A 53326-nucleotide genomic window follows, 5' to 3' on the forward strand; every position below is an offset into this window, starting at 1 on the left:
ACTCCCATCTCCCAGCATTTCCTGACGAAATCCGCCACTTCCTTGTTTATACTATCTCTAAACCGCCTCTTCCGCTTCCTGTACAACTTCCTCAGTTTCTTGCTGCTCTTTTTCCCTATCTTCTCCAGCTCTTCCTGTGTCCTCGCTATCTGTTTCGTTAGATACCACCAGTCCGCAAGCAGCGAGTTCGCCTTATAACCCCATGTTTCCCCTTCTATATTCACCACTATCGGGCATTTCACGCCCAGATCGACGTATGCCTTTTTATCTCCAATTGGTTGATGTAGAGGTTTCACCTCTACTGGCTGATAGCATACCCATCTGTTCGAGAGCTCGTCATAAACTATTTCCAATCTCCCCTGCTTACCCTCCCATCTGTTTTTCCCCTTCCATTTAACCTTTAATTTGAACGGCAGCTTCAGATACTTATTATCGAGCTTATAAGTGTCGCTCCTTACCAGTATCCTTAATATCCGCCTACCCGTATTCCTGTCCTTCCAATAGCCCGGCGGATGAGGTCTATCCTCTATCTTGCCCGCTTTGTAGGCTTTAAGCAGTGCAAAATATGATTTCCATGCTTCGTTGTTCTTAATTATTATCTGCTGGGCTGTTGCAGAACCTATAAGCTTCTTATATTTGTGATATTCTTCGTCGGTGTTCCAGTCGAATTCGCCGCTGAAGAATGATTGTCTGCGTTTATAGTTTATCTCGTTGAACATTCGAGAGCAGTTATCCGCCCATTCATGCAGTATCGCTTCTTCCTCTTTACCCGGATTCAGGTTGAAGGTGTTTGTCCGTCTCATCACCACCAACTATTATGTTTTTATTATATACAATGGATATGGGTATGGAGAAATGAGTTAAGTCTCATCACCACCGCCCTCCATACCCGCCGCATCCCCGCCTTGCGAGGCTTTCTGCGAGATGTATGGTAAAACCAGTCTGCTCCAGTTTCACAGCTTGATTGCTTGGTTGCCATTCTCTGCGGCACAGCACTCTGCCCCCCACAAGCTTTAAATATTGTTATTAAAAATTGAGTCAATGTTTAATAATTGGTGGTCGGTTGTGAGGGTCACGTCCTGCGCCGCCGTCCTGCTGTTATTTGCAGTTGCAGGCGTCGCAACCGCCGACGTGCGTGTCGTGACGACGATAAACGTGCTTGCGAGCATCGCAGCGGAAATCGGCGGCGAACACGTCGAAGTTGCGAGCATCGTCCCGCCGTTCGCCGACGTGCATTCCTATGCGCCGACGCCGGCTGATAAGCTACTCGTAGAACAGGCGGACGTCTTCGTGGAAATCGGCGAGCTTGAGCCCTTCCGCAACCAGCTGCTCGGCGGCATGGACCTCTCTTGTGAAGTCGTCTCGTGGGACGACTACATGGCTGAGGGCGTTAGTATCTCAGAGGATAACGATCCGCATATCTGGTTAAATGTGAAGAACGCCGTTAAAATTGCAAGAGCTATCGAGAGGGCGCTTGAGCGTGCGGACCCCGAGAATGCTGGATATTACCAAAGGAATTTACAAAGCTTTGAAGCTCGTGCCGAGGGCTTCAGAGCGAAAGCCGAGACTCTTGTAGAGAGCCTCGGGCTTGAAGGCACGAGAGTCGTCCTCGGACCGAGTTGCATGCGTTACTTTGTGGAGGGGGTGGGGTTAGAGGTTGCGGACGTTCTCGTGCGGGCGGAGGGGGCGTTGCCGAGTGCGGGCAAGCTTGCCGACATCGAGCGTAAGATTAAGGAGGGGGGCGTGCGGGCGGTGGTCTGCCCACTTCAGGCGCGGGAGGGTGCAGTTGGCAGGCTTTCCGAGCAACTCGCAAAAGACACGGGTGTCCCCGTCGTCTGGACGACACCCCTCCTCCTCAGCGATAATGAAAGCTACTTTGAAATGATGAACTATAATCTCGGAGCGGTGCTTGCAGTCCTGAGCGGCGCTTCCGAAGCTGAAAGTCAGAGCGCCGCCGGCAACGAAGGACAAGAAACGCCCGGCTTTGGCGTCTTAATCACGCTTCTTGCACTACTGATGCTTTTAGTTAGGAGGCGTAGAGGAGGATGTCCGTAGCTGCGGCGGCTGAGGCAGAGGTCTTAAAGCTTAAGGAAGTCACAGTCGCATACGGCGATACCGTCGCATTGGAAAACGTTTCATTCTCATTACACAGGGGGCATTTCCTTTGCGTCGCCGGTCCGAACGGCGCGGGAAAAACAACGCTTCTGCGGGCAATACTTGGGCTTCTGAAGCCACGAAGCGGCGGGATTTACGTCTTCGGCGAGCGGTTGACCCGCAGGAATGTTCTGAGGATGCGCCGCCGCATGGGCTACGTGCCGCAGCTCGACGCTGTGGAGCGTGACGTTCCTGTGCTCGTGGAGGGAGTGGTGAGGATGGGGTTTCTGCCGCTGCAACGCCCGCCGAGGGTGCTGCGCCGTGCGGACGTCACGGAAACGCTTGAGCTTTTGCACATCGGCGAGCTGAGGAGCAAGTCGTTCTCGCAACTCTCAGGTGGGCAGCAGCAACGAGTCCTCATTGCACGGGCGCTCGTCAGAAACCCCGAAATCCTCCTGCTTGACGAGCCTTTTTCAGGCGTCGACCCGCTCTCGCAGCAGATAATTCTCAAGACGTTACACTCGCTCAAAAAATGCGGCACGACCATTATTCTCGTGACGCACGACATAAATCCGCTGTTCAGATTCGCTGACCATTTCCTTTTCCTGCGGAGACGGGTCGTTGCGTTCGGCGACGCTTCTACGGTTTTCGATGAGGATACGCTGCGCCGAGTTTACGGCGCCGACGTTCGTGTGTTCACGGCTGACGGCGAGAAATATGCGGCGATAGGCGATTACCATGCTTGAGCCGTTGCTTGAGCCGCTTTCCTACGACTTCATGCAGCGTGCGCTTCTTGCGGCCGTCCTGATGAGCGTGTCCTGCGCCGCAATCTCGACGTTCGTCGTGCTCCGTGGGCTTTCATTCATGGGTGCGGGCGTCGCCCACGCTGCCCTCGGCGGGATTGGGCTTGCGGTCTTCGTCGGCGTGAGCCCGTTGCTCGGCGCTTTGCTTTTTGCGTTGCTGCTTGCATTCGTCGCCGGCTACGCAGGGCAGAAGGGCTCCGCAAAACGCATGGACGTGGCGATTGGTGTGTTCTTTGCCTTCGGCATGGCTCTCGGCGTCCTTTTCATCTCGCTCCTTAAGGAATATGCGGTGCAGTTTTGGGCGCTCATCTTTGGCGACATCCTCGCAGTTTCCAATTTCGACCTGACACTCATGGCGGCGCTTGCCGGCGTCGTCATTGCTGCTGTCACGCTCTTCTTCAGAGAGTTCCAAGCCATCACTTTCGACTTCGAAGCCGCCCTCGCCTCTGGAATTAACGCCACGTTTTACCATTATTTCATGCTGACGCTCATCGCTATTTCAGTCGTAGTCGCCCTAAAGTGCGTCGGCGTCCTTCTCGTGTTTGCTATGCTCACGGCGCCCGCAGCCGCCGCCTACGAGCTTTCAAAGACTCTGCGCGGCATGCTTCTGCTTTCCATAGCCTTCGCCCTCGTTTCAAGCATTTTAGGCCTCCTTATTTCGTTTTACGTGCCATTTGCGACGAGCGCCCTCATAGTTATAATCCTTTCCGCTATTTTTTTCGGGTCGCTGGCAGCAGCGTCGCTAAGAAAGCATTGACTACGAGCAGCAGCGATGAGCTCTTTCCACCTCTGTGAGAAAAAAAACATTCGTAGTTGAGAGTCCTGTCCACATCACCGTTGACCGAACATCAATCAGCGAGCGGCGACATGGGTGCCGGAGTATGTGGGCAAAGACCACTTCGGGAGAGCTTAACCAACGCTTATTCTTTATTCTTTCTTGATGACGCCCAGGTCCTTCACGGTAGGTTTCTTTTGCAAGTGCTCGCTTGTTGGTTTCGCATAATACTTATTTATGTGCGTGTAAAAGCCGAAAGGTAAAATGCCACGGCATACTTTTTCAATATCGTCCATGAGACCTTCGTTTTCGACCTCTACGAATATCTTGCCAACCTTCACAGTAGTCTCAAACGCTTGGTCGCCTACTTTTATCTTCCTTTTCATGTAATATGGCCCTTGCAGTATGATTCCTTTCACGCCCTCGACATTCCGCAGTCCTTCAAGCAGCTTCCCTGTAGTCTCATCCCCAAGCAGCCTGTCCGGGATTACTACCACCTGAATAACTTCACGGAGTCCTTCTACATCCATCTCCTCGCTCATAAACAACCTCTCACGATATACACTCTTCTTAATTATGCTGCCGAAGGTTATTTAAAACTTCCCACGCAAGAGGTATTTGGGATAGGGCATGGAAGGAGGAGCAGAAACGAGAACGGAGGACATCCTGATACCTGTGAGCGAATATTTAGCGAGTGGCATACATATAGGAACACAGCAGAAAACAGGGGACATGGCTCGCTTTATTTACCAGGTGCGTCCCGACGGACTTTATTTACTGAACATAAGGATGACTGACGAGCGTGTGCGGGCGGCTGCGAGATTTCTCGCGAATTACGAGCCGTCTTCGATTTTAGTGGTCGCCACGAGGCAATACGGGCAGCGCCCTGCATCCAAGTTCGCAGAGGCGACGGGCGCAAAAGCCATCGTCGGGCGTTTCGTGCCGGGAACGCTCACGAACCCCTCACTGCGTATTTATTGCGAGCCCGACGTCCTGATAGTTACGGACCCCATAAGCGACGAGCAGGCGGTCAAGGAGGGCGTGAGCACGGGCATCCCGATAGTAGCACTCTGCGACTCGAACAACTCGACAGCGAACGTTGACTTGGTGATTCCAACGAACAACAAGGGCAGGAAGGCGCTCGCAATGATTTACTGGCTGCTCGCTCGAGAGCTTATTAGGGAGCGGTTGCGCAGAGAGGGCAAGGAAGAAGAATTTGTTTTCAACTACACCGTCGAGGATTTTGAGGCTAAGTTGTGATGAAAATGAGACGGGCAGCGGTGGCAGGACAGTTTTATGAGGGGACGAAGGAGTCCCTCCTTAGAAGATTAGAGGCGTGTTTCTCAGGTATAAAGAGGGGGGCGGACGCAAAAATAGTTGGAGCGGTCGCCCCGCACGCCGGCTACATGTATTCAGGAAAAGTCGCCGCTCACGCCTACGCAAAGCTTCCAAGAGCTGATACCTTTGTCATACTGGGGCCGAACCACCACCTCATAGGCTCTGCCGTTGCAGTTTCTAAGGACACGTGGAGCACGCCGCTCGGCGAAGTTGCTGTTGACGTGGAGTTTGTGGAGGCGCTGCCCCGTCACATCATAGACGTGGACGAGACCGCTCACCGCTACGAGCATTCCATCGAGGTGCAATTACCCTTCCTACAGTTCATCTTTGGCGACCTCAAGTTCGTGCCAATTTGCATGGCGCTGAGCGACGCTGAGACGGCAAGCGATGTCGCCAGCGAGATCGTGGAAGCCGCCGTAAGGCTCCGCCGCAAAATCGTGGTGCTTGCGTCCTCGGACTTCACGCACTACGAGCCGGACAACGTTGCGAGGAGCAATGACCTCTACGTCATCGACGCCATCACCCGTCTCGACGTTAACGATTTCTACCGCCGAATCTACGAGCGGAATGTGAGCGCCTGCGGTGTCGGACCAATTGGCGCTATGCTTTTCGCGGCAAAGGCGCTCGGCGCCAAGAGTGGCGAGCTTGCAAAATATGCGACGAGCGGCGACGTCACCGGCGACCTCTCTGCAGTCGTGGGCTACGCTGCAATCTTAATCTCTCGCTGAGATTCCGTTGGAGTTACAGTTAATGGTGGTAGGAAGTTTAAAAAGAGGCAAAAAGAAGTAGAATAGGTTTAGATTGCGAATGGGACATTGTTAACATAATAAATACTGATGAAAATTTCAGGACTCATTACGGTGTTAATCTTAAAAAGAATTGCAAGTTGCTAAGAATTTACAAACAATAACATAAGCTTCATTGACAAAAAGATTATAAGATTTGGCGGCTATCACAATTCAGAGAAAAAGAGTGCTGGGAGATACATAATAATCTCAAAAACCTACTGGGACTTTTCGATAATTAGTTGCGATTCAAATTTTCATAATCGAAATTTACGGAACATGTTAAATTAACAAGCTCTATCGATTAATGTTTGATATAAACTCTCAATGTTTTTTTCAGGATTTTTAATTTCAATGAGTTCAGCTACAGACAAATCAAGTTCATACCTATATTTCTCATATAGTTGATCCCACAAGGGCGGAAGGGATTTGTTTAATATTTTATTGATGTTCACAATCACTTTTTGTAAAACGCGGATGTCGAAAGCACAGACGCAATTAGACCACTGCATAGATAGAGTCTTAAGATTAACTTCTTTTCTATATGTATTCTTCATACCATAATCCGTTTATTATTTTGAGTAAATAGTCCCGATAACTTTTTTCTAAGTATTTCCGTCGGGTAAATGGCGGATTTGTTAGGATAATATCTGCTTTAAATAGTTCAGACTGGATGAACGGTGAGGAGACTTCAGGTATTTCTTTAAAAGCATCTCCAGTATCACGATGATAGCGTCCTTTCTTCCATTTGTTGCGTGTAGTAATGATGCATATGCGACTAAAGCGGACAAGGGTAATGGCTCGATACCCCAAATTCTCTGTATTTTTTCAACTCCTATTTTTTGATCGCCGCCGTTATGGACCGCAAGAACGATTTTCCCCCCTCTAAAACGCTTTAAATACTCTTGAGCTACCGCCGCCATAAAGTAAACGCCTTGTTGTATAGTAAGCAGCAAATTTTTTCCTCGTTTCTTGAGGAATTAATTTTTGAACTTGAATTTGGCATTCTTCAATGGAGATGTTTATTTTCGGAATCTCTGATTCTACGAATCTAATTTCATCAGAGTCTAATTTCTTTAAGTTGGGCAGTACTGGTGCATCTCATGTCATTAATGATTCCAGATTTTTCTCAGCACTGCATCTTAGCATAGTCTTCAAACTACCAAGGAAAATCCGAAAACTTTCCTTGGTAATTGGTTCCATCCCTAACTTTTCTATTATTCTATTTAATTTCATGTTTTTTCTTATCCTTCTTTAGTGGTCTCACAACAATTATAAGCTTCCCATCCCCAACCCTAATTCACCAATTAAGTTTATTTCCTTCTGAGAGATTAAACTGTTTGACGATCCCTATCAGTATAGTTGTCCTTAAAGACTTACTCTTTGACGTGGCTTTAGTTAGCACGGGCACCTCCCCCATACTCACAAGGACGTGGGCAAATCTTTCATAAAATCTTCGTCTAAGATTTTACCGAAAAGTTAAGATGTCCCAACGGCGATTAACCCTGCTGATGGCAGAAGCCTGTGAGGTCTTCGGAGGACGTGCGGAAGTAAAGGACGTGGACTCCTTCCTCTCACGTCTAAAGAACATTGCGAGACGGCATAACGTTACTATTCAGGTCTTCGACGCTTTAAAAGTGGCAGGCGTCGAGCATCTTCGGGCGGCTGTCGATAAGGCTCTGCGGGCGAGGCGGCGTGAGAGACGCATAGCCAACGACTTCAGCATCGAGATTCTGCTGTATGCGGCGGGGCGGCGGCACGTCAGCAAAGCTCTGGAAATGGGCATTTCTGAAAACACGAAAGAGGTGGCGGTGACGCTCGTGGGCGACGCTGACAACGTCAAGCTCGCGAGGGACGAAATCCTGGGAATTATGGAGCGTGACGACGCCGTTCTTGGGCTTTCAGATAGGAAAAAAAAGCCTCTAATGGAGTTTTTTGGCATAACGGATGCGGAACTGGAGGCGGTTGGCGGGGAAAAACTTGGATTGCTCGTCCTTGAAAGGGTTGCGATGCTTGACGTGCAGAAATAGGTGTGTCGTCCCAACTGCTCTTTGGGCGAAAGTATTAGAGCGATAGTATTTGGTTATTGAATGAGTGCGATGGGGGTATTCAGCCTTAACTGCCCTATCAAAAAGAGAAAAATAAAAGGGTTATTTTTCCGTGGCGAGCAGTAGGATTCCGAGCCCTACGATTAGGAGGGCAAGCCCGCAGGGCAGCGTCTGGTTGACGACTGGAACCACGAATTCGGGATTATAGAGCTTCAGCACACCGTCCACGATAAACAGGAGCCCGCCCAAGCCCAAGAATATACGGGTTATGGTCCGCATGGTTTCACCTCCATTCGAGGGGTGACGCCGCCGACAGGACTCGAACCTGTGACCGTCCGGTCTCTGCCGTGCAACATTAACGCATGAACACTACGCATGCATCAATGCAACGCTAACAGCCGGACGCTCTACCAGCTGAGCTACGGCGGCTCAGAAGTTTTTCTCTTCTCTCCCTATTTAAAAGTTTGGGTTGGCATCCAAACGAAGAGCGTGAGGGCGTTAGCGTCCTCATAAGCTATTCTCAGCGCCATCCCCATGGTCAAATCCTCAGGCTCCGCATTTATTTTTGAGACCATGCGTCCGATGCCTTCTGCGAGCTCCACGACGCCAAGCACGAAAGGTTCCTCGCCGATTTTAATCTCGGTCCAACTGTAAAGCGTGCCCTCGCCGCTGAGCTCCACCCAATCCTTCTCTCTGCTAAGGCAACACGGGCAATGCGATCGTGGCGGGAAGAAAACTTCGTCGCAACGCCTGCACTTCGGCGCAAGCAGCTTGCGCCGCCGTAGACCGTCCCAAAACTCCTTCGTCTCGTCAGAGCTGAGATGTTCCATTGAAATGTATTTGTAGTTAGTTTGGATTAATATTAACGATAGGCAACTGAATGTGGCCGTGCGTGTTGGAACATCTGCTTGACGTCGCACGTGCGCCAATTGAACGAACCTGACATCCTCTCATGCTAAAGCGTGAGAAGTTTCTGCTTCAAGGAGCAGAGGGCGAGCCACCGCCCTGTTAACGACTCCCGCAGGGAGTCTCTCCCCCTGAGCGAGCCCTATATTTACGCTCCCTACCGCGTCTCTGTGCGCCTCTATCTTGCACTCCATGCATTTGAACAGTCTGCCTCTCTTTGTTACGTGTTTTGAGTCACCGCAGCGTGGACATTCGCTGCTTGTGCCGCCCCTTTCATCCGCCCTTCTCGTTCTTATTCCGTATTCTTCCGCCTTCTCGCTTATCCCCTTATATAGATAGCTGGAAGGCCAGAAATTATGAGTCATGCATTTGCCTTCGGGTTGAACTTTGCATCATTTTTATTCCTCGCAGGTCGCCGCCGCATACCATCTCCGCCACTCCAAGCTCCCAGCATTTCCTGACGAAATCCGCCACTTCCTTGTTTATACTATCTCTAAACCGCCTCTTCCGCTTCCTGTACAACTTCCTCAGTTTCTTGCTGCTCTTTTTCCCTATCTTCTCTAACTCTTCCTGCACCCTCGCTATCTCCCTCGTTAGATACCACCAGTCCGCAAGCATTGAATTCGCTCTGTAACCCCATGTTTTGCCTTCTACATTTTCCATTATCGGGCATTTGACTCCCAAGTCGACGTATGCCTTTTTATTTCCGATTGGCTGATGTAGAGGCTCCATTTAATCTTCATTCCGCCAAACTTTAACACGTCAGCTCCCAACTTATAGCAATCATTACGAATGAGAATTCTTAACACCTTCTCCCCTCTCCTGCGGTCTTCCAGTATCCGGGTGGTTTTATCCGGTTGATGTGCGGAGGCAACTTCCCCTCTTTCTTCTGCTTCAACAGAGCAAAAAATGATTTCCAAGCTTCGTTGTTCTTTCTTATTATTTGTTGTGCCGTCGCCGAACCCACCAACCGCTTATACCTGCCGTATTCTTCATCGGTGTTCCAATCTATTTTGTTTCTCCACTGAAGAACGCCTCCTCCGCTTATAATTAATTTCATTCCATAATCGGGACAATTATCAGCCAACTCGAAAAGCCTCCTTTCTTGCTCCTTTGTGGGCTTCAGTTTAAAGGTGTTAGTCCTCCTCCGCATCTCGTCCCCTTCCTGCCCCCATACAGTATGTTATATAGCACTTTCGGCATCTTACGCCATTCATCTCATCCCTAAGTATGAGCTTTCTTGCTTAGGTTTTTGTAACGCCGCTCCAACAGCAAGTTAGAAGCAAGGCCGGGGCCGAGACTTGAACTCGGGTCTTGGGATGCCCATCCCGCACGCCTCGTGCGGTGCTGTGCGTGCGAGCCCACAGTCCCAAGGGATAACCCCTACCTCACCCCGGCATGGCGCCAGGGTTGGGATTCGAACCCAAGCGTCCCGAACGGGACAGTGGCTCTCCCGTCCGCCTCATCTCGAGGCCACCGCATTAGTCCACTCTGCCACCCTGGCTCGGTTTTGTTCTCTCACGGTTTAGCGGCGTTATGCCGATTTGGGCTTAACGTGCCCGCCGTTCAACATAAACTGCGACGCTCATTATAAATAACTTATTCGCCGTATCTTTCTTAATAGGCAGAAATCTCCATGTGTTATTAAATAAAACAGACATGGGAGTTAGAGGCGAGGGCGTATGGAGGAGGAAAGGAAGATAAGGGTCATAATAGCGAAACCCGGACTGAACGGGCACGACAGGGGCGCAAAAATCGTAGCCCGTGCGTTACGGGACGCCGGCATGGAGGTGATTTACATGGGGCTGCGGAACACTCCTGAGCAGATCGTCGAGACCGCAATTCAGGAGGACGTGGACGTCATCGGGCTCAGTATCCTATCGGGGGCGCACATGGCTTTGGTTCCGAGGGTGTTGGAGTTACTTAAGGAGAATGGTGTGGAGGACAAAATCGTTCTCGTCGGTGGTATTATTCCTAAGGTTGATGAGGAGAAGCTTAAAGAGTTGGGCGTTGCTGAGATTTTCGGACCGGGGACGCCCACTGACAAAATGGTTGAATTTATAAGACGGCGTGTTGGAGAGAAAGAGCGTTAAGAAGGAGAGGCGAGATGGGCAAGGACGACGTGGACGTGCTCGTGCACTCGCTTTTGAGCGGCGACAGGAAGGCGCTGGCGAGGCTCATCACGCTCGTTGAAAACCGCCCGCAACTCAGACGCGAAATAGTGAGGCGAATTCATTCTTACACCGGGCACGCTTACGTCGTCGGCATCACGGGCGCACCGGGCTCTGGGAAGAGCACGCTCGTCGACAAGCTCACCGGCGAGCTGCGGGCTCGTGGCAAAACCGTTGGGATAATAGCAATAGACCCAACGAGCCCGTTCACGGGCGGCGCGATCCTCGGCGACCGCATAAGGATGCAAAGCAAGAGCACCGACGAGGGCGTTTTCATAAGGAGCATGAGCACCCGGGGCTCGCTTGGTGGGCTTTCGAGAGCGGCGCACGATGCCATCAGCCTGCTTGACGCTTTCGGCAAGGACTTCATCATAGTCGAAACCGTCGGAACCGGGCAGGCGGAGGTGGATATTGTGGACGCCGCCCACACATCAATCGTGGTCGTAACGCCGGGCATGGGCGACGAAATCCAGGCGATAAAAGCGGGCATCCTCGAAATCGCCGATATTTTTGTCGTGAACAAGGCAGATTTGGAAAACGTTGATGCGACTGTCATGGCGCTTGAGATGATGCTCGACATGAGCGACAAGAAAGACTGGCGCCCTCCGATAATAAAGACAATCGCCACTGCAGGCGTTGGAATAAAAGAGCTGCTCCATGTGATAGAGAGGCACCAAGCGCATATTTGTGAGACGAACGAGGTAGAAAAAATGCATTATAGGCGGAGTAAGGTAAGGGTTCTGGATATTGTGCGAAGCGAGCTCATGGACCGTTTGATGAAGGAGTTGGAGAGGGGCGGTGAGCTCGATGATATAATAAAATGTGTTGTTGAGAAGAAAACGGATCCGTATTCTGCTGCTGAGAATATAATAATGAAGCTCAAAGAACTCAAAAGAGTATAAAAAAAGAAATAATTCCTGATAGACAGGAAACTTAGAGCTCAGCCCTTCAACACGATTTCAATATGCACGTCTTTGGGTATAGGGATTTTCATGAGTTGCCTGAGCGCCCGCTCGTCTGCGTCGATGTCGATGAGCCGCTTGTGTATGCGCATTTCCCAGTGCTCCCACGTGGCGGTGCCCTCGCCGTCCGGACTCTTGCGGACGGGCACGACGAGCCGCTTCGTCGGCAGCGGGATGGGTCCTGAGATTCTGACGCCTGTGGTCTCCGCTATCCTGCGCACTTGCTGGCAGATTTCGTCGAGCTTCTTATGGTCGGTGCTTGAGAGTTTTATACGCGCTCGCTGCGGCATCTGCCGAACCCCAACTAAGCTGCTATCTTCTTCTCCTTTATGTCAATAACGACACCCGCGGCGATCGTCATGCCCATGTCGCGGATGGCGAACCTGCCGAGCTGCGGGATTTCTTTGACACGTTCGATAACAAGCGGTCTGGTGGGTTTGACTTTTATGATGGCGGCGTCGCCAGTTTTAATGAACGGCGGGTTTTCCTCGATGACCTGTCCTGTGCGGGGGTCGAGCTTCTTCAGAATCTCAACAATTCTGCAGGCAACCTGTGCGGTGTGAGCGTGGAAGACAGGCGTGTAGCCGGGGGCGATGGCTGAGGGGTGCTGGAGCACGACGATTTGCGCTGTGAACTCGTCGGCGACGGTCGGCGGCTTATCTGGGTGCCCGCAGACGTCACCCCGCCGTATTTCGTTCTTTGCGATGCCACGGACGTTCCAGCCGATGTTGTCGCCGGGGATAGCTTCTGGGATTTCTTCGTGATGCATCTCGATGGACTTGACCTCGCCAACCTTTGCAGGCGGGTTGAAAATGACCTTGTCGCCCTTGCGGAGGCGTCCTGTTTCTACTCTGCCAACTGGGACTGTGCCGACACCCGTGATTGAGAAGACGTCCTGCACAGGAATCCTAAGCGGGAGGTTGATGGGCTTCTCAGGCTCCTTAAGGCTGTTGAGCGCTTCGATGAACGTGGGGCCGTCCCACCAGGGCATTCTTTCACTTTTCTTCGTCACGTTGTCTCCGTGGTATGCGGAGACGGGCACGAAAATAATGTTTTCAGACTTGAATCCTACGATTTTTAACAGGTCTTCAACATCCTTCTTGACTTCCTCGAAACGTTCCTTGCTGTAATTGATGGCGTCCATTTTGTTGATGGCGACGATTATTTGGGTCACGCCAAGCGTCCGTGCGAGGAAGACGTGCTCCTTCGTCTGCTCCATGATGCCATCCTTAGCGTCGACGACGAGAACGGCGGCGTCCGCCTGCGACGTGCCCGTAATCATGTTCTTCACGAAGTCTTTATGCCCAGGGCAGTCCACGATGGTGAAGTAATATTTGTCGGTCTCGAACTTCTGGTGCGCAATGTCGATCGTGAGCCCACGGTCCCGCTCCTCCCTCAACCTGTCCAGTATCCATGCGAACTCGAAGGTTGCCTTGCCCTTTGCCTCTGCCTCTTTACGGTAGCGCTCAATCGTATGCGCGTCCACGGCACCCGTCTCGTAGAGCAGTCTGCCTGTGAGCGTGGATTTGCCATGGTCCACGTGTCCTATCATTGCCAAATTCATATGTGGTTTCTCTGGCATCTCTCTTTCCTCCTAACCTCTTGTTATGCTAACCCTTTACTCACTTTTAAATCTTGCGGGCAGTATCTTGATTATCGCAGCGCATATATAAGCATGGAGTATTTGAGGTCACTTGAGGCGGACGAGTGGCTTTTCCGTGCGGACGTTCTCGTGGACAAGGCGCACGTCGTGATGCTGTGCGAGCAAGGGATACTAAGCAGGCAAGACGCTGTCACGATTTTAAATGGCTTGCAGGAGATAGAAAAAGGCGGCATCGCTCTCATAAAACTGGAGGAGTATGAGGATTTGCATACTGCCATCGAGGCAACGCTGATAAAGCTCGTGGGCGAGGCTGGCGGACGCATGCACACCGCACGCTCCAGGAACGACGAGGTTGCGACGTGCATACGGCTGGCGTTACGAGATGAACTTTTGAAGGTGCTGAATGCGCTTAACGAGCTTCGCCGAGCGCTTTTAAAGCTTGCGACGGCGCACACGACGACTATAATGCCGGGATTCACGCACCTGCAGCACGCACAGCCAACGACGCTCGCCCACCACCTCCTTGCGCACTTTGACGCCCTTTCTAGAGATTTCGAGCGGCTCTTAGATGCGTATCGCCGCGTTAACCTTTGCCCGCTAGGGGCGGCGGCGTTCGCAGGCACAGGCTTCAAAGTAAGCAGGGAGCGTGTCTGCGAGCTTCTGGGCTTCGATGACGTGCTCGAAAATTCCATGGATGCTGTCAGCACACGTGACTTCCTGCTCGAAACGCTTTCGGCGTTCGCAATCCTGATGACAGACTTGAGCCGGCTTGCGGAGGAGTTAATCCTCTGGAGCACGCCGGAGTTTCGTTTCGTGAGGTTGTCTGACAAATACACGAGCTTCAGCTCGATAATGCCGCAAAAGCAGAATCCTGACTTCGCGGAGCTCGTGCGGGCACGCTGTGGCACCGTTTTAGGCTGCATGATGGCAGCGTTCGCAATATGCAAGGCGCTGCCTTACTCCTACAACAGAGATTTGCAAGAGGTGACGCCGCACCTTTTAAGGGCGGTAAGGACGACACTGCCGTCAATATCCGTGATGCGGGGCATGCTTGAGAGCGCGGAGGTGAATGTTGAGGAGTTGCAGAGGAAGGCAGCGTGGGGTTTTACAGTTGCGACGGAGCTTGCGGACGTCATCGTGCGGAAGACCGGAATGCCCTTCAGGACGGCTCACAAGATTGTAGGGGAGCTCTCAAAGAAGCTTGGAGGAGAAGCAGCTGATGCTGTTCCTGACGCCAGCACTGTCCTTAAAGTCTTGGACGTGCTCTCTCTTGAGATTTGGGGGGAGAAGTTGAGCGGGCGGGGACTTTCCGCCGAGGACGTGCATCGCGCTTTGGATTTGGAAGAGAACGTGAGGATGCGGGATGTGAGGGGAGGCCCTTCACCCTCTGAGGTTGAGAGGGGGCTTGAAGAGAGGAGGAAAATGCTGGAGAATGATGAGAAAAAAGTGAAATTGAGAGAGGCAAAGGTGAAGAGGGGATTTGAGGAGTTGAAGGGAGCTGTCGGCAACATTTTGGCATCTTAGTTACACGAGTCATGTAAGGATGCCCGCGTTGCCAACGGCGTTCGAAGTTGCAGTTTTTAACGCCCTAACTCTCGTTGCGGCATTCGCCTTAGACCTCGTGCTCGGCGACCCGCCGGAGAGCGTTCAGCGTTTTTATCCCGTCGTCTGGATAAGCCGTCTTGCTTATTTCCTCGACGTTCGTGTGCAACGTGGCAACATCCGTCGGGAAAAGCTTTTCGGCGTGCTTTGCGCAGTCTTCGTAATTTTCGTGTTCGCAACGCCTTGCCTACTAATTGGCTATCTGCTCTGCCTGCCGCCGCCGCTCCGCTACGCATATGTTGTGGTCGGCGTCCTCGTCTTCAAGATGACGTTTACGGTTAAGGGACTGGAGCGGTTTGCACTCGCCACACTTTCCCCCAACATGGAAAAGCGGCGGGTGGCAGTCGCTAAAATCGTGAGTCGGGATGTCTCGCAGCTCGACGTTCCGCATCTCACTTCCGCAACCATTGAGTCCACAGCAGAAAACCTGACAGACAGCGTAATCTCGCCGCTTTTTTATTTCACGGCGTTCAGCGCCTTCGGCTCGCTCTTTCACAACGCAGCCCTTGCGATTTTTGGCGCCATGCTTTACAGGGTGGTGAACACCTTAGACGCCGTCTTCGGCTACAAAGACGAACGTTACAAGCACTTCGGCTGGTTCTCGGCAAAGTTCGACGACGTGCTAAATGCTCCTCTTGAGAGGCTTGCAGCTGCACTCCTTCTCGTGTCAGCACGCTTTCTGAAACTGCAGCCAGCGGCGGCGGCAGGTGGCGACGGGGCTGTGAAGCCCCCGATTCGTGCGGCGGCGCAGGCGTTACGGGTGTGTCTTGAGAAAGCTGGGCACTACGTCGTCGGCGAACGCTTCGAGTTTCCTAACGACGAGCACGTCAGGAAGTGCATTAAGCTTGTAAAGGTGAGTTCTTTGGTGTTTATGGTGGTCTGCGTCCTGTTTTTGCTTGTGTTTTCTATAAAATGTCGCTAAGAGGACCACCGATTTCATCGGTGAATTGGGGGGGAGGTGGGAGGGAAAGTTTTTTTATGCCTTGAATGCATGTTATTTTAAGCACAGGCGTCCCCTGTGTAGAATGTGCCGCCCGTCAAAAGACTTCCCGCTCTGAGGAAGGTGAGATGGGTGGCAGCGGGGCGCGTGAACCGCCCGACCCCAGTCGTAGTGGCGTGTTTATCTGGGGGAAGCCACCCGTTTTAACGGGGGGTAGTTCACTTCCGTCTAAAGGCAGTGAAAAATATGCCAAAAACAGCAAGTAATACTACGGCTCGGGGACGAAGACGAGAGCGGCGACGATAGAGCCGCACTTCCCCTCTTCTACCTCCACGGATTCCACATATATTCGCTTTTCTTCAAGGTTCAGCCCTCGGACTTTCGCCATGCGGCAGAGCATGGCTTCGAGCTTCCCCCTCACGAATTCTTTGGAACGGAAGCCGCCGTGCTCGCAGACGACGCCGTGTATTCGCCGTCCGCTGTCGTCGGAAAGCCAACCATAGCCGATGCCCGCACTGATTATCTCGCCGGCGTTACCGTCCTGCCGAGCGAGGACGCAGAACGTAATCGTGCCGGGTTCGATGCGCACGGGCTCGACGTGCGTTGCATCCCTTGGTAGAATCGAGGACACGAGCACAAGGTTGCACTCTGAGATGCCAGCGTCCCGCAGTGCGCAGTCAAAGGCGTTCAACGGGTCTTCGTCCATGCCGACGCCCGTCGTTACGAAAAACTTCTTCGGCAGCATCTCTCCCTAATTGATAAAGCAACATAAAAAACTTTAAACAACTTTGTTAGATGGACGTGAGGGTTTCAGAGATAGGCATTTTCTTGAACTGTCCTCGCCAGGTTTACTTTCTTAGCAGGGGATATGAGCTTAGAAGGTCGCTTGAAAACATCATTTTCAAAGAAATTGCGCACGTGCTGCCTAGTTTGTTTTCAGAAGGAAGCGATGCGGATGGTGATGCCGCTGCACTTGTAGATAAGATATTAGATGCAGCGGTGGAAGCAGTGGCGGTGGCGTATCGGGACGAGCTTCAAGAACTTCTGAGCGTCGCCGATGCCTCCCACATTTCAAGCTTGCTTGCTGAGAGCAGGGCGGCGCTCGCCGTAGAGCTTGAGAGGCAGGGTTGGTTGGAGAAAATACTGAAAGACGGTAGATTTTTCGAGGAGGAGCGTGCGAGGGACGTATTCTTAGTTTCCGAGCGGTTGGGGCTGAGCGGCGTGCTTGACAAGCTTTTTTATGGCAAGCGCCAGGAGTTAACACCTTGTATCGTGCGAGCATCGGCTCGCTGCCCAGAGTTTGGCGTATGGCATGCGGACAGGGTGCAGCTTGCAGCATACGCCCTGCTTTTAGAGGAGAAGTCTTCGACTGTTGTTAAGAAGGGGCTTGTGGAATACGTGAGAGCGGGGGAGTTTAGGGAAGTTTTGATATGGAGGCGGGATAAAATAGAGGCTTTGCGGGCGTTAAAAAGGACTCGGAGGATAAAAGGAGGCATGTTTCCCGAGAAAAGCGAGCACGCACGCTGCGACATTTGCAGTTTTAAAAACGTATGCGTAGTCGAGAAGAAATCGTTGGCATCCAAGTTATTTGGGAGTTTTGAGCGTTAGTGGAAGAACGTCTGGACGTTAGAGTAAGAACGGAGGGGCGAGAATGGAAGAACGGGGCTTGAGTGCTGAGGAAGTAGAACTACTGCTGGAAGAGAAGAAGCGGAAGGATTTGCGCTACGAGCGGATTTTCTCCTCGATGTGCACGTATCCTCATGAGATTGCGATACGGGCGCACATGAAGTTCATAGAGGCGAACCTCGGCGACTACGGGCTCTTCCCGGGGACGAAGGAGATGGAGAGCGAAGTTGTGAGGATGCTCGGCTCGCTGCTTGGAAAAGAGGATGCGGTGGGCTACGTGACCACAGGCGGGACCGAGTCAAATATCCAAGCGATACGGGCAGCCCGCAACCTCAAAAGAAAGGAGTTGGGCAACGCCACCTTTAACATCGTGGTGCCGGAGTCCGCACACTTCTCGTTTGATAAAATAGCGGACCTGCTTTCCTTAGAGGTGCGGAAGGCGAGGCTCGACGACGAGCTGAGGGTGGACGTGGGTGCCGTTGGGGAGTTAACGGACAAGCGGACCGTAGCGATAGTCGGCATCGCCGGGACGACGGAGTTCGGGCAGATTGACCCTATTGAAGAGCTTGCGGAGCTTGCGCTCGAGAAAAGCGTGTTTCTACATGTGGATGCGGCGTTCGGCGGCTTTGTCATTCCGTTTCTGGAGCGTCGCTATAAGTTCGACTTTTCGGTAGAGGGCGTGTCTGCCATATCCATAGACCCGCATAAGATGGGGATGAGCACGATTCCCGCGGGCTGCCTCCTGTTCCGTCGCCGCGAACACCTCGAAGCTCTCGCCGTCGAAACACCGTACCTCACGACGAAGGCGCAGTATTCGCTCGTCGGGACGAGGAGCGGGGCTGCTGCTGCCGCAACATTTGCAGTGCTTAAACTTCTGGGGAGAGAGGGGCTTAGAAAGGTAGTGGGAGAGTGTATGCGGCTCACGAAACTCATCGTCGAGGGAGCTCGCAAACTTGGCGTGGAGCCTGTGATCGAGCCTGTTATGAACGTAATCGCCTTAAAAGTTGAGAATGTGGAGCTTGTTGCCGAGCGTTTGAGGGAGTGGGGCTGGCGTGTCTCCACCACGAAGAAGCCGAAGGCACTGCGTCTCGTAATCATGCCGCACGTCACTGAGGAAGCAGCTGAGCAATTTTTGGTGGATTTTGCGGGGGCTTTGGGCTTAAGTTGATGACCGTGGCGAAATTGGATTTTGAGTTGGAGAAGGTGAAGCGGGTAATTAAGGAGAGGGGCGTAAGCGTGGCGGGCATCCAGCTCCCTGATGGTCTTAAGCGGTTCGGCACAGAAATAGCGTCGGAAATTTCAAGCTTCGGCGTGGAGACCGTAATTTCGGGGCGTTCATGTTACGGTGCCTGCGACGTGGACGTGCAGCTTTTGGAGCTTGTGGACGTGCTTTTCCACTTTGGACACTCCGAATTTCTCGTCAGTAGCGAGCTTGCAGATGAAACGACAGGCGAGCGGCAGGAATCGGCGACGAGGTTGCTTCGTAAAGCGGCTGAGCGTTGCGAGCGGCTTCGCTCAGTAATTCAGGAGCGTTGTATCTTCCTGGAATGTAGGGCGCTCGTCGATGTCAAGCCTGTTGTGGCGAAAGCTGCGCCTCTCCTGCGTAGCAACGCCGTCGGACTTGTCGCAACAGTCCAGCATGCTCATTCTTTAGAAGAAGCCAGGACTACGCTTAAAAACTTTGGAAAGTATGTTGTAGCTGGCAAAGGGAAGAACGGCTGTGTCTCTAGACCTCTGGGGAAGATGCGAGCAAAATGTGAGGGGCAAATTCTCGGCTGCGACTTTTCCGCGGCGGCTTCCGGTTGCGAGGAGATTCTTCTTCTAGGCAGTGGGAAATTCCATGCCGAAGGGCTCAGTCTCTACTTAGGCAAAAAAGTGGTCGTCGCCGACCCTCTCAGCGGTAGCGTAGAAGAGGTGACGCCAAAGCGACTGATGGCTAAGCGCATGGCAGTTACGGAGCGGGCGTCCGATGCGAGGCGATTTGGCGTGCTTTTAGGCATGAAACCGGGGCAGTTCGACTTAAAGGCAGCTCTTGAAATTTTGAGGCTTGCGAGGCGTAAGGGGTTTAAAGCCTATTTGATTTCCATGGACGAGGTGACGAGGGAGAAGCTCTTGGCTTTTGATGTGGACGCCTTCGTTAGCACGGCATGCCCGAGGCTCGCCGAGGACTTTTACGACTTTAAGAAGCCGGTGATGACGCCGCTGGAGTTCGGCGTTGTCGTTGGGGAGAGGAAATGGGACGAGGTTTTCAGGTTTTGAGTCGCCGGTTACCTGCGGACCGCCCTGTCAGCACGTCAGCTATTTCTTTAGCTCGAGCTTCCTCGCAAGCCGTTTACCATCAAACTCGAAATCGCCGAGGTCCTTAAAATTTGGCGTCGCTCCCGCTCACGCCTCACCTCATGCCTACGGGGCACGCACTAACGCACTCAAAGCAATATTGGACGGTGCCCATGACGAGCTGCTGGTAGAAGTCCCAGACGGATTCTGACCTTAATGCATTCCTTGCATCTTTTGTCAAAGCTTCAAGGATTTTAGGTATTTCGTGGTAACGCCCTACGAAGCGTGTGCATTTTGCCCTATCCCAGCCATTTTCACTTATGGCCCCTGCCGGGCACGCCTCTATGCACTTGCGGCATCCCTCTCTGTCGCACAACTTTTCTTCAAATTTCTTATCGGGCTTCAAACGTGCAGTCGTGAGCACGGAGCCAAATCGGACTCTCGGTCCGAACTGCGGCGTTATGAGGAGACCGTTGATGCCTATTTCGCCAAGTCCTGCTTCCACAGCGGCACGTCTGTGCGGGAAGTCCCCAAATATGCCTTGCCTCCCCATTCTTACGGGAAAATACGGCGGTATTACGACGGCTTCGAATCCTTTTTCCTGTGACCTCCTCCCCTCACTGAAGGGGCATCCACCGGATGCGCGAGGTTGGGGAGTGTGCCAAATACGGCGCTCCCCTTCGAGCTGGGCGTGGAAATTTCGAGGCAGTCATGACCTCAAAAATAAGCCAAATACGGCGCTCCCCTTCGAGCTGGGCACGCAGCCCCTATCCGCAGGTTATACCCACGGACTCGTCATATATTCAAACGCAAGTATATAAATACTTTCCCATCCACCTCCCCTGCTGTATCCCTCCTTTGAAAAGAAGGGGATTAGCAGCAACATCTTCCTAAAAATCTGAATAACGCTCTTGTTATCCTATCTATCTCCCTATATGCGATGAGGGTGTCGTATTGTTTCACTCTAAGGTTCTTCGACGAGAGGGCGGCTCTTGAGTGCCGAACCGCGACGACGATGACGCTCTCCGCACCCGATAATATCACCTCAGATTCTTTAAATGGCTTAGCAGCGCATATTCCCGATATGTCAGCACCTTCTTTTTGAAGGAATGTTTTAATCTCTTCCTCGAAGCTCATTGGACACCTATACTATCAAATATTAAATAAAGCTGGGTGGGCGTTGGGAAGGCAAATCGAGTGTGCACACGGTTTAAAGGGAAAGCAAATTTAAATTGTGAAGTTGAGAATTGAACGGGGGTCATCATGTTCACGGCATTGGTGGTGGGTTCGGCGGCGCTCGCTTTAGCATTTGCAGCGCTTCTCGCACATCTCGTGCTCAGGGAGGAGCGGGGCAGCGAGCGCATGGTCGAGATTTCGGAGGCGGTGAAGGAAGGCGCAATGGCTTACTTAAACCGTCAGTATCGAACGATTGCGGTGTTCGCAGCTGCGCTCTTCGTGGTGCTCGCTGTTACCATCAATCTGAAGACGGCGGTCTGCTTCCTCGCAGGTGCGTCACTTTCTGCGCTCGCAGGCTACTTAGGAATGAATATGTCGGTGCGCGCGAACACGAGAGTGGCGAACGTCGCAAGAGAAGGCGTTAAAAGGGCACTCTCCGTAGCGTTTAAAGGCGGCTCGGTCACGGGACTCTGCGTCGTCGGCTTGGCGCTTCTCGGAATAAGTGTGCCGTTCTTCATGCTGACAAAGGGCGTTCCGCCCGCCGAACATGCATATCTCGAGGCTTTGGAGGCTGTCGTCGGCTTCGGCTTCGGCGCCTGCCTGATCTCGCTCTTCGCTCGAATAGGTGGCGGCATTTACACGAAGTCCGCAGACGTCGGCGCAGACCTCGTTGGAAAGGTTGAGAGGGGCATACCCGAGGACGACCCGAGGAACCCGGCGGTTATCGCCGACAACGTCGGCGACAACGTCGGCGACTGCGCAGGCATGGCGGCTGACCTCTTCGAAACTTATGCGGTGACGGCGATCGGCGCCATGCTCCTCGGCTACCTCATCTTTAAAGACGCAAATTACGTGCTCTTCCCGCTCGTCCTCGGCGCGATCGCCATCCTCGCCTCCATAGTCAGCGTATTCTCGGTGCGCATGCGAGAAAATGGAAGCATCATAGGCGCCATGTATCGGGGGCTCGCCGTGGCGGGCGTGCTCTCCGCCATTGGCTTTTACTTCGCATCAAAAGCTCTCGTTCCCGGGCTCGGTGTCGGCATTTATGTTGCGTCGCTCGTCGGGCTTGTCATCGCCATTGCCCTCTTTGCAATCACTGAGTATTATACGGCGGATCGTTACAGGGCGGTGAGGGCGATTGCAGAGTCCTCACAGACAGGCCCGGCGACAAACATCATCATAGGACTTTCAATGGGGCTTGAATCCACCGCACTCCCCGCTCTCGTCATCTGCGGCGGCATCCTCGCATCCTTCTTCGCAGGTAGTTCCACCGTCAGCATTGCCACGGCGAGCGGCATTGCCGTCGGCGCATATGGCGTTGCGATCGCCGTCATGGGTATGATCTCGCTGACCGGCATGATTATCGCTATGGACTCCTACGGTCCGATAACTGATAATGCGGGAGGTATCGCTGAGATGGCAGACCTCGACCCCGAAGTCCGGGAGACAACGGACGCCCTCGACGCTGTTGGGAACACAACGAAGGCGGTAACAAAGGCGTTCGCCATTGGCTCAGCGGCGCTTGCGGCACTCACACTCTTTATGGCTTATGTCGTCGAGGTCAGCATTAAGGCGAGCATCTCAGTCACGGAAATACTCGAAAAGTTCAACCTCGCCGACCCCTACGTCCTCGCGGGGCTCTTCATCGGCGGGCTCATCCCGTTCCTGTTCTCGGCGTTCTGCCTGCGAGCGGTCGGCAATGGCGCATTTAAAGTCGTAGAAGAAGTGCGGCGGCAGTTCCATGAAATTGAGGGCATCATGGAGGGGCGAGCACGTCCGGAATATGGGCGGTGCGTGGACATCGTCACGAAAGAGGCGCTCAAAGGCATGACCGTTCCGGGATTGATAGCGGTGCTGTTCCCGCTGGCGGTCGGCTTCGTCCTTGGACCTGTGGCGCTCGGTGGGCTCCTCCTTGGGTCTATCGTCACGGGACTCCTACTTGCTTTGCAGATGGCGACCGGTGGTGCCGCCTGGGACAACGCCAAGAAATACATCGAAAAGGGCAACCTCGGCGGCAAGGGCTCTGAAGCGCACAAGGCGGCGGTCGTCGGCGACACCGTCGGCGACCCTTACAAGGATACTGCTGGTCCCGCAATCAACCCGCTGATAAAAGTCATGAACACTATCGCCATCCTCTTCGCCGGTCTCATCACGAGCTACGCCATCTTCGGAGGATTGGTATAATGGCGGCGGAAACTAAGATAAAGGCGGAGGAGGTTATCATAAAGCCCGCAGAAACCGCAATCATCATCGTGGACATGCAAAAAGATTTTTGTTACGAAGGTGGTGCCCTTTACATCGGGGATGCAGCGAAAAACGCCGTCGGGGGAATAAAATCGCTGCTGCAACGCACGAGCGTCCCGCAGGAGCACTGGATATTCACGCAGGATTGGCACCGAGACGACGACCCCGAATTCAAAATATGGCCGAAGCACTGCGTCGCCGGCACGGACGGCGCCGAAATCGTTGACGAGTTGGAAGTGCCTGAGAAAAGCCATGTGGTCAAAAAGCGGCGCTACAGTGCCTTCTTCAGTACTGACCTCGATTTATATCTAAGAGAGCGGGACATTGCCACTTTGATAATCACGGGCGTCGTCACGAACATCTGCGTGCTGCATACTGCGGCGGATGCTGCGATGCAAGGCTATGCCGTCGTCGTTCCTGCGGACTGCGTCGCCGCCATTAGTGACTACGAACAGGACTACGGGATACGGCATATGAAAAACGTGCTAAACGCAAAAATAACGAAAAGCGTTTTGATAAAGTGATGTGAGCGGCTTTGAGCGGGCTGGAGTGGCACATGACCTACCGACGGCTCATTGCTGTATTCTCAGCCAAAACTTCAAAGCTCGGCTGGAGTGGCACATGACCCACCGACGGCTGCATAGACATGCGCATATAACTCGTCACGCCTACGAAGATGCGTTGAACCGCTCGGTAAGTTTCAAGCTCATCCAAATTTCCGTCGTGCCCTTTATAATTCGCTGACGAGCGTTGCATTTCAATGTCTTTATGCGCCTTGCCGGATGCGCAGTGGTCTAAATTTCTAAGCTTAATCACTGAGCCCTTAGCTCCCAGCGTCCTGCGAAAGCATCTGCCAAGCTCATACCCAATCCTTTCCAACAATATGTCGAAGCGCTAAAACTTTTTCACGGACTTTGGTAGGGGGAACTCTCCACCTCCGCAGATGTTTCCCTATTCGGCGGAGCTGCCCGTCCATTCGCTGCAAAGCATTCCTCGCCACTTGGTTTGGAGTAAGAGCTTGTCGCACGTTGTGCAGCCAGTTGGAATCCGCCCGCCTTCCTTTAGAAACCCGCTCCTCCACCAAATACGTAAGAGCGGCTACTTTTTTACGTCGTTCAGAAGCCCCCTCGCTTCAAGACCATCCGCAAGACCCGACATCACTTTTTATCCAAAGAATCACGATGATTAATTCTGTATCCGCTTCCAGCATACAACTGACGTAACGCATCAGCCAAAGGGGGGGCGATAATTTCACGTATTTCAATAAACGAAAGCTAACAGGCTGCCGCCGATGCCGAGTTCTTTGGCTTTGCGGTGGGTCATGACGCCTTTTGACGTCGTCACTATGAGAACGCCGAAGTCTCTGGCGAGGAGAAAACGGCGCTCCCACTTCTCAAACTCGTCCTTTTTGACCGGGAACCTCGGCTTTATGGCGTTACAGTTGTTGATTCTGCCCTTAAGCATCACTTTTAGGATGCCTGCTTTCCCGTCGTCTATGAGCTCGAACTCCTCGATGTAGCCCTCGTCTTTCATGATTTTAAGGACGTTGCCGATGAGCTTCGACGCTGGCTTTATTATGCATTCCTTCTTGCCCACCCGTTCTGCATTTTTTATCGCCGAGAGGGCGTCGGCAAGCGGGTCGTTCAAACTCACCTTACCACCTCACATATATTTCTTGAAGCCCATGTCCTTCGCCACTTCCCGGAAGCACTGCCTACACAGGTAAATGCGATATTTCCGGATGAGTCCCTCCCGCCTGCCGCATCGGCGGCAAGCGTGCGCCCCTCTACCGAACTCTTTCTTGCTCACCATGCTTTCTGCCATTCTTACCCCCCTAAAGCTCCCGTTCCACGAAATATCTTGCAAGCTGCACCATATTCTCTCTCATCTCTTCATTCACGCCGTCTGCCTTAAATCTTTTTATGCCCCGCACCCCCCGTTCAAGGAACTCCCGAGCTCGTCGCTCCGCATACTCCAGCGAGCCGTATTTCTCAAATATTCTGATGACAGCTTTTATCTTCTTCTTATCGTATTCGGACATCGCCGCATATATTTTTTTCTTGTCTTCCTCGGTGCAACGCCCTAAGCAGTGGACGAGCATCAGCGTCGGCTTACCCTCGGAAATGTCCTCGCCTATCCGCTTTCCGTATTTCTCCTCGTTGCCTGTGAGGTTTAAGAGGTCATCCCGTATCTGAAAGGCGATGCCCACCGCTTCCCAGCAGCGTCCCAGCTTCCTTGCATTCTCGAAGGCAGCGCCGCCAGCGAGCGCTCCGCACTCCGCCGACGCCGAGAACAGCGCTCCCGTCTTCTTCTTCAGGTGCTCGATGAGTTGCGGCTCGCTCATCTCCTTGCGCTCTTTAAACTCGAGGTCCATCGCCTGCCCCTCGACGAGCTTAAGGCTCATCTCCGTAAAGACTTCAAGAATCCTCCATGCTGTCTCCATACTGCTGAAGCGCTCTTTATTCTGGAGCAACGCTTTGTATGCCAACGAATAAAGCCCGTCGCCGGCGTTGAGCGCTGCGGGAATTCCGTATTTGACATGCAGCGTTGGCTGCCCCCGCCGCAGGACGCTGCCGTCTTGAATGTCGTCATGGACTAAAGAAAAATTATGGAACAGCTCAAGGCATATGGCGGTCGGCAACGCCCGCTCTAAATCTCCTCCGACGAGCTCGCAGCTCATCATGCATAACGCCGGACGAAGTCGCTTCCCCCCTCTGCTAAGCAAATCCTTTATCGGCTCGTAAAGCAGAGTCGGCTTCCTCTTCCTCAAATACCCGGAATACGCCTTGTTAAACGCCTTCACGTATTTCTTAAGGAATTCTAATTCTGCCTCACTCTTCACTTCTCTCACCCAAACATCGCACGGCAGCCATTATTATCTCGACAACCTCGTTCTCGTTGAATTTCGCGGTGTTTATAATTAAATCATACGTGGAGAGGTCTTCCAAGTTAATCTCGTAATACTCCTTGTAACGCCTCTTTTCGGAGCACTCTCGCTCGACGATGGCGGAAAGCGCCTTTTCAAAGGGGATGCCCTCCCTTTTCCCTACCCTTTCCGCTCTAACCTCCAAAGGCGCCTCCAGCCAAACCTTTAAGTCTGCGGGAACGAAGAACGCCGAAACTCGCCCCTCTACGATTATGTCCGGCTCACGCATCGCTAATTCTTTTTGAAACTCGTCCAGCCGCCGGTCAAAACTTGCGTCTTTCTCAGCGAGCTTGCTGAAATCCTCCAAGCTTAGGTTAAGCTCCTTTGCGAACCTCCTAAAGACTTCGCCCGCCGAAAGCATCTTAATGTGCAGCTTCTCTGAAAGTAATCTTGCGGCTGTCGTCGTACCGCTCCCCGGAAGCCCGCATATCACGATTCTCATGTTATCACTAGCGGCGAAGCTCTAAAAACTTCCTAACGAGCTGCCCTATCGGTATTGAGCATATGATATACCAAAGGACCCAGTATGGGAATATAAACCACCAGTCCGTCAAGTCGGTTTCGCCGACGAGCGGGAAGACCGCCTGCATTATCTCGCCGTTCTGCGAGACGAAATAGTAGAGCCACATGAACAGAGGGATCGTGATGATGCTGATGTAAGCCATGGGCTTCATCTGCTGCCTCAGCATCTCCCCCGAGAACTGGGTCTGCTCCTTCATTAGCTCTAACCGCTCCTTTTCAATTTTTTTCATTTTGAACTTGTTATTTTCTCGTTTTGCCTCTAAATACTCTTTTTGAAGCTCCCGCAGCCGTTTCTGGAACTCTTTCGCCTTCTCCATGAGCGTCCAGTCAATCGTGTAATGCTGGATGAGCGCCGAGTAAACGCCCGTTAACAGGGCGAGCACGAAAATGACGAGCAAGACGTTACCGCCGAAGAGCGGGACGAGCGGTGAGAGGACGGCGTCTAGCGCAACGCCCATGCCGTTACGGAGTTCAGGGAAAATCATAATGCCAAAGAGCAGCGAGAAGCCAAGAACTAAGAAAAACCTCTCAACACTCTCTTTTATCGCATTTTTCGAAGCTTGCATCTTTCCTTCCCCCTACATGCTTCAGGAGTCTTTAAGTCTTGCCCATATTTAAGTCTGCCATTTGAGGATATGAGCAGAGTCAGCCACCTGATGGCGGTCGGCGCTCTAAAGCCGCCGCTCTCATCCGCTCAATCACTTGCGAGGGGGTCAGCGTCGCCTTCCTCGGGTATTTTCTGTTTTCTTTAACGGTTTCAATGAAGGTGGGGAAGTTGAAGGGGGAAGCCATGCCGATGACGTAGGCAGTGTGGTCAGGAAGACCGCTAAGGAGCTTGCTAATGCGGTAGCGGGGGTAGCCGGTGACGCTTGCGATTTGTTCGTGGTCGGCGCCACTCATAAGTCTGAAGATGACGAAAGTGTTGCACTGCGAGAGCAACGCCTTGCTGACGTAAGCAGGTCGCTGTGTGATGATGATAAAACCGACGTTGAAGCCGCCGAGTTGCGAGAGGCACGCCGTCAGGATTTCAGTGGAGAGTTTCCAGTGCTCGCCGTAGGTTATGGCGCTGCGCTCCGGGGCGTAGAACTGAGCTTCCTCTACGACGACCATGCAAGTCAGGTCTTCGCCTTGCGTCGCCACTGCGTGGTCGAAAAGCGGACGAAGCACGTTGTAAATGGCGAGCTGCTGGCTGCCGATGTCCCGCTCCTTGGAGAGGTCGAGGAGTGTGATTTTATGGTCCCTAACGAGGTCCACGACGCTATCTGGCTCCGTTTTCATCTCGGCAAGGCGTCGCAGCAACGCCTCCCGCTCCTCGAGCAGGCGCAGCATGCGTTCTCGCATGTCGCTACGCCGCTCCCCCTCTACACACTCCTCCCAGACGGAAGCGACGTCGCAAAGCTCCTCCGGCGTCAGCTCCCCTGCGACCACCCGCCGCACCCTCGAATGCACGACTTCGACGACCCTCGCATCCGTTTTCCTGCTCTTCGCATCGAGCCTCAGGAAGGAGGCGACCTTGGCAGCATCCATGCTTGAGAGCGCCTTAAAATCCTCAGGCATCCGCACCGCAACCCGAACACCGACATCCGACAGCGGCTGTATATATTCGGCGGTGCGGTCAATCACGAGGAAGTGGCAGCCCCGCTCCACGCCCCTTGCTATCAAATTCAGCACGAACGTCGTCTTCCCGGAGCGTGTCATCCCGCACACTGCCACGTGTCCCTTGGTCATCGCATCCACGCTAAAGCTCAGGTCAAGCCCGGAGTGCGGGTCTCTGCCGAGCGTGAGTTGTATGCCCTCGGCGCTCGTGTAGAACGCCCGAACGTCATCGGCAGACGCCTCGTAAACCTTCTGACCGGGCAGCGGCGGGTAGTCTGCGCTCTTAAAACCCCCGTCAATATACCCTAAAAATTCTGCCTTTAACAAAACGACTTCCTTCTCCCTGCCTAATTCCACGCCGCTTTTCACAAGAATCGGTCCGAAGGAAAGCGGTAGCATATCTGGATTGTTCGCTTCGCCGTCGAAGATTCGAGCTAAGCACAGCACGCCTCGCCGCACAGGATGCTCGAACATGCAGTAAGAGCCACGCTGCAACGCCCCCTCCTTAGTCAGAAGCACCGTGAACTCGTCTATGCCGCTCGGCGAGATTACAATGCCCACATCTTCCCGCTCGCCGCCGCCGCTGCAGTCGGCGGCTGCGTCAGATATGCCCCTCCAGCTCAAATTCCTCCCCTCGCTGTGGGCGTAGCATCTCCAGGGCGTGCAGGTTGTTCCAGACGAGTCTTGAAAACACCGCCTTAAAGGTATCCTTGTGGATTCTGACGAGGCTGTCTGCCCGTAGGATGTGTGCGGGGACTCCGGTGACGACGTCGGAATCTGCGAGTATCAGCGACATCGCCTCCTCAGGCTCGACGCTCTTTGGGAATTCCACCCTTATCGGACCCTTAGCCTTCGATGTCTTTATATAGGCGACCCGAATTTCAAAATTTTTTCCCGCGACCTCTTCATACCGCTGCAGCATCGGGTTCTCGCCGACGTCCAGCACCACGAACTCGCCGACGTCCAGAAATTTATCCAAGAGGACGCTGTCGCGGTGTTTACAGTTCGCCTTCGCCGCAAGAAGGCGGGCGGTCGGACGCTTCACCACGCCCAAAATTTTCGTGTGCCGCCTCTCGCACAGCTCCAAAAGCCGAAGCATCCCAGTCAGGCACGAATGCAGCCGCTCCTCGTAGCGAACGTATTTGGAAACGCCCTCGTCGTAAACCTCCTCGACGCCTTCGAGCAGCCTTAAATACTGCGGTCTCAGAATCAAGCCCCCGTCCAGCAGGAGCCAGTCCGGTCGCCTATTTACGACGACGCTCGCTGCGACTCGGACTGTCAGATGTCTCTCGAACAGGGAGAGCCACTGCTGCTCCCCGTCCTCGGCATCTATTAAAACAACAGAGCCATCAGATGTAGGACTTTCGTCCTTCAAGATCTTGAGCGGCGATGTATAGGCGAGTGCGGAGGCGACGCCCACGTAAATGCCCTCACAGCTCTTTCCGTTGGAGCCGCCATCAACACCCGAAATGATAACGTCCTCATCAACATGAGCGGCAGCACGCCTCTTCTCAACGACCTCGCTGAGCGTTTCCACATCAGCAGCGCTGACGCCGACAAGCCGTAGCTCTAAAGACTGTCGCATTATCCGCTCAAGCAGCGCCGGATACGGCTCCCTCGCAAAATACTCAAGCGGCAACTCGTAACTCAAACTCTCTAACCTCTTAGCCTTTAAATTCCTCATCTCCCTAAATTATTATGCCGCTCCTTGCTAAAAATAAGAAATGAGGGGATTTACGGCGGCAAGTCGGAACGAGGCTAATTAGGCGAACGTCCAAGTGGCAGTGTCATGCGCCACGAAGCTTCCTGTTGCTGGGTCGATGATGGCAGCGTGCCACGTGTAGCTTCCTGAAGGCAAAGGCGGCAGCGTAAAACTCAGGAACGCGGGGTTGTTGTAATTAAGCCCTGAGGGCAACGTCACAAGTGTGTTAATGACCACGACTATGCCGCCTGTTGGCATCTGGAGCCAGACCGCAAACCGGCAGTTGTAAGGTGTTGCCAGTGGGTTCGTGACGCTAAGTCCGACGTTCATGACGTCGCCCGCCGTATAGCTCGGCTCGTTCGTCCAGATCGACACTGTCGGAGTTGTCGGTCCTGAGATGGCATCGTAAGCCGCAAGGACGTCGATCAGGCCCGCTCCGTAGTTATTATCCTTGCCCGGCACCCCAAGGTCGATGGCGGTGTTCTCCAGATAATACTGGAGGTCGTCGGCAGTAAGCGTTGGATACGCGCTCTTCAGCAAAGCAGCAGCGCCCGCAACGTGTGGCGTCGCAGCCGATGTTCCGTAAAAGTTTCCGGCGCCGTAGGCGAACGTTGAGACGCCGTCCGGCGCAACAACGTCGGGCTTCGTTCTGCCATCGTTCGTCGGACCTCTCGAGCTGAAGTCTTCTAAAACACCAGTCTGCCAATAAACGGCACCGACGGTCAGAACGCCCTCGGCATCCGCCGGGATGCAGAGGCTGCTCTCAGGCACGTCGTATTCCGGAAAGTCGTTCGTGAAGCTGTAAAGCTCGAAGTGCACGTTCCTCGTGGCCTGATATTTTTTAATGGCGACGTGGAAGTTTCCGGATACAAGCAAGGTGCCAACTATCGCCTCGGTCGGCGGCTGCGTTCCTGTCTGGAGATTTGCAGATTTTGCTGCCACTGCCAGTCCGTAAGGCGTCTCCACCAACAAATAGAGGTCATAGTCCTGATTTGAATAGGGCCAGTCGTCCCAGCTGAGATAAAGCGTCACGGGCGTCCCTGCGGGCAAGTAGCCGAGATCTATGGTTTCGTCAGGCGTTGCGAATTCGTGCCAGCCGTCGCTGTCGGCGTCTGTGAAGGTGCCTTCGTAATGCTTCTCAGCTTGATTCCCGGCGGCGTTCACGTAAAGGATGCCGTGCGCACGTGCGTCGTTTGCGATGTCGCAAATATCGCCGGTGCCGTCGTAGGGTCCGGCGTTCACCCAGCCGAGGCTCGCGGAGATTATGTCAACGCCCTTCGAGATGGCGTAAGCGACGGCGTTCGCGTATTCAACGTCGGTCCCGAAGTTGAAGAGGTAAAGCTGGGCGCTGGGCGCCACGTCGTGGATAATCTCGGCGCACGCCGTCCCGTGAACCTCACCCGCTTCGATGTCGTGGTCAGCTCTGAAAGATTTTACCTCTGCAATGCACGATGCCGGGAGTTCAGGGTTCGTGGCGTAGCCCTCGAAGCCCAAGTCTATAATCGCAACCTTCACGCCGCTGCCCGTGACGCCGAGAGCGTGCAGGTCGTCAGCGTTTATCATAGGAACTCCCTCGCTCGTGACCGTTGGGAGGCATGGCTTCAGCGGCGCCCGCACGTAAAGAACCTCGTCGAGAGCCGCCACGTCTTTAAGCCGCTCCGGCGGGACGAGCGCCTGAACGAGGTTTTTGTAGGAAGTCTCGACGACGCAGCCCAGCCTTTCAAGCTTTGGAGAGAGTGCTGCTTTCTTGCCTTCGTTTGCAAGCTCGAGGACGACTCTCGCCTTGCCGTCCACGAAGTCGAGAGCATCGGGCGCAAACGCCTTTGCTTCGGCTTCTGTCTTCGTGATGCCGAGCGCCACACTCGCCACCGCAGCGTCCATCTTCACGGCTACGCCCTCAGTTTTTGCGATGTTATCGAGCTCAGCAGGCAAATCCTCAGGACCAATGCTCGCAGCGGCGATGACGCAGATGCCAAAGAGTATAAATACCAAAGCTACAGGAATTACTGCGGCAATCTTTTTCATAGAGTCACCTCCTAGACATTGACGGGTTGGAAACTTATTAAAAATTTCGCTCGCAGACGTATCTTGACACTACTACTATGGACTGTTGTCTTTTTTTGTAGTGTTCGACCGTGGTTTCACATTTTTCTTGACGCAGCTACACTCCGTGAAATTCTGAGGCGGTCGTAACGTGCTAAATGCCCCCATAGCGGCGCCAGGCATCTCTTTAAAGTGGGAACGCCTCCTTTTCGAGCCCTACAACGCAAGTTACGAAAACGTCACGCTCTGGATTTACAAGATAAAGCTGGAGGTGATGTGATGCTTGGGCTCACTACATAATGCAACGGTGCATCCCCGTCGTGCTCATGGCGCTTCCCTAATGAACAGCATAGAAAACTTCTCGCTTAAAGCTTCCGAGCACGCCTTGGCGAGGAACGCCGCCTCGGACGTTGCGGATGCCGTCCTCAGCCATCTCGACGCTGTTAAAAGTTGCAAGGGGTGGGCGTGAGAATAAATGGCGAGCTTTTCACTAAGCTGTTATGAATTTAGCAGTGAGGGCAGAACGCTTTAAACAAGCGGCTTCACAGCAAGCATGCCAGAAACTTTTTAAGGTTAACGCTTAAAGGGAGGATTGGGGGTAGGATGGGGCGTTTCAAGGAAGTATCGTTAAAACCCGAGTTTCCGAGGCTTGAGGAGCGGGTGCTGGCGTTCTGGGACGAGCGGGGGATTTTTGAGCGGAGCGTGGAGCGTCGTAGGGGTCGTGAGCGTTTTGTGTTCGTCGAAGGTCCGCCGACCGCGAACGGGGCGCCACACCCCGGACACATCATGACGAGAGCCGTTAAGGATTTAGTGCTACGCTATAAGACGATGTGCGGCTATTACGTGCCGAGGAAGGCGGGGTGGGACACGCACGGGCTTCCTGTGGAGATAGAGGTCGAAAAGGAGCTGGGCATCAGCAATAAGCCCGAAATCGAAGCGTTCGGCATCGAGAAGTTTAACAAGCTCTGCAAGGAGTCTGTTTTTAGATACGAGCGGGAGTGGGTCGAGGCTACGAGGCGTGTAGGCTTCTGGATTGATATGGAGAACCCCTACATCACGTTTGAAAATTATTATATCGAATCGGTTTGGTGGTCGTTGAAGGAGATTTGGAGAAAGGGCTTGTTCTACAAGGGGCACAAGGTCGTGCCGTTCTGTCCGAGGTGCGAGACGCCGCTGAGCAGCCACGAGGTCGCTCAAGGCTACAAAGATGTGAAAGACCCATCCATTTTCGTAATGTTCTCTTTAAAGAGCGTTGAAGGCGCCTTGGACATAGGGGATGTTGAGAGCACATACGTGCTGGCGTGGACGACGACGCCATGGACTCTGCTCTCGAACGTGGCGTTGGCGGTGCATCCTGACTACGAATATGTAAAAGTTGAATTGAAGAGCGGGCGGCACGCCGGGAAACGCCTCATCCTTGCGGAGGCACGCCTGCACGTTCTCGACGACGAATACGAGGTTTTGGGCAGGTTCAGAGGCTACGAACTTGAGGGCTTGCGTTACGAGCCATTGTTCCCCTATGCCAAGATTAAAGGCGACGCTCACAAAATCGTGTGCGCGACGTTCGTTACGCTTGAGGAGGGCACGGGCGTCGTTCACATTGCGCCGGCGTTCGGCGAAGACGACTACGAAGTTTGCAAAGAGCATGAGCTCGGCTTCACGCAGCCCGTGGACAGCAGCGGACGCTTCACCAACGAGGTTTCGCTGCTCGCCGGGCTCTTCGTGAAGGACGCCGACCCGAAAATCATCGAAATGCTGGAGAAGAATGAAAAACTCTACAAGCGAGAAACTTACGTGCACAAATATCCGTTCTGCTGGCGTTGCGACTCACCACTCCTCTACTACGCCAGAGAGACGTGGTTCATCAAGATGAGCGAGCTGCGGGACGAATTGTTGGCGAACAACGAGGAAGTGCGCTGGTATCCTGCGCATCTAAAGCACGGACGCTTTGGGAACTTCCTTGAGAACGTGGTGGACTGGGCGTTGAGCAGAGAGCGCTATTGGGGGACGCCGCTTCCAATTTGGGTCTGCGAGCGCTGTGGCGATGCGAACTTTATAGGAGGCGTCGAAGAGCTGAAGCGGAAAGCTAAGAATTTCTTCAAGGTCTTTCCGACCGAGGAGAGCTTGGACTTGCACCGTCCTTACGTTGACGAGCTTGTGCTGACGTGCGAGCGGTGTGGCGGAGACGCCCGCAGGGTGCCCGATGTCATAGACTGCTGGTACGATTCCGGCGCAGCGCCCTTCGCGCAGTGGCACTACCCATTCGAGGGCTACGAAGAGTTCGAGGAGAACTTCCCGGCGACGTTCATCACCGAAGCCATCGACCAGACACGGGGCTGGTTCTACTCGCTGCTCGCAGTTTCGACTGCGGTCTTTGGCGAAACGCCGTATCTAAGTGTGCTCTCCCTCGGGCACATCCTCGACGAGCACGGACGCAAGATGAGCAAGCGGCTCGGCAACGTCATCGACCCGAATCTAATTTTCAACAGGGAGGGGGCGGATGCTTTCCGCTGGTATTTTTATGTCATCAGCCCGCCTGAGGACGACAAACGCTTCTACGAGCAGGCGGTCCTTGAGAAGATGCGGAAGTTCCTGAACACGCTTTGGAACGTTTACTTCTTTTTTGTAACTTACGCAAACATTGACGACTTCGACCCGAGGGCTAAAAACATTCGGACAAAGGAAAGAAGTTTGCTCGACCGTTGGCTGCTCTCACGGTTGAACTCCCTGATTAAGGACGTGCGGAGGCATTTAGACGAATACGAGCTTCATTTAGCAGCGAGGAAGATTGAGGAGTTTGTGGTTGAAGAGCTGAGCAATTGGTATGTGCGGCGCTCACGGCGCCGCTTCTGGGTGCCGGAAGCAAGCAACGACAAGGACTGCGCCTATCTCACGCTTTACGAGACGCTCGTGACGCTTTGTAAGCTACTCGCACCCTTTGTCCCGTTCGTCACCGAAGAAATTTACCAAAACCTTGTGAGGAGCATTTACGAAGATGCTGAGGAGAGCGTGCACCTCTGCGACTACCCAGAGGCTGACGAGAAGCTTATTGACGCGGAGCTTGAAGAGCACATGCTTTTGGTTTCAAAGCTTGCGGAGGCGGGGAGATTTGCGAGGGCAAACGTAGGCATAAAGATACGGCAGCCGCTGAGCGAAGCTATAGTCGTCTGCGACGAGGTAACTGCGTCAAAGATAAAAAAGCTGCTGCCAATACTCCAAGACGAGCTTAATGTCAAGAAAATAAGGTTCGGCAGCGCCTCAGAGTTCGTGACGCACGTCGTGAAGCCGAAATATGCGGTGCTCGGACCGAAATACAAGGCGAGGACGCCTACCGTCGTCGAAGCTTTGCAGCGTGTCGACGCCGGCGAGGTGGCTTCCGCCCTCGAAAAACAAGGCTTCTTCATGCTTGAGGTTGGCGACGGCGAGCCTCTCGTGAGGATTACGCCGGAGGACGTCACCGTCGAGCTTGCCGAACGTCAAAACTTCGCAAAAGGCGAGGCGCTCGGCGTCGCCATATTTATAAATACTGAGCTTACGCAAGAACTTCGAGAGGAAGGGCTGGTGCGGGACGTCGTTCGCCGAATTCAGGAGATGCGGAAGGAGCTCGACCTCGAATACACCGCCAACATCAGAGTCTTCTACGAAGGCGCCGATGACATCAAAAAGGCAATACGGAAGTACGAAGACTATGTCAAAGAGGAAACGCTGGCGACGAGCCTCGTGGAGGGACGCCCCCCCGCCGAGCTACGGGCTTACGAGAAGACTTGGGACGTTGATGGCAAAGCCGTTCATCTGGGCATCCTGATCAGCCCCCAGGGTTGATCAACGCCGTGCCGATTGCTGCAATCTTCTAATTAAGAAAGCAATGAGCGCCGCTGCCATAACAGACAGGAGCTTGAAACCCGGGACTTCTTCGCTCACCTCTTTTTCCTCTTCGACTTCCTCGTAAATCTCGACTTGTTTCTCTACTTCTTGTGAGTATTCGTTTCCCATGGCGTCTTTATAGGCGGCTCGTGCGCCGACCTCGGAAAAGCCTACGCTTTCCGCCGCTACCTCCAGTTCGAACTTCCTCCCCTCCCCGGCATCCAATCTCGAAATCGAAAACTCGCTGCCGTCAACGACCTTCAGCCCCGGCGCCGTTGTAACAGTCACTCGCACATCGTGGGCGGCAACGCTGCCCATGTTCTCGACGCTTAGCTCAACAAGCGTCGTCTCCCCTAATTTCAGCCTCGTCCTGCCGAATTCGAAGTTTAATCTCAGCTCAGGCGCCTTTTCCGCAAAATATTCTGGTGAAATTGTTATCTCGGGCTCAAGCTCGGTATACTTACGAGCGAGGACGAAATCTATGAAAGCGTCAAAGCTTCCTGTCCCGCTTCTGGCGATGCCGAGGAATACATACGGCTGCTTCAGTTTGTCTGCCAAATCATCCGTAATTGTTAAAGAAAGTGTGCTGTGTGGGTCTTCAGACCGGAGAGTGTTAGTGCGCAGGTCTAATGAAAATTCTATTGTGCTCCATGCGTCTTTCTTAATGCTTGCTACGCGCAACTCCTGCTCGGCGTCTGCATCTTTGTCCGTCCACAGGACGCTATATTCGCCGTCAGAATCCAATTTTGCTCCGGCGTCGTAGCACGGTTGGTAATCTCCGGGCCAGTCGCTTAATCTTCTTAACGACTTGTCCGAGGTCAGGAGCATAAGCAGGCAGGAGCCCTGAGAAGTGCCACCAGCTACCTTCCCTCTCGCCCTAATCTTTAAAATTCCCGAGCTCAGCCTGTTTTTCGATGTGAGGAACACCGGGGCGTCGTCGTGCTGCGAGCGGTCCATGATGTATAGTTTCAAGCTGCCCTTCTCGACCGAGACTCTCCCGGTTCCGGAGCCGCCTACGTCCCACTTGCTCGTATCCAGATTCGTCCCTTCAAAATCATCAAAAAATTCGAACGTAGCGTCGCCGTTACTGACGCCGCTCGCTGCGGGGTTTCCATAATAAATTTTGATTCTCGCCTCGCCGTTTGCGGGTATGCGAGGGACCCTCACCCAAATCTTGGCATAACGCCCGAAATCCCACTCTTCTATCCAATATGGCAGTTCATTTCCATCTTCATCCGTAAAGCGGATGTCAGAGCCATCAACGTTGGCTTTAGAAAATCCAAAATTTGAAACGTCAAGAATTACAGGCATTTGAAAGTCAGTAAGCGTCTCGCCAGAACACTCCTTTATCGTGATTATCTTGTAGTATTTCCAGTCGCCGCCGCCTGAATTGGAAAGGCTTAAAGCGTGAACAGCACCACTTAGAATGCACAAAAAGCTCAATGCAATACATATTGAAACTCCAAATCGCATATGTACCGACAAACAGTCAGATTTACTACTATTTAAAACTTACAGCCCAACAGCAAAGTATGCCCTTGCGTTAATCCTCTAAGATACGGAGATGGAAGGAGCGGCGACGACCACGCAAGGCTTAGAAGAAATTGCGATAAGGGAAATCAAAGAACTTACCGGCAAAAGCGCTGAGAAGGCCCACTTGGGGCTTGTGAGGTTTGAGTGCAGCCAGTTTGACCTTTTCAAGCTGAATTTCTTGGGGCGCTCGCTCCATAGGGTCATCATGCTCCTCCTTGAAGACAATTTCGCAGGGCTGGAGGACGTTTACAGGAAGGTGAAAGGGGTGGACTTCTCCAGATGCATAATGGCGGAGCAAAGTTTTGCGGTGCGGGCGAAACGTTGCGGCAAGCATGATTTCACGTCGGTGGACGTCGCCGCCACCGTCGGGCAGGCGGTCATTGATTCTTACATGGAGGCAACTGGGAAGCGTTTAAAGGTAAATCTTGAAAAGCCGGACGTCATCGTGCGTGTGGAGGTCAGAGACGACAGTTTTTGGGTAGGTATCGACACGACGGGCGAAGAGAGTCTTGCGAGGCGTGGCTACCGCAGCTTCAAGCACCCTGCGTCGCTGAAGCCGACGATTGCGTATTCGCTCGTGAGGCTTTCGGGTTGGCGGTTCGACGAGAGTTTGATAGACCCTGTCTGCGGCTCCGGGACGATCCCGATCGAAGCCGCAAGATACGCGTGCGGCATCCCGAACACTAAGGAAGTAAAGCTTTACAGCATGCCGCTCTTCGACAGCGAGCCCTTTCTGGAGTTTCGCCGTAAATACGAGCCTATGAAGCGAGAGCTACGAGTTTTCGGCAGTGACATCAACGGACGCTATCTCAAGGGCGCAGAAGAGAACGCAAGGCTCGCAGGCGTGAGCGTCACGTTTTTCAAAGCGGACGCTTGCGAGCTCCTGCTGAACTACGACATCGTCGTCGCAAACCCGCCCTACGGCATCAGAATGGGTAGCCCCCGCAAGGTCGAGAAATTCTACGAACGCATCGCCGCAAATCTGCGACGGCACGACACTTGGCGGAGCGCCGTGATCATTACCGCCCGCCCCTCAATGTTCGTAAAATACATGGGAACGCCTGAAAGGGAAATAAAGATGCTCTACGGCGATCTGCCAGCAAAAGTGCTCGTGTACTCTTAACCACCAAAAGCGAACACGTCCACGCCGGCATCGCCGCTAACGCCGGACTCATGGCTGAAGGGCGGTACCGACATGAATTAATTTTAAAAGCTGTAAAGTCGCTTGATGAAAATAATCGTGAGGGAGGGCGGCGAGATAATAGATGGGTAACTCTACCGAAGGATCGAAAGTAATTTCCTTATCTTGCCTATCTCACTACGGTGCGGCATTTGAGGCGGCGAGGCGGCTTAAGGATACACGCAGACGACGTTCCCTTTAATGGGAACTTCGCAATGCAGGCACGAGACGTTTTTAAGATGCTTTTTCGCCGACTTCACAGCGTCAAGCACTTCGGAGGGCGTTGCGCTCCGCCACTCCGCATGCGGGATTGCGGTGTAGCCATCAATCCTCAGCGGTATGCTTTTATCAATGCCCGCAATGAACGCCGCTATTTTCTCAACTTCACCCCTTTCAACAAGCCCCGGTATCAGCACGGTCTCCGCCCTCAGTTCCATCTTGCTCCGTCGTAAGAACTTGAAGTTCCTCAAAACTTTTCTGTTGGACTTCCCGGTGTAGCGTTCGTGGATTTCTTCGGTGACAGCCTTGATGCTGACGCAGACCTCGTTGAGTCCCGCCGCTTCGAGTCTCGTCGTCAACTTCTCGTCGAGAGCGTGCCCGTTCGTGAGGAGCACGGTGTGGACGCCGTAGTCTTTAAAAAGCTCAATAACTCTCGGGAGTGAGGGGTCAACAGTAGGCTCGCCGCCGCCGAGCACCGCACTTTTTACGCTCGTGGCGACGACGATGCGCTCAAGCTCTGAAAGCGTTAGCGTCCTCAATAGCTCGATGTCCAACGACGAGAGGCGACGAACATCCTCCTTTGGAATATGGCAGTCCCAAGGCGTGCTTTTCAGGATGCAACCCCGACATGCGAAGTTGCAGCCCTTGAAGAAAACATAGAGCGAACTACCGTAGTCGAAAAGCACGACGTGGTATATTTTCGTCCGCTCGTTCACACTCGTCCGTCCACTTGCTTCCATTAGCTCGCCCACCCCCTTGCGCTGCCTCACGCCGCCGCCTCTTCTCCAAACAGTTCAGGATGTATATCTTTTGCCAATTCTTCAAGAGCATCCACTATTCTCGGACCCGCTCGTGCGATGATGTCCGCATCAATCGGATAAACTCTGCCGTTGCGGACGGCGTCCACGGCTTTAAGGCGTTCATCGCTGGTGATGAACTCGTAAGGTGCCCAGCCTTCGACGCCGTGTCCCACAGAAACAATAATCACTTCGGGATTCCTCCGTATAAACTCCTCAAGACTCACGGACTTCCAGTCTTCAAAATCTGAGAACACATTCTCACCGCCCGCCAGCTCTATGAGTTCGTGCTGGAAGGTTCCGGCGCCCGCAACCCATAACGGGTCGTGCCAGCAGACGTGCGCCACTCTCGGTTTCGGCGCCCCTTCCACCTCGCTCTTGACAGCTTCAATCCTCGCCTGCATTTCAGCGACGAGGGTGGAAGCGTTCTCCTCAGCGCCCACGATGTTCCCGATGAGCAGAATGTCTTCGAGGATGTGGCTGACGTTCTGCGGGTTTATGCCAACGACGCTCACGCCTAGGGATTCAAGGAGGTCGAAGGTCTCTTTGCCATTAAGTTCGCATCCGAAGACGACGTCGGGACGCAACGCCACCACCTTTTCAACGTCAACAGTGGCGACGCCGCCGACTTTTTCTCGCTCCGCCACTTCTTTCGGGAAGTTGCAGTATTCAGTCACACCCACAACCCTGTCGCCCACACCGAGCGCAAACAGGATTTCGGTGTTCGAGGGCGCCAGCGAGACAATTCGGTTGCTCCCGTGGATAGTAGCAACCCTGCCGAAGTCATCGACGACGGTCAGCGCAGCCGGCTGCGGCGACGGCGCTTCTACGGGCGTCGGTGTTGGCACAGGCGTCCCTGTGGGGGAAGAAACCTCCTGCCCAACGTTATCGATGCAGCCGGCAGCGAGCAGCAGCGAGAGCACACAGATGACGAGCAATACCTTTTTGTAAAGCATGATTTATTGAAGGAAAGCACGTCTTATTTAAGACTTGCGCAAGCGCTCTTGCGCAAACCGCTTCCCGCTTCGTGCGGCTTCGCACTCCGGGTCTATCCGCAACGCCCGCTCGTAGCAGCGCACTGCTTCCTCAAATAGCCCCAACTTGCAGAATGCGAGCGCCTTGTTGCACCAAGCAGTGGCGTCTTCGGGGTCGAGCGCCAACGCCCGCTCGTAACACAGTATTGCTTCCTTATACTCCTCCAGCCAGTAGAGAGCGATTCCTTTGTTGTTCCAAGCGGCGGCATCTTCGGGGTCGAGCGCTAACGCCCGCTCGTAGCACGCCAACGCCTCCTCGTAGCTACCCGCCCAGTAGAAGGCGAGCCCCTTGTTGTTCCAAGCGGCGGCGTCTTCAGGGTTGAGCCGCAGCGCCTCCTCAAAACAGGCGAGCGCCTCCTCATGCTTACCGAGTTTGCTCAGCGCCACCCCCTTATTGCTCCAGATAGCGGCATCCTCTGGCTCTATTTCCAATGCCCGCTCATAACACTCCACCGCTTCTTCATACCGCCGCAGCGTTCTGAGGGCGAGCCCCTTGTTGTTCCAAGCGGCGACGTCCTGCGGGTCAATTTCCAGCACTTTAGAATAATATAAGACCTTCTTCCGAGGGTCGCGCTCCTCAATAGCTAAGCCGAACCACCGCTCTTTAGCTTTGCTTTTGAATATTTCCTCAAGCTCCTTGTCCATGTCAGGTCTTGACTTTTCATTATATTTCAGCATGCCGCACTGCAACGCTTTACTTTCGTAAAATTTATTTAACATACCCGTCTCACGCGCGCATAGTGGTCCGAATGATTGGAATAAAAGCAAGCATACTGGTGTTGAGTGTTGCGTTGTTGCTTTTGACGCTACTGCCGAGCACATGCGCATCGGCGGCGTGGCTGCAGTTCCAGCACGACGAACTCAACTCTGGGACGACTGCGGAGCTTGCGCCAGTTTCCGGCGTGGATGTCGCATGGAAGGCGCAGGTGCACTCCGACGATTGGCAAATGGCGGGCGTGGACATCGAACCCATTGTCGCCGACGGAAAAGTTTTCGTGCTCGACGCACAGGCTTACGTTACGGCGTTCGACGCTTGCAGCGGTGAGACGCTCTGGGAGACGCCGCTCTTACAATACGGCTGGCAATACGAGCTTTCGACACCCGCTTACGCCGACGGGACGCTTTACGTTGCAACGAAGGGCGGCGTCATTTACGCCCTCGATGCCGACAGCGGCGTCGTCCTCTGGGCAACGCCTCTCTCGTCTTATACCCCTTCGGGCGTTTCTACAGAGCTTAACTGCCCTCTGACCTACGCCGACGGCAAGATTTACGTCGGCTCCGGCAATTACACAGGCAAAACCGGCGCCTACTATTGCCTTGACGCTGATAGCGGCGACGTTCTCTGGGTGCGGCCGTCTGAAAGCGGCTACGGCTATTACTGGTCCGGCGCCGCCGTCGTCGGCAACTTCGTGGTTTTCGGCGATTGGGGCTCGCACCTCGTTAGCGTCTTCGCCGAGAACGGAAGCACGGCGCACGAAATCAACATCACGAGCGCCCTAAGCTTCAGCAGAGCCGACGCCGGCAGGATAAAATCGTCCGTCACTTATAACAACGGCTATGTTTACTTCACGTCAGAAGGCGGCTACCTCTGGAAAGTAGGCTTTGACGAGAGCACGGGGCACTTTTTTGATGACGGCTGGAGCGTCGAAATCGGCTATTCTTGCAGCACGCCTACAGTTTACGACGGCAAAATTTACATCGGCACCGGCAGCTTCAGCATACCGGGCGACGTGAAGTGCGTTGATGCTGAAAATGGCGATGTTATCTGGAGCTTCGAGCCGAACGGAGGCGTGAAGGCATCGCCTGCGCTCAGCGTTCAAGGCGACAACGTTTACGTTTATTTCACGACGAACTGCCAGAACGGCACGGTTTACTGCTTAAACGGAAACGGCAAGCCTCTCTGGAGCTTCACGAGCGACGAAGCCGGGGTGAGCGGCGGCTACATCTTGCAAGGCGTCTCGATAAGCGATGGCTACATCTATTTCGGGAACGACGCCGCTTGCGTTTATGCTCTGAAGACAGCGCCCGTTACGGCGAAAGTGCGGATTGAAACGCCTGAGGAAACCGTCTGGAGCGGGTGGGTCAACGTAAGCGACTCTTTCATCCCTGACAGCGAGGGCAACGTGCATCACTTGCCGCTGCCTACGGCGCTCGGCGCCCTTGACGAGGCGGCAAAACTCGGAAACTTCTCTTACACCGTCGTGAACACGAGCTGGGGGCTCTACGTCAGCGAGATTGCAGGTGTCGCCGAGAACTACACGACGATGCGGTTCTGGCTCTACAGAGTGAATTACGAGCTGGCGATGGTCGGCGCTGCTGACTACGTGTTGAGCGACGGCGACGAAGTTCTCTGGTATTACGGGGCATGGGGCGGGCAGCCGCTGCGGATAACGCTTAGTGCTTCCGAGGCTTACGTGGGGGAGCAGTTGCTCATAACGGTTGAAGTGCTGAACGACACGGCTGGCGTCTGGGAGCCTGCAAGTGCTGCTGAAATTCTTGCGACGGATGAAAGAGGCGTCCTTTACGAGTTGGGGACGACGAACGAGAGCGGACAGGCAGCGATCAGCATAAGCGTGCCGGCGGGGCTTTACGAAGTTTACGCCGAAAAAGAGAGTTGTGTGCGGTCAGAGCGCGCGTTGTTGCTCGTGCGTGAGGCGTTGCCGCCTTCGGTGGACATCTGGACGGACAAGGGCATTTACCGACCGGGGGACGTTATGACGCTGGGCGTGCGTATGGAGAATCCCGGCGTGCCGCAGACCGTGACTTTCGAGCTGTTTTACGTCTCTGGAGGCACGATTTTCAAGATACTATCGGCGAAGTTATCCTTAGGCGCAAACTGCACGCTTGAGCACTCTTGGCAGATAAACGTAGGTCGCTGGTCGCCGACGCCGTTCAAAGCGGCGTTCTATGCAAGACTCTTCGCTGAAGGCGGCGAGGCGCTCGACAGCGACGTTGCGTCGTGGGCTTACATACCAAGTAAAGGCTTAATCCCTAGCGATAATGAGGACAGCACGACAAGCGTGCTGATGGCGACGTTACGAGGGATACGCTGGTAAAAGGACAAACGGAGGTGCGTGAGGTGTCAAAAAATTTATTTCCCATTTTTTCCCTGCTGGTGCTCGTGGTGGCAGTGGCGACGCAGCCACTGGCAGCGCTACCTGAAAAGCCCACTCCTGACTTTACGAGCATAAATTTGGTTAAACACCTCCGGCGTTTAGAAACGCTGCCGGAGAAGGCACAGCTTGAAATTGCACCAAAAATGGTTATCGAGGGCGTAACTATGCCTGGAGCATTTTGTGCTAACGTTTCGAGGCGTTGCGGCGTGCCTGGGGTTTTCCCTGTGGTATTGCGGGTGCGGGCTTTGGAGGCATGCTCTTCATTTAACGTGTCAGTATTGATTTGCGGCGTTGAGGTTTGTAAAAGGGCGTTTGACGAGCCGCTCGGCATCGGCGAGAGGCGGAAAATCTCGCTGGTGTTGAATATGACGAACATTTTGGATGTGTTACTTGAAAATGCGGCTGCTGTGCCCTCGGAATTCAACATGTCCTTTTTAGTAGAGACGGGTGGCGGCTGCCACTCGGCTAACGTGAGCGTTCCGTTACGTGAGGTCTCTTATGATTGTAAGGCAGCACTTAACTCGGTGGAAGCTGCTGTTGCATATTTGAATGAGAGCTTTGGGCATTTGGGCGGCTGTGGCGACGTGCAGGCGAGGGCGCTTGCAGCTACCCTTTTTTCCTTAACCGCGAGCTTCACGGCGTTGTCCTCTCTGAATCTCTCGGCGGCGACGTTCGGCGTCGAAAATGCTGGCGAGCTTGCGGCTGCCGTTCTCACAGCAGTGGCGCTCGGCGAGCTGCCTTTGAATTTTTCAGGGCTGAATTATGAGGGTGCCTTGCTTGAGCGGGTTTCTACGGAGGAATTGCGAGCGGACGAGGCGGCGTGGGCGTTGTTGGCGTTAAGCGCGGTGAATGGCTCCAAAGCTTACGAGACACGGGCAGAAATAGCTGAAGGCTTACGAAGGCAGCTTTTCCAGTTTCTTGAAAGCGTGAATGAGAGTGGAACAGGCGACCTGACGGCGGCAGCGCTTGCCGTCCAAGCGTTAATCTCTGCTGGCGTGTCTTCTAAAAACTCCACACTTCATGCCATTTTGGGGCTTCTGAGGGCTGAGCAAAACGATGACGGCGGCTTCCCGTTTGAATTCGGCGGCGGCGAGTCGGACGCACTGCCGACGGCTTTAGTCACGGCAGCGTTGCTCGTTGCTGACGATGCTCAGGCTAAACCGAACATTACAAGCAGCGTTGAATACTTATTGAGCATGCAGGACGCCGACGGCAGCTTCCTGTCTTACGACCCGGTGAGAGCGACGGCGCTTGCAGCGCTCACGCTTCTTGGGCAGGGATTGCCGACATTCCGCCAATTTGTTTTCGAGCAGGAGCTTCCTGAAATCTTGCTCTTGAATATTTACGTGAGCCCTTACCTCAACGAGACGTGGCGAGGCGAGAGCGTGGCGTATGCCAACGTTACGTGCGGGGTCTTCGTCTCAGTCCGGAACAATGGCGGAGCGTTCAATGTCTCGCTTCTTGCGGATGGCGAGCCTGTTTCCGAACTTAGAGTTTTGGAGAGTCGAGCTTTGGCGCTTACGAACGTCTCGTTCATGTGGCGTCCGTCGCACGTCGGAGTTTTCAACCTCACAGCACTTGTGGATGTAAATAACGAAATTAATGAGCGTAACGAGACAAATAATGCAGCGAGCTTGAAAGTGAGCGTTGAACTTCCAGATTTGAGTTTACGGCTGTTACCCGAGCTCCCGCTATTGTTTTCGAATTTCACAAATGAAATTCCGCTGGAAGTCATCGGTTTTGGTGAGAATTTTAATATTTCATTCTTTGCGTCAGCGAGCGCTACAACGAACCCCACTACTGCCGAAAACGCCATGAACGAGAGCGCCCCCAATAACGGCAACGCTACGAGCGCGACGGCTTACGCACCGTGCGAGCGTTTGGAAAACGTGACGTGCTATGGGCGAAAAAATGTCACGCTACGCTGGAAACCAAACGTTACGGGGGTTTTCAACTTCACGCTGACGGTTGATGCTGATGACGACGTTTTTGAGAGCGATGAAGCGAACAACAAAGTTTGCAGCACGCTTTCTGTGAGCCTCCCTGACATTTACGTGGCAAACTTTTCAGTCAGCAGGGTCGTGGTCGTGAATGTCAGCAACGCTGTTAATTTGGTCGTCGGTGGAGTTGCGGAGCATTTTAACGTTTCCATATATTGCCGCCGTTTCAGAGATGAGAACGGGAGCGTTACTAACGATACTTGGGGGTTGATCGAAAAGCTTCATGTGAGGCGTGTATTCGGTGTTGCAAACTTCTCTTTTTCTTGGACACCAACGGAGCCCGGAATTTACGCACTTGCAACTCTGCTGGATGCGGATAAAGATGTTTTTGAAACTGATGAAAACAACAATACGGCGTTTTTCATCGTAAAGGCGGTTCTCGGCGCTCCGAATGTGCAATTGTTGTTTCCAAGAGGTGGCGAGGTTCTGAGTGGCGTCATTTCCGTGCGCTGGGTGGCGAACGACCCCGATGGCGACGCTCTGAACATCACGCTGAAATACAGTCCTGACATGGGGCGTAATTGGCTTTTGCTTTCCGAAAATAAAAGTAATGACGGCGTTTACGTCTGGGACACGAAAGCAGTTCCTGATGGGAAGTATTTACTGCGGGTAGAGGCGAGCGATGGGAGATTTACGAGCTACGACGAGACTGTCGAGCCGTTCTTCGTGCACAACGTTGGGGAAGAGCCATCCCAATATCAAGGCGGCGACGCCGGCTTTTATGCGTCAGAGGCGCCTGACAAGTTCGAAATCGCATGGGAAACTGCAGATATCGGAGCGGTTCCGTCATCGAAAGTCTGCATTGGCAACAACAAGGTCTTTGCCTACTGCGACAACGCTTCAGGCACGTTTTTAACGGCGCTCGACGCCGGAAGTGGTGAAATTCTCTGGCAGACGCCGCTTGAAAAAAGGAGCAGTTACGGATCGTGGGCGTCGCCAGTTTACTACGACAATCGTGTTTACATAGGATCCGGCAGCACTGTTTACTGCATTGACGCTGAAAGCGGCAACGTGCAGTGGCAACGGCGCTTAGAAGGAGATATTGTAAATTCCTGCCCCTCGATAGCGAAGGTTGGCGACCACCGGACGCTTCTCGTTATCGGGAAATATGGGGCGGCGGGGGACCCCGCCTTTTACTGCTTTAACGCTAAGAGCGGCGAGAGATTATGGGTCTTTGACAGGAGTGATGAGCCAAGGCTGGAGTGTGGGCGGGCGACCTCAACGGCGGCGCTCAGCAGCGGCAAAGTTTACGTCGGTATTGGCGCATGGCAGCCCGAATTCACGGACACAGGCATCGGTATTTACTGCTTGGATGCGGAAAGCGGCGAGCAACTCTGGAACGCCTCCACGGATTACGGTGTCTGGGGTTCAGTGACGCTCGTTCACGGCACGCTTTTTTTCGGCACTTACAACCTCGAAGATCCGGGCGATGCTGCTTATTACGCGATGAGTCCTGCAAATGGCAGAGTCTTTTGGAGTCGTTCCGGCATCAGCACGAACTCCGTCCCTGCCTATGCCTTTGGTTACATTTATATTTGCGGTGGCTGTCCTGGATATTCGCCGCTCAAAACCTATTGCTTAGACCCTGAGAGTGGTGCAACGGTCTGGGATTTCCCAGAAGGCGGCTGGACAATTTCGCCGGCGGTTTCAAGTGATGGAAAAGTGCTCATCGGCACACTTGCAAGCGGTGAAGCATTAATGAACTTCGACACTGCCGGCGTTTACTGTCTTAATGCATTCACCGGCAAAGAAATCTGGAATTCAAGTAGGCTTGGCGGCTCCTCTCCTGCCATTTATGGGGGCAGAGTTTACACCTCGGGGCAGGGCAAAGTTTACGCCTTCGGGCCGTCGGCGCTGCCGGACATTAATGTCAGCGTCGAGGTCGCAAGCGGCGTGGTCTTTGCTGGACTTCAGAACTACGTGGGCGTAACAGTCCGCAACGAGGGCAGCGGCGACGTTAACGAGAGCTTCGCTGTGACGCTACGGGTTGAGGGCGAGACCGTCAGCACGCTTAACGTCGAGCCGCCGCTGCATAGCGGTGAGAATCGCACGCTCACGTTTAATTGGACGCCACCGTTAGAGCTTGCAGGAATGACGGTCAGGCTCGTCGCCGAGGCAGATGCCGAGAACAACGTCACCGAAAAAGACCCATTCAACAACATCGCTTTCGAGGACGTTAGCATCAAATTGCCGCCAGATTTGATAGTGAGTGACGTGGAACTTGAGAGGGCGAGCGTGGGCGTGAAGCGCATCGTCGAGGCGTTCGTGGAAAATGTAGGCGGTGCCGATGCCGACGCTTTTAATGTTGGTTTTAGGGTGATGCATGCTGGGGCGGAGCTTGAGAACGTGACGGTGCGCTGCGACGACGGTCTCGAGGTGGGTAAAGGTTTCACCACAACATTCGAATGGACGCCGCCGCTTCCAGGCGTTTACACGCTTGTGGTCAAAGCCGACGCCTCGCACGAAGTTCAGGAGCTTGACGAAGGAAATAACGTCTTTGAGCTTAACGTGACGGTCTCAAGCATCGAGACACCAACGCCGCAGCCATCGCCGGCGACCAGAGGCGGCGGTGGACGCGGGAGTAAAGAGGCATGGAACTACACCATCCCGACGGTTGAAAGCGAGGCACCTGTTACCGAGGGGTTGAGCGGCAGCGAGCACCCGCCGGTAAACATGAGTAACGAGAGCGATGAAAAGCAGCAGCATGTAACAGGCATCCCATTCGGAGAAATTTTGCCGAAAGGCGGCATTCGTTCGAAGCTCAGTGTCGTGTTCGTCACGGCGGGCGTGCTCGCAATGTTCGCCGCCGTTGGCTTCTTGTGGGAGCGGCGTAAACACAAAAACTTGTAGAAGGCGCGCCTGCTTGGCTTAAGAGGCAAATCTTTATCTTTCAGCATCTAAAACCGAATCTAGACATCCTCAAGGGTGAGGAAAAGCATCTGCACGAGCCTGTTGTAAGCTTGGCTTATGGCATTCAGGGCTTCAAGTAGGGGTCTCATGGACTCCTTAAACCTAGCTCCTCAGGCATGATACCACCCAATCCAGTGGGATGAGCTCCTTCGCTTCGAGGTCCAAGCCGAAAATCTCGACATTATACCCTTCATCCCTCCAATCCTTCCTGAAGGTGAGGAGGTCTCGCAGGTGCAGGAGGATGCTGACGTTCCGCAGCACGAAGTAAACCTTCTCACCTCGCCTGAACTTCTCCTGTATCTTCTTAACGAGCTTCGCCATCGGGTAGCCCACACCGTAAAACGTCTCAACTTCGTAATTCTCGTCGAGAACTCGCACGTCAACGCCTCTTTCGTCTTCAAGCTCCGGAATGACCCTTTTCTGATGCTTCTTCCAAGCATAGAGCCAGACGAAGGCTTTCATCGCAGAATGCTCCCCGCTCGCCGCCTCTCCCTTGTCGGGAGCGCTCGCTACCAGCTTGTCCCGCAGCTTCCTGAGCTTCTTCGGAGCTTTGCTGAAGTCCAAAAGTTCCGCAAGCCTCCTGTCGAAGGCATCCACCGCTTCTTTGAAGGCTTCTCCGAAGCTCACCTGCTCTTCGACGACTATTCCCGCCTCTGCGGTCTGTTTCGCTTCAGGCGTCGCTCGCAGCTTGCCGCTCACGAAGCTTAGAACCTTCCGCTTTTGCGCCTCGCTCATCTCGGGGTTAAGCCTCAGCAGGTGCGGTCTGACGGAGGGGACTTCCTGCTTTATCCAAGCCGCCAGCCCATCGGGGTCTTCGGAGACGAGTATGAGGAAGCCGAGCCCTCTCGAGAAAAACTCGCTCAGGGTTCGTCTAAGAAGCTGCTGCTCCTCGTCGCCGAGCTTCACTTCCTCCACAACGACAATTTCGTTCTCCACCCTCGGCTCGAATTCAAACTTAAGCTCCTCCAAGGATTTTCTGAAGAGCGGCTCCGGAAGTCCACCTCTCTTCTCACGGTAGGCTTCGCGGCAGACCGTCGCAACGACATGCTCCCAACGCTCTTCCCTCTCCGGAAGGACTATGCAGAGAGGCTTCCCTTCAAAAATCCTCGACGCACCTTCTCCCATAAAGTTTAAGAAGTCTGGAACTTCCTCGAAGCCGGCTGAAACCTCTTCGACGGCAGCTTCTTGGGTCTCCCTCTTCTCTTCAACCTCTTCTTCCTCCTCCTTCAGAGAAGATTTATCAAGGAGCTTTGGCTCAAGCCTCCTTTTTGGCAGGAGGATGGGCTTGATGCTTGGTGTTTTAAAGCGGCTTGTGGCTTTAAAGCGGCTTGTGGCAACGGATGGCATAGCGGCGTCCAATCGCCTTGCTTCAAGCATTACCCTCGGCAGGGAGACGGGATTGACGACGGCGCTCGGCGGCGCCGTGATTCGAACGTCGGGCAGGGATGCGTCCAGATGCTTGGGCTCGAGCGACGGCTTGAGTTCAGAAACGGCAGGGGCGACTTGGGGGACGACCTGAGAGGCGACTTGGAGGGCTACGCTCTTATCTAGCTCTCGCCCGACGAGCTTGAATTCGAGCCTCGGCGGACGCACTCCAAATCCAGATTCGGGGCGGCTTACGCCTGCGTCCAGCGGCTTTGCCTCAAGCCTCACAGGAGGCGTTGTTTCAGAAACTTCATTTGAGGCGTCCGCAGGCGGTTGCCGGACGGCTTGGACTTCGGACGAATCATCGGACGACGCCGTGCGCTCCCCGCTTTCCGACGGCGACAACCTCCGTGACTCCCGTGAAGGGGGCTCAAGACGCCTCTCCTGCTCCGCATCCGCACGCCTCTCCGCTCTCTTCCTCGCTACCTTCTGAAGCCGCTCCAATCTAATCCCTCCTCATCACTACAAACTTACGGCGGTCCTCGCTGAAGACTATTTCATAGAGTCCCAAGAAGACTGCCGGCATGATTTCGTCGAGAAAGGCGAAGAATGGACGGGTCTCAGACCTTGGCGTCCTCATAAGATGTCCTTCTACCTCGTACTCCTCAATCCTTGAGTAGGTAACCCTGCCGTCCAAGACCGTTTCCTCGACACTCAACATTGGAAGCCTCTCTAGCTGTTTCTCACAGGACCTGATATATTCATCTTTCAGCTCTGGAACGTGCTTCAAGACCAAGCCCAGCTCTTTCTTGACAAAAGCAAACATGTGCTGTATGTAGTCATTCAACAAGCATAACCCTCCGCCAATACTGGAGATCTGCGGCGTTGCGAGCATACGGCTTACCCTCTCTTGAAATTCACCGTATTTGCCGTATTTGCCGCAAAATTCTAGATCGCTTCTGAGGTCGCCGTAGTGGAATTTTAGGGAATCGACATAGATTGATCTCCGGTCTTCGGAGAGCTGGTAGGTGCTCGCATAATCTTCGAATCCGTAAACCGTGTAATCAATCTTCTGCTCCCCCTCGACCGACGGCGTGAATATCTCTTCAAGCCCAAGAATCTCGCGCAGAACCCTCATATTCTCCTCATCCCTCGTCTCAGGGAACACCTCATTCAGATACTTCCTCGTGATTTTGCGGACGTTCCAAGCGAGCGTCACGAGCGGGTCGGCGCCGACCGTCGTGTCCGCGCAGAGCTGTAAGAACCCGACGAGTCGCTCCATCACCTCATCGGGACTGATGTGGTCTCCCGCCTGCGGCTCCGCCTCCGCAGCCTCAGCCCCAGAGCCAGAAATCAGACCTTTCCTCGCAGCAAGCCTCACGATATCAGCCGTTAAGTTCCTAATATTCTCAACGAACAGGATGAAGACGGTCTTCTCCACCTCTATGGGCGTCTTCGCCTCAAAACCCTGCGTCACGAGCGTATAGTAGGCGTCGAGACTCACGCTTGCTCCTAAATTCTCCCTGACGGCTAAAGCCAAGCTGTTCTCTTTGTATTCGCCCGGGGGCTTCGTCCCTCCCAAGAACAGAGGTTCGAGCTTCGGATGCTCCTTCAGCACTTCCGACAGGTATCTCCCCTCGAGGCTTTTCAGGAACTCCCAAAAGTTGAGGAGCGCCGCCGCCTTGTCCCTCATCGGAACGATCTTCTCAGAAATGAACGCCCTCCAACTTTCCACATCAAACGCCGCCCGCTCCCGCATGTCTCTATGTTGCTGTTGCTGCTATAAGTGAACTACCCTCGCTTGCGCAAGAGCTTCGCCCGTTCCACCCGCCTTACGGCAGGGCTTCATCTGAGTTCGGGGCTCCGAGCACAGCTCCCCCATCCCATTGGATCTTTATCCGATGGGCTACGCTTGCTCATCTCTTCCCTTAAGGCGTCATCGGAAACGTCCCATTGCCTAGTAGAGACCGGTTCTGTTGCTTCTTTAGGTGTTGTATTTGTGGTGTGCGGACGTAGTGGTAACTCTAAATCAATCTTGAGATAGAACAAAATGTCTCACTTAACGTTTTGCGGACATACGAAGTTGCTTTAGCAATTTGGGCGGAGCAAAGCGTAGCCGTATGTTCGCTGTTATCGGAAGTCGCATCAGTCATTTTGAAACCTTCCATCATCTTTTGATATTGATAGTTTGTTCACATTTCTCTCAAGCCATCCTATTTTATCAACCGCTCTTACATCAAATTCAGGAACATAGGGCTTAATATCCAAGAGAGGCGTTCCATCTATAATATCTACATCTCGAATGTAAAGAATGTTTTTCTCAATTTTAATCAATCTCACTATCGAAATGCCAATTGGATTCGGTCTACTTGGAGCCCTTGTTGAGAAAACTCCGTGTATTTGATTATCCATAAATGGCTTTATTTTTAAGGACGATTTTTTAGATAAATGGAAGTGATATATCAAGATGATATGAGAGAAGCCATCAAGATCTTTCAAACCTTCAACATATTCTGGGAATACCTCAACTGTTCCATCAACTCCCTTAGCGGCTGTGGGTTGTATAGGTGTTCCTTTTGGCTCTTTGAATGGGGAATGAATGATTCCTATTGGCTTATACTTTATCTCACCCATAATTTCATCTCCTTATAGTGCGATTCCCGATAACGTTCTGGGGATATGTGAAGTTTCCCGAAGGGAAATTTGGGTGTAGCCGAAGGCGAAGCCGCATATCCGCCTGTTGTCCGAGTGCGTTAGCACCGAAGCGAAGCGGAGAGTTGCGGGCGACGGGCGAGATTTATTAGTCACTTTAATCATTATTACCCTCAATTAATACTCGCCCCCTCTCTATAAATTTCTTAAGTTTTCTCTCAAAATCTGTGGAAGAATGATAATTTTGTTCTCTCCGATCTCTCCAACCAGCATGATTTATGTCATTTCTATAATCTACGATCTCATGCCAAAGATTTAAAACTTCAGAAGGTATTTCTTCATATTTACTATTTAGCATTACTTCAGCAACTTCTCTGTAGGTCTTCTTTCGTAGATTATTGCGTTTCAAAATATTGGTTATTACATAATTTATGATCGTTTCCCTTAAAACTGTGAACCCTTGCTGAATAAGGCCTTTTTCTAAACACCAAGTTGCTATCTCAATTCCAGAACCTAC

General features: G+C 53.4%; 50 protein-coding genes, 3 tRNA genes and 1 pseudogene. 21 read left to right on the top strand and 33 right to left on the bottom strand.

The features are described from left to right. Positions 1-803, bottom strand: an 803-nt coding sequence (locus ACXJJA_RS02255; RefSeq protein WP_456486606.1) for a transposase, incomplete at its 3' end; no start/stop codon positions are given. Between the two features lie 238 nt (positions 804-1041). On the opposite strand from ACXJJA_RS02255, the gene ACXJJA_RS02260 reads away from it, so the two are divergent. Genes ACXJJA_RS02260 through ACXJJA_RS02270 form a run of 3 tightly spaced genes read left to right on the top strand, consistent with a single transcriptional unit; the run spans position 1042 to position 3654 of the window. Beyond that, positions 1042-2055, top strand: a complete 1014-nt coding sequence (locus tag ACXJJA_RS02260) for a metal ABC transporter substrate-binding protein (protein ID WP_456486607.1) — start codon at positions 1042-1044, stop codon at positions 2053-2055. Then, the gene (locus tag ACXJJA_RS02265) at positions 2046-2840 is read left to right on the top strand and encodes a metal ABC transporter ATP-binding protein (RefSeq protein ID WP_456486608.1); all 795 of its coding nucleotides are present in this window, start codon (positions 2046-2048) and stop codon (positions 2838-2840) included. Before ACXJJA_RS02260 ends, ACXJJA_RS02265 begins: the two co-directional genes overlap by 10 nt. Beyond that, on the top strand, positions 2833-3654 hold the full coding sequence (locus tag ACXJJA_RS02270; protein WP_456486609.1) for a metal ABC transporter permease: 822 nt from the start codon (positions 2833-2835) through the stop codon (positions 3652-3654). The genes ACXJJA_RS02265 and ACXJJA_RS02270 overlap by 8 nt, the downstream gene beginning before the upstream one ends. Before the next feature lie 170 nt (positions 3655-3824). Here the strand turns inward: ACXJJA_RS02270 and ACXJJA_RS02275 are convergent, their stop codons facing one another. Further along, positions 3825-4214 carry a methyl-coenzyme M reductase operon protein D gene (locus tag ACXJJA_RS02275; protein ID WP_456486610.1) on the bottom strand — a complete coding sequence of 130 codons (390 nt, stop codon included), beginning with the start codon at positions 4212-4214 and terminating at the stop codon, positions 3825-3827. Between the two features lie 88 nt (positions 4215-4302). On the opposite strand from ACXJJA_RS02275, the gene rpsB reads away from it, so the two are divergent. Together rpsB and ACXJJA_RS02285 are read left to right on the top strand one after the other, a co-directional pair. Then, entirely contained in the window at positions 4303-4932 is a 630-nt protein-coding gene (gene rpsB, locus ACXJJA_RS02280) for a 30S ribosomal protein S2 (RefSeq protein WP_456486611.1), read from the top strand. Further along, positions 4932-5738: an MEMO1 family protein gene (locus ACXJJA_RS02285; protein WP_456486612.1), complete on the top strand. Its 807-nt coding sequence runs from the start codon at positions 4932-4934 to the stop codon at positions 5736-5738. The genes rpsB and ACXJJA_RS02285 overlap by 1 nt, the downstream gene beginning before the upstream one ends. A gap of 695 nt (positions 5739-6433) precedes the next feature. Here ACXJJA_RS02285 and ACXJJA_RS02290 read toward each other — a convergent pair. Then, positions 6434-6718, bottom strand: a complete 285-nt coding sequence (locus tag ACXJJA_RS02290; RefSeq protein WP_456486613.1) for a hypothetical protein — start codon at positions 6716-6718, stop codon at positions 6434-6436. Positions 6719-7306: 588 nt separating this feature from the next. Between ACXJJA_RS02290 and cgi121 the strand changes: the two genes are divergently transcribed. Continuing rightward, positions 7307-7825 carry a KEOPS complex subunit Cgi121 gene (gene cgi121, locus ACXJJA_RS02295; protein WP_456486614.1) on the top strand — a complete coding sequence of 173 codons (519 nt, stop codon included), beginning with the start codon at positions 7307-7309 and terminating at the stop codon, positions 7823-7825. 120 nt (positions 7826-7945) lie between these two features. On the opposite strand, the gene ACXJJA_RS02300 is transcribed toward cgi121, so the two are convergent. From ACXJJA_RS02300 to ACXJJA_RS02335, 8 genes are all read right to left on the bottom strand, one after another. Next, the gene (locus ACXJJA_RS02300) at positions 7946-8122 is read right to left on the bottom strand and encodes a hypothetical protein (RefSeq protein WP_456486615.1); all 177 of its coding nucleotides are present in this window, start codon (positions 8120-8122) and stop codon (positions 7946-7948) included. 25 nt (positions 8123-8147) lie between these two features. Beyond that, positions 8148-8272: transfer RNA gene (locus tag ACXJJA_RS02305), tRNA-Asn, on the bottom strand. A 23-nt stretch (positions 8273-8295) separates the two neighbouring features. Then, positions 8296-8673 (bottom strand): Zn-ribbon domain-containing OB-fold protein, encoded by a 378-nt coding sequence (locus ACXJJA_RS02310; protein WP_456486616.1) that lies wholly within the window; start codon positions 8671-8673, stop codon positions 8296-8298. Positions 8674-8793: 120 nt separating this feature from the next. Next, on the bottom strand, positions 8794-9114 hold the full coding sequence (locus ACXJJA_RS02315) for a zinc ribbon domain-containing protein (protein WP_456486617.1): 321 nt from the start codon (positions 9112-9114) through the stop codon (positions 8794-8796). Next, entirely contained in the window at positions 9104-9412 is a 309-nt protein-coding gene (locus ACXJJA_RS02320) for a transposase (RefSeq protein ID WP_456486618.1), read from the bottom strand. Before ACXJJA_RS02320 ends, ACXJJA_RS02315 begins: the two co-directional genes overlap by 11 nt. Before the next feature lie 139 nt (positions 9413-9551). Beyond that, positions 9552-9902, bottom strand: a complete 351-nt coding sequence (locus ACXJJA_RS02325; protein ID WP_456486619.1) for a helix-turn-helix domain-containing protein — start codon at positions 9900-9902, stop codon at positions 9552-9554. Between the two features lie 133 nt (positions 9903-10035). Beyond that, positions 10036-10147, bottom strand: a tRNA-His gene (locus ACXJJA_RS02330). 1 nt (position 10148) lies between these two features. Continuing rightward, a tRNA-Ser gene (locus ACXJJA_RS02335) sits at positions 10149-10253 on the bottom strand. Between the two features lie 178 nt (positions 10254-10431). On the opposite strand from ACXJJA_RS02335, the gene ACXJJA_RS02340 reads away from it, so the two are divergent. Further along, positions 10432-10842 carry a cobalamin B12-binding domain-containing protein gene (locus tag ACXJJA_RS02340; protein ID WP_456486620.1) on the top strand — a complete coding sequence of 137 codons (411 nt, stop codon included), beginning with the start codon at positions 10432-10434 and terminating at the stop codon, positions 10840-10842. Between the two features lie 14 nt (positions 10843-10856). After that, positions 10857-11822, top strand: coding sequence for a methylmalonyl Co-A mutase-associated GTPase MeaB (gene meaB, locus ACXJJA_RS02345; protein WP_456486621.1), 966 nt, complete (start codon positions 10857-10859; stop codon positions 11820-11822). A 38-nt stretch (positions 11823-11860) separates the two neighbouring features. On the opposite strand, the gene rpsJ is transcribed toward meaB, so the two are convergent. Next, positions 11861-12172, bottom strand: a complete 312-nt coding sequence (gene rpsJ / locus ACXJJA_RS02350; RefSeq protein WP_456486622.1) for a 30S ribosomal protein S10 — start codon at positions 12170-12172, stop codon at positions 11861-11863. Between the two features lie 14 nt (positions 12173-12186). Then, positions 12187-13464, bottom strand: coding sequence for a translation elongation factor EF-1 subunit alpha (gene tuf, locus ACXJJA_RS02355; protein WP_456486623.1), 1278 nt, complete (start codon positions 13462-13464; stop codon positions 12187-12189). Between the two features lie 93 nt (positions 13465-13557). Between tuf and argH the strand changes: the two genes are divergently transcribed. Beyond that, on the top strand, positions 13558-15009 hold the full coding sequence (gene argH, locus ACXJJA_RS02360) for an argininosuccinate lyase (protein ID WP_456486624.1): 1452 nt from the start codon (positions 13558-13560) through the stop codon (positions 15007-15009). A gap of 19 nt (positions 15010-15028) precedes the next feature. Then, a complete protein-coding gene (gene cbiB, locus ACXJJA_RS02365; RefSeq protein ID WP_456486625.1) occupies positions 15029-16009 on the top strand; it encodes an adenosylcobinamide-phosphate synthase CbiB in 981 nt (326 codons plus the stop codon). Positions 16010-16295: 286 nt separating this feature from the next. On the opposite strand, the gene ACXJJA_RS02370 is transcribed toward cbiB, so the two are convergent. Next, entirely contained in the window at positions 16296-16772 is a 477-nt protein-coding gene (locus ACXJJA_RS02370) for a pyruvoyl-dependent arginine decarboxylase (protein WP_456486626.1), read from the bottom strand. Positions 16773-16822: 50 nt separating this feature from the next. On the opposite strand from ACXJJA_RS02370, the gene ACXJJA_RS02375 reads away from it, so the two are divergent. Genes ACXJJA_RS02375 through dph2 form a run of 3 tightly spaced genes read left to right on the top strand, consistent with a single transcriptional unit; the run spans position 16823 to position 19912 of the window. Then, positions 16823-17635, top strand: a complete 813-nt coding sequence (locus ACXJJA_RS02375) for a CRISPR-associated protein Cas4 (RefSeq protein ID WP_456486627.1) — start codon at positions 16823-16825, stop codon at positions 17633-17635. Positions 17636-17678: 43 nt separating this feature from the next. Then, positions 17679-18821, top strand: a complete 1143-nt coding sequence (gene mfnA / locus ACXJJA_RS02380) for a tyrosine decarboxylase MfnA (RefSeq protein ID WP_456486628.1) — start codon at positions 17679-17681, stop codon at positions 18819-18821. Next, the gene (gene dph2, locus ACXJJA_RS02385; RefSeq protein WP_456486629.1) at positions 18821-19912 is read left to right on the top strand and encodes a diphthamide biosynthesis enzyme Dph2; all 1092 of its coding nucleotides are present in this window, start codon (positions 18821-18823) and stop codon (positions 19910-19912) included. Before mfnA ends, dph2 begins: the two co-directional genes overlap by 1 nt. Positions 19913-20045: 133 nt before the next feature. Here the strand turns inward: dph2 and ACXJJA_RS02390 are convergent, their stop codons facing one another. Next, positions 20046-20483, bottom strand: coding sequence for a hypothetical protein (locus tag ACXJJA_RS02390; protein ID WP_456486630.1), 438 nt, complete (start codon positions 20481-20483; stop codon positions 20046-20048). Positions 20484-20803: 320 nt separating this feature from the next. After that, positions 20804-21067, bottom strand: a complete 264-nt coding sequence (locus tag ACXJJA_RS02395) for a hypothetical protein (RefSeq protein WP_456486631.1) — start codon at positions 21065-21067, stop codon at positions 20804-20806. Between the two features lie 126 nt (positions 21068-21193). On the opposite strand from ACXJJA_RS02395, the gene ACXJJA_RS02400 reads away from it, so the two are divergent. Both ACXJJA_RS02400 and ACXJJA_RS02405 read left to right on the top strand, forming a co-directional pair. Beyond that, complete coding sequence (locus ACXJJA_RS02400; protein WP_456486632.1) at positions 21194-23290, top strand: sodium-translocating pyrophosphatase; 2097 nt, start codon at positions 21194-21196, stop codon at positions 23288-23290. Continuing rightward, positions 23290-23874 carry a cysteine hydrolase family protein gene (locus tag ACXJJA_RS02405; protein ID WP_456486633.1) on the top strand — a complete coding sequence of 195 codons (585 nt, stop codon included), beginning with the start codon at positions 23290-23292 and terminating at the stop codon, positions 23872-23874. The genes ACXJJA_RS02400 and ACXJJA_RS02405 overlap by 1 nt, the downstream gene beginning before the upstream one ends. 37 nt (positions 23875-23911) lie before the next feature. Here ACXJJA_RS02405 and ACXJJA_RS02410 read toward each other — a convergent pair whose 3' ends face one another. From ACXJJA_RS02410 to ACXJJA_RS02450, 9 genes are all read right to left on the bottom strand, one after another. Continuing rightward, positions 23912-24232, bottom strand: a complete 321-nt coding sequence (locus ACXJJA_RS02410; protein ID WP_456486634.1) for a hypothetical protein — start codon at positions 24230-24232, stop codon at positions 23912-23914. Between the two features lie 378 nt (positions 24233-24610). After that, on the bottom strand, positions 24611-25003 hold the full coding sequence (locus ACXJJA_RS02415; RefSeq protein WP_456486635.1) for a 30S ribosomal protein S8: 393 nt from the start codon (positions 25001-25003) through the stop codon (positions 24611-24613). 9 nt (positions 25004-25012) lie between these two features. Further along, complete coding sequence (locus ACXJJA_RS02420; RefSeq protein ID WP_456486636.1) at positions 25013-25174, bottom strand: 30S ribosomal protein S14; 162 nt, start codon at positions 25172-25174, stop codon at positions 25013-25015. Positions 25175-25184: 10 nt separating this feature from the next. Continuing rightward, positions 25185-26192 (bottom strand): polyprenyl synthetase family protein, encoded by a 1008-nt coding sequence (locus ACXJJA_RS02425; protein ID WP_456486637.1) that lies wholly within the window; start codon positions 26190-26192, stop codon positions 25185-25187. Beyond that, the gene (gene cmk, locus ACXJJA_RS02430; RefSeq protein WP_456486638.1) at positions 26182-26718 is read right to left on the bottom strand and encodes a (d)CMP kinase; all 537 of its coding nucleotides are present in this window, start codon (positions 26716-26718) and stop codon (positions 26182-26184) included. The genes ACXJJA_RS02425 and cmk overlap by 11 nt, the downstream gene beginning before the upstream one ends. 7 nt (positions 26719-26725) lie before the next feature. Continuing rightward, the gene (locus tag ACXJJA_RS02435; RefSeq protein WP_456486639.1) at positions 26726-27364 is read right to left on the bottom strand and encodes a DUF106 domain-containing protein; all 639 of its coding nucleotides are present in this window, start codon (positions 27362-27364) and stop codon (positions 26726-26728) included. A gap of 79 nt (positions 27365-27443) precedes the next feature. Further along, a complete protein-coding gene (locus ACXJJA_RS02440) occupies positions 27444-29018 on the bottom strand; it encodes an ATP-binding protein (protein ID WP_456486640.1) in 1575 nt (524 codons plus the stop codon). Continuing rightward, positions 28996-30078 carry a DNA double-strand break repair nuclease NurA gene (locus ACXJJA_RS02445; RefSeq protein WP_456486641.1) on the bottom strand — a complete coding sequence of 361 codons (1083 nt, stop codon included), beginning with the start codon at positions 30076-30078 and terminating at the stop codon, positions 28996-28998. Before ACXJJA_RS02445 ends, ACXJJA_RS02440 begins: the two co-directional genes overlap by 23 nt. 78 nt (positions 30079-30156) lie before the next feature. Next, positions 30157-32121 carry a S8 family serine peptidase gene (locus tag ACXJJA_RS02450; RefSeq protein WP_456486642.1) on the bottom strand — a complete coding sequence of 655 codons (1965 nt, stop codon included), beginning with the start codon at positions 32119-32121 and terminating at the stop codon, positions 30157-30159. A gap of 169 nt (positions 32122-32290) precedes the next feature. Between ACXJJA_RS02450 and ACXJJA_RS02455 the strand changes: the two genes are divergently transcribed. The 3 genes from ACXJJA_RS02455 (at position 32291) to ileS (ending at position 35961) form a co-directional block, all read left to right on the top strand. Continuing rightward, positions 32291-32419 carry a hypothetical protein gene (locus ACXJJA_RS02455; protein ID WP_456486643.1) on the top strand — a complete coding sequence of 43 codons (129 nt, stop codon included), beginning with the start codon at positions 32291-32293 and terminating at the stop codon, positions 32417-32419. Between the two features lie 60 nt (positions 32420-32479). Further along, positions 32480-32608, top strand: coding sequence for a hypothetical protein (locus tag ACXJJA_RS02460; RefSeq protein WP_456486644.1), 129 nt, complete (start codon positions 32480-32482; stop codon positions 32606-32608). A 134-nt stretch (positions 32609-32742) separates the two neighbouring features. After that, a complete protein-coding gene (gene ileS / locus ACXJJA_RS02465) occupies positions 32743-35961 on the top strand; it encodes an isoleucine--tRNA ligase (protein WP_456486645.1) in 3219 nt (1072 codons plus the stop codon). Here ileS and ACXJJA_RS02470 read toward each other — a convergent pair whose 3' ends face one another. Next, positions 35962-37476: a DUF2341 domain-containing protein gene (locus ACXJJA_RS02470; RefSeq protein ID WP_456486646.1), complete on the bottom strand. Its 1515-nt coding sequence runs from the start codon at positions 37474-37476 to the stop codon at positions 35962-35964. 91 nt (positions 37477-37567) lie between these two features. Here ACXJJA_RS02470 and trm14 point away from each other — a divergent pair, with 91 nt between their 5' ends. Beyond that, positions 37568-38659 carry a tRNA (guanine(6)-N2)-methyltransferase gene (trm14, locus tag ACXJJA_RS02475; protein WP_456486647.1) on the top strand — a complete coding sequence of 364 codons (1092 nt, stop codon included), beginning with the start codon at positions 37568-37570 and terminating at the stop codon, positions 38657-38659. 227 nt (positions 38660-38886) lie between these two features. On the opposite strand, the gene ACXJJA_RS02480 is transcribed toward trm14, so the two are convergent. The 3 genes from ACXJJA_RS02480 to ACXJJA_RS02490 are packed head-to-tail and all read right to left on the bottom strand — an operon-like array spanning position 38887 to position 41486. Then, the gene (locus ACXJJA_RS02480) at positions 38887-39687 is read right to left on the bottom strand and encodes a radical SAM protein (protein ID WP_456486648.1); all 801 of its coding nucleotides are present in this window, start codon (positions 39685-39687) and stop codon (positions 38887-38889) included. Between the two features lie 14 nt (positions 39688-39701). Continuing rightward, positions 39702-40688 (bottom strand): ABC transporter substrate-binding protein, encoded by a 987-nt coding sequence (locus ACXJJA_RS02485; RefSeq protein WP_456486649.1) that lies wholly within the window; start codon positions 40686-40688, stop codon positions 39702-39704. 27 nt (positions 40689-40715) lie between these two features. After that, positions 40716-41486, bottom strand: coding sequence for a tetratricopeptide repeat protein (locus ACXJJA_RS02490; protein WP_456486650.1), 771 nt, complete (start codon positions 41484-41486; stop codon positions 40716-40718). Between the two features lie 29 nt (positions 41487-41515). Between ACXJJA_RS02490 and ACXJJA_RS02495 the strand changes: the two genes are divergently transcribed. After that, the gene (locus ACXJJA_RS02495) at positions 41516-43822 is read left to right on the top strand and encodes an outer membrane protein assembly factor BamB family protein (RefSeq protein WP_456486655.1); all 2307 of its coding nucleotides are present in this window, start codon (positions 41516-41518) and stop codon (positions 43820-43822) included. A gap of 59 nt (positions 43823-43881) precedes the next feature. Continuing rightward, entirely contained in the window at positions 43882-48732 is a 4851-nt protein-coding gene (locus ACXJJA_RS02500) for a CARDB domain-containing protein (RefSeq protein WP_456486651.1), read from the top strand. A gap of 162 nt (positions 48733-48894) precedes the next feature. Here the strand turns inward: ACXJJA_RS02500 and ACXJJA_RS02505 are convergent, their stop codons facing one another. The 4 genes and pseudogenes from ACXJJA_RS02505 to ACXJJA_RS02520 form a co-directional block, all read right to left on the bottom strand. Continuing rightward, positions 48895-50661: a hypothetical protein gene (locus ACXJJA_RS02505; protein WP_456486652.1), complete on the bottom strand. Its 1767-nt coding sequence runs from the start codon at positions 50659-50661 to the stop codon at positions 48895-48897. 1 nt (position 50662) lies between these two features. Further along, the gene (locus ACXJJA_RS02510) at positions 50663-51916 is read right to left on the bottom strand and encodes a hypothetical protein (protein WP_456486653.1); all 1254 of its coding nucleotides are present in this window, start codon (positions 51914-51916) and stop codon (positions 50663-50665) included. A gap of 386 nt (positions 51917-52302) precedes the next feature. Further along, entirely contained in the window at positions 52303-52791 is a 489-nt protein-coding gene (gene tsaA, locus ACXJJA_RS02515) for a tRNA (N6-threonylcarbamoyladenosine(37)-N6)-methyltransferase TrmO (protein ID WP_456486654.1), read from the bottom strand. A 175-nt stretch (positions 52792-52966) separates the two neighbouring features. Further along, a pseudogene (locus ACXJJA_RS02520) lies at positions 52967-53326 on the bottom strand (hypothetical protein); the annotation flags it as partial.

The sequence above is a fragment of the Candidatus Alkanophaga liquidiphilum genome, assembly GCF_053996935.1.

Coding starts and splice junctions, on each gene's coding strand:
- ACXJJA_RS02260 (WP_456486607.1), top strand. CDS start 1,042: ATGTTTAATAATTGGTGGTCGGTTGTGAGGGTCACGTCCTGCGCCGCC.
- ACXJJA_RS02265 (WP_456486608.1), top strand. CDS start 2,046: ATGTCCGTAGCTGCGGCGGCTGAGGCAGAGGTCTTAAAGCTTAAGGAA.
- ACXJJA_RS02270 (WP_456486609.1), top strand. CDS start 2,833: ATGCTTGAGCCGTTGCTTGAGCCGCTTTCCTACGACTTCATGCAGCGT.
- ACXJJA_RS02275 (WP_456486610.1), bottom strand. CDS start 4,214: ATGAGCGAGGAGATGGATGTAGAAGGACTCCGTGAAGTTATTCAGGTG.
- rpsB (WP_456486611.1), top strand. CDS start 4,303: ATGGAAGGAGGAGCAGAAACGAGAACGGAGGACATCCTGATACCTGTG.
- ACXJJA_RS02285 (WP_456486612.1), top strand. CDS start 4,932: ATGAAAATGAGACGGGCAGCGGTGGCAGGACAGTTTTATGAGGGGACG.
- ACXJJA_RS02290 (WP_456486613.1), bottom strand. CDS start 6,718: ATGGCGGCGGTAGCTCAAGAGTATTTAAAGCGTTTTAGAGGGGGGAAA.
- cgi121 (WP_456486614.1), top strand. CDS start 7,307: ATGGCAGAAGCCTGTGAGGTCTTCGGAGGACGTGCGGAAGTAAAGGAC.
- ACXJJA_RS02300 (WP_456486615.1), bottom strand. CDS start 8,122: ATGCGGACCATAACCCGTATATTCTTGGGCTTGGGCGGGCTCCTGTTT.
- ACXJJA_RS02310 (WP_456486616.1), bottom strand. CDS start 8,673: ATGGAACATCTCAGCTCTGACGAGACGAAGGAGTTTTGGGACGGTCTA.
- ACXJJA_RS02315 (WP_456486617.1), bottom strand. CDS start 9,114: ATGACTCATAATTTCTGGCCTTCCAGCTATCTATATAAGGGGATAAGC.
- ACXJJA_RS02320 (WP_456486618.1), bottom strand. CDS start 9,412: ATGGAAAATGTAGAAGGCAAAACATGGGGTTACAGAGCGAATTCAATG.
- ACXJJA_RS02325 (WP_456486619.1), bottom strand. CDS start 9,902: ATGCGGAGGAGGACTAACACCTTTAAACTGAAGCCCACAAAGGAGCAA.
- ACXJJA_RS02340 (WP_456486620.1), top strand. CDS start 10,432: ATGGAGGAGGAAAGGAAGATAAGGGTCATAATAGCGAAACCCGGACTG.
- meaB (WP_456486621.1), top strand. CDS start 10,857: ATGGGCAAGGACGACGTGGACGTGCTCGTGCACTCGCTTTTGAGCGGC.
- rpsJ (WP_456486622.1), bottom strand. CDS start 12,172: ATGCCGCAGCGAGCGCGTATAAAACTCTCAAGCACCGACCATAAGAAG.
- tuf (WP_456486623.1), bottom strand. CDS start 13,464: ATGCCAGAGAAACCACATATGAATTTGGCAATGATAGGACACGTGGAC.
- argH (WP_456486624.1), top strand. CDS start 13,558: ATGGAGTATTTGAGGTCACTTGAGGCGGACGAGTGGCTTTTCCGTGCG.
- cbiB (WP_456486625.1), top strand. CDS start 15,029: ATGCCCGCGTTGCCAACGGCGTTCGAAGTTGCAGTTTTTAACGCCCTA.
- ACXJJA_RS02370 (WP_456486626.1), bottom strand. CDS start 16,772: ATGCTGCCGAAGAAGTTTTTCGTAACGACGGGCGTCGGCATGGACGAA.
- ACXJJA_RS02375 (WP_456486627.1), top strand. CDS start 16,823: ATGGACGTGAGGGTTTCAGAGATAGGCATTTTCTTGAACTGTCCTCGC.
- mfnA (WP_456486628.1), top strand. CDS start 17,679: ATGGAAGAACGGGGCTTGAGTGCTGAGGAAGTAGAACTACTGCTGGAA.
- dph2 (WP_456486629.1), top strand. CDS start 18,821: ATGACCGTGGCGAAATTGGATTTTGAGTTGGAGAAGGTGAAGCGGGTA.
- ACXJJA_RS02390 (WP_456486630.1), bottom strand. CDS start 20,483: ATGGGGAGGCAAGGCATATTTGGGGACTTCCCGCACAGACGTGCCGCT.
- ACXJJA_RS02395 (WP_456486631.1), bottom strand. CDS start 21,067: ATGAGCTTCGAGGAAGAGATTAAAACATTCCTTCAAAAAGAAGGTGCT.
- ACXJJA_RS02400 (WP_456486632.1), top strand. CDS start 21,194: ATGTTCACGGCATTGGTGGTGGGTTCGGCGGCGCTCGCTTTAGCATTT.
- ACXJJA_RS02405 (WP_456486633.1), top strand. CDS start 23,290: ATGGCGGCGGAAACTAAGATAAAGGCGGAGGAGGTTATCATAAAGCCC.
- ACXJJA_RS02420 (WP_456486636.1), bottom strand. CDS start 25,174: ATGGCAGAAAGCATGGTGAGCAAGAAAGAGTTCGGTAGAGGGGCGCAC.
- cmk (WP_456486638.1), bottom strand. CDS start 26,718: ATGAGAATCGTGATATGCGGGCTTCCGGGGAGCGGTACGACGACAGCC.
- ACXJJA_RS02435 (WP_456486639.1), bottom strand. CDS start 27,364: ATGCAAGCTTCGAAAAATGCGATAAAAGAGAGTGTTGAGAGGTTTTTC.
- ACXJJA_RS02445 (WP_456486641.1), bottom strand. CDS start 30,078: ATGAGGAATTTAAAGGCTAAGAGGTTAGAGAGTTTGAGTTACGAGTTG.
- ACXJJA_RS02450 (WP_456486642.1), bottom strand. CDS start 32,121: ATGAAAAAGATTGCCGCAGTAATTCCTGTAGCTTTGGTATTTATACTC.
- ACXJJA_RS02460 (WP_456486644.1), top strand. CDS start 32,480: ATGAACAGCATAGAAAACTTCTCGCTTAAAGCTTCCGAGCACGCCTTG.
- ileS (WP_456486645.1), top strand. CDS start 32,743: ATGGGGCGTTTCAAGGAAGTATCGTTAAAACCCGAGTTTCCGAGGCTT.
- ACXJJA_RS02470 (WP_456486646.1), bottom strand. CDS start 37,476: ATGCGATTTGGAGTTTCAATATGTATTGCATTGAGCTTTTTGTGCATT.
- trm14 (WP_456486647.1), top strand. CDS start 37,568: ATGGAAGGAGCGGCGACGACCACGCAAGGCTTAGAAGAAATTGCGATA.
- ACXJJA_RS02485 (WP_456486649.1), bottom strand. CDS start 40,688: ATGCTTTACAAAAAGGTATTGCTCGTCATCTGTGTGCTCTCGCTGCTG.
- ACXJJA_RS02490 (WP_456486650.1), bottom strand. CDS start 41,486: ATGTTAAATAAATTTTACGAAAGTAAAGCGTTGCAGTGCGGCATGCTG.
- ACXJJA_RS02495 (WP_456486655.1), top strand. CDS start 41,516: ATGATTGGAATAAAAGCAAGCATACTGGTGTTGAGTGTTGCGTTGTTG.
- ACXJJA_RS02510 (WP_456486653.1), bottom strand. CDS start 51,916: ATGCGGGAGCGGGCGGCGTTTGATGTGGAAAGTTGGAGGGCGTTCATT.
- tsaA (WP_456486654.1), bottom strand. CDS start 52,791: ATGGGTGAGATAAAGTATAAGCCAATAGGAATCATTCATTCCCCATTC.